The following is a 57,126-nucleotide window of genomic DNA, read 5'->3' as shown; positions in this document are numbered from 1 at the left end:
CGTAGCTCGTAGCTCGTAGCTCGTAGCTCGTAGCTCGTAGCTCGTAGCTCGTAGCTCGTAGCTCGTAGCTCGTAGCTCGTAGCTCGTAGCTCGTAGCTCGTAGCTCGTAGCTCGTAGCTCGTAGCTCGTAGCTCGTAGCTCGTAGCTCGTAGCTCGTAGCTCGTAGCTCGTAGCTCGTAGCTCGTAGCTCGTAGCTCGTAGCTCGTAGCTCGTAGCTCGTAGCTCGTAGCTCGTAGCTCGTAGTCAATAGTGTAAGGAGACCGCCCGTGGCGGAGCTTAGGACCGAAGAAGAGCAGCTGGACGCGATCAAACAGTGGTGGAAGTCCAACGGAAGCGCCCTGCTGGTGGGCATCGTCATCGCCGCGGCCGGCGTGTTCGGCTGGCAGGCGTGGCAGCGTTACCAGGAAGGCCAATCCGCCGAGGCCTCCAATGCCTACCAGCAGCTGATCGCGATCGCCAGCAGCGACACCCTCGACGACAACGCCCGCACCCAGGCGTTCGACCTGGCCGACGGCCTGCAGAGCGACCACGGCGATACGCTCTATGCCGATCTGGCCGGCCTACTGGAAGCCAAGATCGCGATCAATGCCGAAGACAACGAACGCGCCCGCCAGGCGCTGAACGATGTCGTCGCCAACAGTGACCGCCCCTACATGCAGAGCCTGGCGCGCATCGACCTCGCACGCCTGCAGATTGCCGGCGACGATGCAAAAACCGCCCTGACGACCCTCGAGGAGAGCGTGCCGAGCGCACTGGAAGCGCAGCGCCAGAATGTGCTCGGTGATGCCTACGTCGCGCTCGAACGCCCCGAGGATGCGCGTAACGCCTACCAGCAGGCGCAGAGTCTGGCGCAGGATGCCGACCAGACCCTTTACGGCCTGCAGCTCAAGCTAGACGATCTCGGTGCGGAGGACGCCACCTGATGAAATTGACTCACCTACTTCTGCCGCTGGGGTTGACCGCGACACTGCTGGCCGGCTGCGCCGGCAGCGTCGAGCCGCAGTATCCGCCCAAGGAACTCCAGGACTTCACGCCCAAGGTCAGCCTCGACGAGCGCTGGGACCAGGGAATCGGCGAAGGCCTGGGTCGCGCCCGCTATCCGCTCACCCCCATCGTCGATAGCGGCACCATTTATGCCGTCGACGAAACCGGTGACCTGCGCGCCATCGACACCGACAGCGGCGAAACCCGCTGGGAAGTCGAGCTGGGCACGCCCATCTCCAGCGGCATCGGCGCCGACAGCAGCCGTCTCTATATCGGCACCCGCAACGGCGAAGTGCTGGCCATCGATCGTGAAGACGGCAGCATCGACTGGAAATCGCGTGTCTCCAGCGAAGTGCTGGCCGCCCCCCAGGTCAACAGCGAGCTGGTCGTCGTACAGAGCGTCGATGGCGCCGTCACCGCGCTCGACCGCCTGAATGGCAACGAGCAGTGGGTCTACTCCAGTTCCCAGCCGGCATTGACCCTGCGCGGCACTGGCGCGCCTCGTGTCATCGAACCGGTCTCCTTCGCCGGATTCGCCAACGGCCGCCTGGTGACGCTGGACAACCGCAGCGGTCAGCCACTGTGGGACATGCGCGTCGCCGTCCCGCAGGGCCGCACAGAAGTCGACCAGCTCGTCGATCTCGACGGCCAGCCGGTGCTGACCCAGGATGGGCGCCTGTTCGTGACCAGCTACAACGGCCGTCTGCTGGCACTGGAAGCCACTTCCGGCAAGGTACTGTGGGAGCATGAAGAGTCCAGCTACCTGACCCCGCTGGTGGTCGGCAACTATCTGTTCACGGTCAACGAAGCGAGCCATGTCATCGCGATCGAGGCCGACACCGGCCGCGTGATGTGGGACTCCGACACCCTCGAAGGCCGTTCGCTGACCGCGCCCTCGTTCGTCGACGGCAACATCGTGGTGGGCGACTACGATGGCTATATCCATCTCATCGACGCCTCGACCGGCGAAATGAACGGACGGGTAGAGATCGGCGGCGATGGACTGACGCTGCCGCTGTTGACCGGCAATCAGCGCATCTACGCGCTGAGCAACGACGGCACCCTCGTCGCCTACGACCTCGAGACGCTTTCCGACAGGAATTGATCGCCATCGGGTGACGGCTCATCGGCCCCGCCTCGGCGGGGCCGATGGCGTTATGGAAGACGATATCGAGAGGTTCGGACTTCGCGCTTCTCGCATGCTAGAATGCCGGGCTATTAGCATCGATCGTACCGGGTCACCCGACCCCTCCCTCCGATCGTCCACCTTGTCACCGCCCTTTTGCGAATCGCCATGAATCCCGTTATCGCCCTGGTTGGCCGACCCAACGTCGGCAAGTCGACGCTTTTCAACCGCCTGACACGCACCCGCGATGCACTGGTGGCCGATTTCCCCGGTCTGACCCGCGACCGCAAGTACGGCAGCGGCCAGCTCGGCGACAAGACCTACACCGTCATCGATACCGGCGGCATCAGCGGTGACGAACAAGGCATCGACGCGGCCATGGCGGAGCAGTCCCTGACCGCTATCGACGAGGCCGATATCGTGCTGTTCATGGTCGACGGGCGTGCTGGCTTGATGCCGGCCGATCAGGCGATCGCCAATCACCTGCGTGTGAATCAGAAGAAGACCTGGCTGGTAGTCAACAAGACCGACGGGCTCGAAGAGCAGACTGCAATGGCCGACTTCTGGGCCTTGGGTCTGGGCGACCCACACCCGATCGCCGCAGCGCATGGGCGTAACGTCACCACGCTGATCGACGAAGTGCTGGCGCCCTTCCCCGAGCGCGACCCGGACGCCGGGCCCGCCGGCAATCATCCCGGCATTCATATCGGCGTCATCGGTCGTCCCAATGTCGGCAAGTCGACGCTGGTCAACCGCATGCTGGGAGAAGACCGCGTGGTCGTCTTCGACGAAGCCGGCACCACCCGCGACGCCATCGAGATCCCCTTCGAACGCCGCGGCAAGCCCTACGTGCTGGTCGATACCGCCGGCGTACGGCGTCGCAAGAACGTCAGCCTGATCGCCGAGAAGTTCTCGATCATCAAGACGCTGGAAGCGATCAAGGAGTGCCATGTCGCGATCATGGTGCTGGATGCGCGCACCGGCCTGGTGGAGCAGGATCTGCACCTGCTGGACTACGTGCTGAGCAGCGGCCGCGCGCTGGTTCTGGCGGTCAACAAATGGGATGGTCTGGAAAGCGAAGCGCGGGACAAGATGCGCTCCGACATCAAGCGTCGCCTGGGATTCGCCGACTATGCCGAGCTGCATTTCATCTCGGCCCTGCATGGCACCGGTGTCGGCGATCTCTACAAGTCGGTCGACAAGGCCTTCGACAGCGCCAACAGCCACTGGTCGACCAACCGCCTGACCTCGATCCTGCAGGATGCGGTCAGCGAGCATCAGCCGCCGATGATCCATGGTCGTCGCCCCAAGCTGCGCATGGCGCACCAGGGCGGCAGCAACCCGCCGATCATCGTCGTTCACGGCAACCAGACATCATCCCTGCCGGAAGCCTACAGGCGCTATCTCACCAATACCTTCCGCAAGGTATTGAAGGTGCGCGGCACGCCGATTCGCTTCGAATTCCGCTCCGGCAACAACCCCTACGACAATCAGGCCGGCGCCAGCGATCGCGAAAAGGCGCGTGGACGGCAGCTGAGCCGGACCCGCGAGGCGCGCAAGAGCCGCCGCGGGCGCTGACGAACGTACCCGGCGGGAGCATCGTATTCCGTCGCACGGCGGCCAGCCGCGCAGGGTGTCAAGGCGTGGCTATCCGGGTCTGATTGCGTCCGGCCTGCTTGGCTTCGTACATCGCCTTGTCGGCAGCCTCGAGCAGCGCCTCGGCGTTCGGCCACTCCCGGGTGCTGGCAACGCCAGCGCTGAACGTCGCGTGAAAGACCTCGTCCGCCGCCACGCATTCGAGCTGGGAAAAGCTGATTCGAATGCGTTCGATAGTCTCGCGCGCGTTCTCCAATTGACAGGATGGCAGCACGGCAACGAACTCCTCGCCGCCGTAGCGTCCGACATGGTCTACCCGGCGCAGACGCTGGCGCAGCAGATTGGCCAGCAGGCGAATGACATAGTCGCCGGTGCCATGACCATAGGTATCATTGATCGACTTGAAGCGATCGATATCGATCATCACGACGCAGGCGCCCGCCTGCGTCCTCTGGCTGCGCGCCACCTCGAGTTCGATCAACTCCTTGATCGCCGGATGCTTGATTAGGCCGGTGAGCCCGTCGCGAGCCAGCGCCATGCTGAGCTGGCGGGATCGCTGTGCTCGCGCTGTGACCGCGGAAACCAGCGCCATGTCCCCAATGGGCTTGACCAGGAAATCGTCTCCCGCCTGGGCCAGTGCCTGGGCCTGGCGATGGACGTTCGACTCGGCCGAAAGGTAGATGAGCGGGATCTTCAGCCAGTCGTCATCGAAGCGAATGATACGAGCCAGTTCCGGCCCGGAGCAGCCCGGCATGTTGATATCGATCAGCACCAGATCCGGCACGATGTCCCGCAGCCCGATCAAGACATCGCGGGGATCGCTGATCACCCGGGACTCGATGCCGGTCTGTTTCAGCGTCAGCCGGAAATGCTCGGCCAGTTCGATGTCATCGTCCACGATCAGGACCCGATAGGGATCCTGCTGGGGCAGGTTGATCAAATACCGCAAGCGGTGCTCCAGCGAGGGCACGTCCACCGGATGCATGAAGAACCCCTGCGCGCCATTGCGAACGGCGTCCAGGCGTGTCTCGAAGTCGCCGGCGGCGCTCAGCACGATCAACGCCGCCTCGGGAATCGCTCCAACGGCCGGCTTCCAGACGTCGTATTCCACCTTGGCGGTGTCGACGATAGCGATATCCGGCCGCCAATCGGCGCCGATCTCCCGAGCGTCGAGATCGCGACACTCGTAACCGAACCCGCTCAACGAGCGAATCAGCTCACCGGTATCGCCATCGGCCAGCACGGCAACCCGTATCGCTCGCTCGCCGCTGGCCAGCGGATGGCTGTCGTCGGGCTCGGTCATACCCGCTATCTGCATGCGCTCCAGGTTTCGGTAGCTGTTCGACAAACGGTCGTGGAGCGCCGTCAACATCTGGAGCGTCGGCTGGCTACTGCCCTCGATCAACGTCTGCAGCCATACCTCCATCTCGCGAGCGTCCTGGCTCAAAGCCGCATAGCCGAAGGTACCGGCGGAACCCGCCATACGATGCAGCCCCTGGCGCAGCGTTTCGAGAGAGTCGGCCTTGACCGCAGTCTGGTGTTCGCTCAGCTCCCGGGTCTGCGCCATCATCGTCTGCAGATCGTCCCGTAGCCGGCGGCCGTATTGCTCGCGCAGTGCCGCCAGCCGTGCCTGGACGTCGACATCAGTCATGCGAATGCTCCCAGATCTTGCGCAACTGTTCCGCCAGCGTCATTGGATCGAAGGGCTTGATCAAGACATCCAGCGCACCGATGGAAAGATAGTGCTCGATCTCGCTGGGCTGGACCTTGGCAGTCATGAACACTACCGGGATCGACTGCGTGGAGGGCTGTTCGCGGAGTTTTGCCAGGGTCGTGGGTCCGTCGATCCCCGGCATCATGACATCGAGCAGAACCAGATCCGGCTGCCACTCGTGGGCACGGGCGATTGCCGCCTGGCCATCGTCGCAGCTCGTGATCTCGAGTCCGCCGACGACCTCTAGCGCCAGCTTGGTCACTTCCTGAATCGAGATATCGTCCTCGACGTGCAAGATACGTTGAAGGGGTTTCATTTTCAGTGCTCGTTCTCCTGATCTTCGTCCGGCGGTGCACCGGCGCCATGAAGCTGGCGCTCGAAAGCTTCCCTCAATGCCTCGGCCGAAAGCCCCGGCTTGGCAATCGCCGTCTTCACGCGCCCCAGCAAGGTCGGCGCCAACGCTTCTTCGGACAGAATGACGACGGCCGGCTGCTGGACCAATTGACTCAACAGCGGAATCACCTCCCAGCCCGGGCCCCGCGAGGCCGTCAGATCCAGCGAAATCAATCCGTACTCATTGCTGTCGAGCAGATAGCGGGCTTCCTGCAGTGAACGGGCCACGTCCAGGGTCATGCTCGACGCGACCTGCCCGGCGACACGATGAGACAGTTCGGGGTCGCTTTCGATATGCAGGATGCGTTCGCGTGGCGGTCGCAGACTCAGCGAACTGCGAAGCACGCTCGACAGGCGCTGCTCATCGAAAGGCTTGACCAGCCAGTTCACCGCTTCCAGCCGACCGCCAATCTCCAGTTGCCCCTCCTCCGCGGTCGCCGATACCACCAGCACGGGAATGTCCCGGGTCTGCGGCTGCTCCCGCAACTGGCGCAGCAGCGTCAAGCCGTTACCGTCGGGCAGCATCAGGTCGAGGGTGATGGCGTCGAAGCTACGGCGCTCGAGCCATTTCATCGCATCGTTCATGGTATGCGCAACCTCGGCCCGATATCCCCAGTGCCGCACCAGCGTGGCCAGCAGCGCCGCCGTGTCCGGGTCGTCTTCCACGATCAGCAGCCTTGAACCGGAGAAACTGGCTTCGGCCGCTTCGTCGACCTCGTGGGTCGATACCTGATCCATGGCCTCTTGGGGCAGGTCGAAGCACGGCAGCTCGACGAAGAAGCAGGCGCCATGCCCCGGCTCCGAGAAGAAATTGATCGATCCGCGCATGCGCTCGACGAGCTCGCGGGTGATCGCGAGCCCAAGCCCGGTACCGCCCTGCTTTCGCGTGCTCGAGGCATCCGCCTGGGAAAATTTCTGGAAAATGCGCTCGTGGAACTCTTCGGGTATTCCCGGCCCGCTGTCGATCACGCTGATGCGAACGCGATCGGCGATTGACTCGACACGCACCTCGACCTGCGTCTCCGGCGGAGAGAATTTGGCAGCGTTGGAGAGCAGGTTGCTCATCACCTGCTGGAGACGCATGGCGTCGACATTGACCCCGGCGTCATCCAGCCGCTCGGTGATCACGAGCCTCGTGCGGAACTGGGCGGCATACGCCTGATTGGAATCGATGGCCTGATCGATCAGCGGCATCAGCGGCTGCTCCTGCATCTGGAACGCCATCTTGCCCGCCACCAGTTTCTCTATGTCGAGCAGGTCGTTGATCAGCAGAATCAGACGTTGCGCATTGTTGTGGGCCGTGACGAGCATACCCCGCATGGCTTCCGGCGGCGTTCCGAGGGCTCCGCCCTGGATCAGACCCAGCGCGCCGGAAATCGAGGTCAAGGGCGTGCGCAGCTCGTGGCTGACGGTGGAGATGAACTCGCTCTTGAGACTCTCGTCACGCTTGCGCGCGGTCACGTCATGCAGGAATCCGTGCCATATCGTTCCGCCATCGGACTCGCGCTCGGGGATGGACTGGCCGGAGAGCCAGATGAAATCACCATTGTCGCGGCGCACGCGATATTCGCAATTCCAGGGCGTCAGATCACGTTCCGACTCTTTGACCGTAAGAATCAAACGCTCGAGGTCGTCTTCGTGAACCAGCGCAAAAACCTGGGAGGCATCCGCCGCCGCTTCTTCCGGCGTCAAGCCGTAGAGCTCCTTGATGGCGTCACTGGCGTAGGGAAACGAGGGGCGACCCTCGGGATCCTGGCGATACTGATAGATCAGGCCGGGGGTCTGCGAGGCAATCTTGGTCAAGCGATGGCTCAATTCCTCGCGCGCCTCGATCTCCTTCCAGCGAGAGAGCGTGGACCCTACCCAGCGGGCCAACAACCTCACGAACTCCTGCTCGGCTTCGTCGAAAGAACTTTCCCGTACGGTATCACTGCTGAAACCGAGCGTGCCGTAACGCTGTCCGTTCACCCATAGTGGCGCGCCGATATAACCCTTGAACGCATGTACGACACGACAAGGATGCTCACCATGACCCGCCTCGTCGGCATCAGCGAATGCCACGACGTCATCGGCCTGGAGCGTAAACTCGCAGAACGTCTCCCGCACATCGAATGTCTGGCCTGATTTGAGGATACCGCCCGGGGAGTGTGCCGACTCGACGTGATAAATCCCGTTCTCGATATGGCTGACGATACCGAAGGGCATGCCGAGAAAGCGACAGCCTGCGTCGAGCGCGTGGTCGATGAGTTCGAGAAAGGACGTGTTCTGCAACGCGGCGATATCATTGAGCGTTTGCAGCGCCTCCTTCTGATTTTTCAGGCGCCGATGGCTCTCCATCATTGCATGACGGGTGACTCGTCGCGTTCCCCATAACAGGAATAGCAGACAGCTCTCGGCGATCAGCCATGCCACCCCCCAGCGTAACCAGGTGTCGACCACCAACGCATCGCGATGGTCGAGTTGCGCGGTAATATCTTTCCAGACCGCCACGGCGGTGACCGGTGTGCCGTCTTGGCTGCCGCTCGCCTGTAACGGTATCAGCGAAAGCAGATAGCCGGTGCCGTCCTCGTCGTGAACGACCCGATGAGCGGGCTCGCCTGGCTTCATGACGGGGAGATGCCCGGCGGTCAGCCATCGCTTGATCAGAGGCTGCCGGGCATCGCCGACCCACCACGCGCCTTCACCGCCCGGCGCGCCCGCTGGCAGCGCTGTATCCGACAAGCCCGAACCCGAAACGCCATGGCCCTGATCTTGGCCACGGCGGGCGTCTTCGACTGATACATCCCTATCTTGAATATCGACGTCCTGGGTATCGTGGAACAGTACGGCAACACCGCCACCCAGCTGCTCGCCGAGCTTTTCGACGTCAGTGATGACACCGAACTCGATCTCGAGCAGTCCCGATGCCTGCGGCTGCGTATCGCCACTCGAGGGCACCAGCACCGGCGCGACACCCGCGGTGGCAGCGCGATGGCCATCGCTGGCGACGCCGGCTTGCGCGCGCTGGGTCTGCAGTGCGCTCTGCGCCAGCCACCGACCGGCTTCCGGCGTATCATCGAAATGCTGGGGCGCCTGCATGCGCAGGAATGTGGTCAGTTCGCCTTGATGCTGGCGATAGACATTCAATGCCTCGGCGGAGCCATCCTGCAGCGACTGCCAGTAGGGCGAAAGCCGCGAGCGCAGTTGCTGACGCAGCTGATCCAGCTGCCCGGGCTCGCCGCTGTCGGCAGCGCGAGCCAGCAGCTCCCGTACCACGGGGTCGGCGGAGAGCGTCGAAGCGAGTAGTTGAACGCGTCGCTCCAGCCCGGCCCGGGAGGCGCGGATGGTGATTCCCTGTTCCTGCGACTGAAAGCGCAGATCCCGCTCGAAACCCAACTGGTCGTTGTGCAGCGCCTGTTGCAGCATCCGGCCGAAGAACAGCGTCAACAGCAGGATGCCCAGCAGGATCAGCCACATCGGCAAGCGCGATGCTTTCACCCGTTCCCCCCTCAATACGACAACGCTACCAGGACGGTAGCTCATGCTTTCGAATGAGGGTATCTCATTCTCGGGGGTGAAGGCTCAGCGAATAGCGCGAGAACCTATCCATTGACAGGCGAATTGCCACGCCGCCCGGCCGCTGCGCACGCCACGCAAGGTGGCATAGCGCACTGCTTCGGCGCGGGCCTCCTCGCTCCACGCGCCCTCGCCGGCCAGATGAGCGACCCAGTGCTGGCAGGTCTCGAGATAGGCCTGCTGACTGAACGGATGAAAGGCGAGCCACAGGCCGAAGCGATCCGACAGCGAGATCTTCTCTTCCACGGCATCGCCATGGTGGAGTTCGCCATCGACCAGGTGAGTTTCCTGGTTGTCGGCCATGGATTCCGGCAGCAGATGCCGACGGTTGGAGGTCGCGTACAGCAGCACGTTTTCCGGCGGCCCGGTCAGCGTGCCATCGAGCACGCTCTTCAATGCCTTGTAGGCATCGTCGCTGCCTTCGAAAGAGAGATCGTCGCAATAGACGACAAAGCGCTCTGGCCGGTCGCGCAGGCGCTGCACCAGGATCGGCAACGCCACCAGGTCGTGACGATCGACCTGAATCAAGCGCAGCCCTTCACCGGCCAGCGTGTTGAGCAAGGCACGAACCATCGAGGACTTGCCGCTGCCGCGCGCGCCCCACAGCAAGGCGTGGTTGGCAGGATAGCCCTTGAGGAAGGCGCGGGTGTTGTCGAGCAGGGCACGTTTCTGACGCTCGACGCCGATCAGATCATCGAGCCGAACCCCGTCGCGGGGCGATACCGCCACCAACTGCCCACCGAGCGGGTGAGACTGCCATAGCGCTGCGATATCGCGACTCCAGTCGACCGCTGGCGGCTGCTCCGGCAACCACCCCTCGACACGGTCCAGCAGGCGGCTCAAACGTAGCGCCAGATCACCATCCATCTTCCACTCTCCTCATTGACATTCACGATCGAGACCATACCGGCAACCTCATGAAACAGCGCTGAAGATCGTCATTCGTGACGATTGCGGATTGCCGGAAACAGCGTATCTTGTGCCGGTTGGTTCCGTAGGTCCAGTCGCGGGGGCTTTTGCAGCACCCCGGACTCGACGCAGGATGTTTCCATGCACCGCCGCTTCACCACCCTTTCCCGACCGCCACTAATTCAAGGAGAGAGGCGATGCCGTCTCGTTCCCGCCCGTTCATCGCGCTGATGTTGGTGTCCTTGCTGGGCGGTTGCCTGGCGCTGCCGCAGGTCGGCTTCATGCTGGGGCGGATCGCCCTTTCCTCGATGGGTGTCGAAAACGTCCGTATCGGGAACTACCACTTTTCGCCCGGCCTGGAAGACATCGACGAACTCACGCTCTTGAGCTCCGGACTTGCGCTGGCCGGCCTGCCGGTCAATATCGATCTTCCCCTCGCCATGACATTGCCCGCCAGCGCGCCGCCGATCGAGCTGCAGGGCTTCGATTGGCAGTTGCAGGTGCCGGGCGCCGAACCCGCCAGCGGCGAAGTCGACGAGCCGATCCAGTTGCAGGGCGGTGAACCGGCCACTGTCACGCTTCCCGTGGCACTCGAACCGGCCGGTATCGATGCCCTGGCTTCCCGCGCCGAGCGCGTCTCGTCGCTGCTTTCGCTCGCCCGCCAGCTCAGTCGTCGCGGCGAACTGCCGGCAGGCAGCCAGCTGTCGCTGACACCGACCTTGCCCGCAGCGCTCGACGGCATCGTCACCGCACCGACACTGATCCTCGACATCGGCGAGCAGACCACGTCCGCACCAGATACCGTGCCGGTGGACGGTTGACCGCCCCGACAGGCCGGGTATCTTGTGCCAATCGATGACCCGTCTCGGCCAACCACCCCGACAACATACGATTCAGGCAGATCTTGGAGACCATCATGGAAGATTCGAAGCCTCTCATGTCAGGAAAACCTTCGCGCCGGGTGATCGGCGCCCTCGGCCTTGCCGCGCTGCTCAGCGCCTGCAGCACGTCGCCGCTGGGGCGCAACCAGCTGGCGTTCTACTCCGACGATGAGTTGGCTCAGATGGGCGAGCAGAGTTTCGCGCAGTACGAGCAGGAGCTGCCCACGGTCAGCGGTGCCCAGGCAACCTACGTGCAGTGCGTGGCCAAGGCGATCACCGCCGAAGTGCCCGCCAGCGCCGGCATCTCCGAGTGGGAAGTGAAGGTGTTCAAGGACGATACCGCCAACGCCTTCGCCTTGCCCGGCGGCTACATCGGCGTCAACACTGGCCTGCTCGATGTCGCCACCAACCAGGATCAACTCGCCGCGGTCATCGGCCATGAAGTCGGCCACGTGCTGGCACACCACGCCAACGAGCGGGTCTCCACCCAGGCCGCGACGCAGAGCGGGCTTTCGATACTGCAGACCGTTGCCGGCCTCGAAGGCGCGGGGGGCGAGCAGGTCATGGGGCTGTTGGGCGCCGGGGCGCAGTATGGCGTCATCCTGCCCTTCTCGCGCAAGCAGGAGTCGGAAGCGGATCTGGTAGGGCTGGACCTGATGGCCGATGCCGGCTTCGACCCCAGCGCCAGCCTCCAGCTGTGGCAGAACATGTCAGCCAACAGTCAGGGCGAACCGCCGGCCTGGATGTCCACCCACCCCAGCAACAGCCAGCGCATGGAAGGTTTGAATGAGCGGCTCAACGAAGCCCAGCCACGCTATGAGCAGGCCAGGGCCGAGGGCAAACGACCCAGCTGCAAGGTTTAACGTTCCACCTGTCGGCATTTGCGGGACAGGTTGCTGGCAGGTAGAACCGATAGGCTTGAATCAGCCACCCAATGACGCCTTCCAGATGGCGCTGGACGACGATCGCCCGTGCCGGGTCTTGCGTCATGGGTGAGGCGAACCGGGCATCTGAGTGATGCCCGGTTCGCCGAACGGGTTGGCCATGGATGGCCAACCCCGGCCCTGCAAGCGGGACAGGATGTTTTAGCGCAGCAGGACGCAAGAGGCGCGTTGGGCAGGCAGAAAATTGCTCCTGCATTTTCTGCATTTCCGCCATCCATGGCGGTCAGATACCCTTTCGCGCCGACCCGAGCGCGGGCGATTGGCGTTCAGAGTTTCGCCGTCTGTGGCGTCACAAAAGGGGAGCGCGAGGGGCTTGCCCCTCGCAATCACGAGCAAGAGGGTCGTTAAGACTCGGACAGTAGTAAGCTGACTCTGCTGGAATTCGTTGCCTTGCCGAAACTCAAGTTACAGCTCGCTCCGCAGTAACTCCCGCAGCGGTACGGTATCCGGGCGCACCTGACGCCACAGCCAGAAGGATTCCGCGGCCTGCTCGATCAGCATGCCGAGCCCGTCGACCGACCGCGCGCCCTGCTCGGCCGCCCAGCGCAGAAACACGGTCGGTTCGGCGGCATACATCATGTCGTAGGCCAGCCCCTCGGCAGTGAAAAGCGCCGCTGGCAGTGGCGGCAGATCGCCGGCCAGGCTGGCGCTGGTGGCGTTGATCACCAGATCGAACGGCCCCGCCACGTCATCGAAACCGCATCCGGACACCTCGCCCTTGTCGGCAAACAGCGCCGCCAGCGCCTCGGCCTTGGCCACGGTGCGGTTGGCGACCGTCAGCGATGCGACACCGGCTTCTAGCAGCGGCTCGATCACGCCACGCGACGCGCCCCCGGCGCCGAGCAGCAGCACGCGGGCGCCCGCCAGCGGCGCGGCATGAGCCTCAAGATCCCGAACCAGCCCCACACCGTCGGTGGTATCGCCGTAAAGCTTGCCATCGCGACCCAACATCAACGTATTCACCGCCCCGGCCAGTCTGGCCCGTGGCGAGAGCACTTCCGCCAGCGCGAAGGCCTCCTGCTTGAACGGCACCGTCACGTTGGCGCCCCGGCCACCGGCTGCGACGAAGGCACGCCAGGCCCCCGCGAAATCCGCGACCGGCGCTTCGATCGCAGTGTAGGCGATGGCTTCGCCGGTCTGCTCGGCGAACGCGGCATGGATTCGCGGCGATTTGGAATGCCCGATGGGATGGCCGAAAACGGCGTAGCGGTCGGTCATGTCGGCAGGTGTTCCTCCGGTGTATTCAGCCAGTCACGGGGCTGGAGATAGGCGAGCAGCCGCGCCTCTTCGGAACCGGGCTGCGGCGCCCACTGGTACTGCCAGCGGGCCAGTGGCGGCATCGACATCAGAATCGACTCGGTGCGCCCGCCGCTCTGCAGGCCGAACAGAGTACCGCGGTCCCACACCAGATTGAACTCGACGTAGCGACCGCGTCGATAAGACTGGAATTCCCGCTCGCGCTCGCCGAACGGCGTATCGCGCCGGCGCTGGGCGATCGGCGCGAAGGCGTCGATGAAACTGTCGCCGACCGAGCGCTGGAAGGCGAAGCACTCCTCGAACGGCCATTCGTTGAGATCATCGAAGAACAGCCCGCCGACCCCACGGGTCTCGTCACGATGCTTGAGGAAGAAATAGTCGTCGCACCAGGCCTTGAAGCGGGGGTAGACCGCTTCGCCGAAAGGATCGCAGGCCGCCTTAGCGACACGATGCCAATGCTGGACATCCTCGAGATAGGGATAATAGGGCGTCAGATCGTAGCCGCCGCCGAACCACCATACCGGCTCCTCGCCCGGCTTGTCGGCGATGAAGAAACGCACGTTGCCGTGGACGGTCGGCACGTGCGGATTGCGTGGGTGCAGCACCCAGGAGACGCCGACCGCATGGAAGCTCCGACCCGCCAGTTCGGGGCGCGCCGCGGTTGCCGAAGGCGGCAGTTTCTCGCCGTAGACGTGGGAAAAATTGACGCCCCCTTTCTCGAACAGCGCGCCCTCTTCGATCACCCGCGACCGTCCGCCACCGCCTTCGGGGCGATCCCAGGTCTCCTCGCGGAAGCGTTCCCCGCCATCGAGCTCGGCCAGCGATTCGCAGAGCCTGTCCTGCAGGGTGAGCAGATAGTCCTTGACGCGTTCGAGATGCGGATGTGCCACGGTCGTCGTTCCTTCAGGTCGGGAGAGTGAGCGTCCAGAGTCGTGAAAATCCGGAGCGTGAAGCGAGAAAATGTCGCTGGGTAAAGGTGGTCTCTCAGGCGCGCAGCACCTCGTTGGTCATCAGGTCGCGAATGGTGCTCGGCCGATCGCGCCCGCCAAGCGGGCCTTCCACCACCGCGTCCAGCGCCTCGCCGAACGTCTCGCGCACCTGTGACGCACTCATTGCCGGCGGTTCGCCGGCCCGGTTGGCCGACGTCGACACCAGCGGGCCGCCCCAGGCCGCGCACAGCGCCTGGACCAGCGGATGATCGCTGACGCGAACCGCCAGCGTGGAATGGCTTCCTCGCAGCAGCGGCGCGGCCCGGCCATTGTCGGGAATCAACCAGGTATTGGGGCCGGGCCAGCTAGCGGCGAGACGCGCCATCGCATCGTCGTCGACGCCTTCGAGCCACGCCGCGAGCTGACGGATGTCCCCGGCGATCAGGATCAGCCCCTTCTCGCTGGCACGCCCCTTGAGGGCGATCAACGCGTTCAGCGACCGTTCGTCATCCGGGTCGCACCCCAGCCCCCAGACACCCTCGGTGGGATAGGCGATGATGCCGCCGCGCCGGAGCGCCGCAACGGCTGCTGCAAAGTCCTGCATGATCTCGATCCTTCTTTCCGCGAGCCGACCTGTCGCTGGATATGGGCTAAATTCTACCATGCCCGAACGACGCCCGGCCGTGCCTCAACGTCGCACCCCGCCCCGCACCCCGCCCCGCATCCGGCGTGGCGAGTGCGGCTAACGCCGGCCCGGTCGAGCCGTCCGGAATACATGCCAACAAGACGAAGCCAACAAGACGACGAGGAACCGACCATGCCCCGTTCACCGCTCTCTTTAACGCTGCTCTCGCTGACGCTGGCCGGCGGCCTCACTGCCTGTGCCCAGCAACCCGCGCAACCGCCAGCCCCGAAGGTCTCCCTCTCCGACGAACTGGTGATGGCAACGGTGTGGATGCAATCTTCCGGCGAATACGCCGCGCTCAGCCATCAGGCCTTCAACCTGGCCCGCATGAATCTGGACCGCGCCCTTTCCACCACCGAAACGAGCGGGCAGCGCCCACCGGCGATCGTCGTCGATGTCGATGAAACCGTGCTCGACAACTCGCCCTACGAGGCGTGGCTGATCGCCAATGACGAGAACTACGCCAGCGAAAGCTGGCACCAGTGGGTGGAGAAGGCCAGCGCGATACCGATGCCGGGCGCCAAGCCGTTCCTGGATTACGCGGCATCGCGCGGGGTCGAGATCTTCTACGTCACCAACCGCCGCGACAGCGAAGCCGAGGCAACGCTGCGCAACCTGCAGCAGGTCGACTTCCCCGACGCAGACGACGAGCACCTGCTGCCACGCAGCGACGCCAGCGACAAGACACCACGGCGTCAGCGCGTCTCGCAGTCGCACTGGGTCGTGCTGCTGATGGGCGACAACCTGGGCGACTTTTCCGCCGGCTTCGACCGCGATACCGCCGCCGCCCGCCGGGCCGCCGTCAACGCCCAGGCCAATGCCTTCGGCAGCCGCTACATCATGCTGCCCAATCCGGCCTACGGTGCCTGGGAAGAAGCGATCTACGGCGGCGACTGGAGCCTGAGCGACGAGGAGAAATCGCGGGCTCGCCGCAATCATCTGGAAGTGTGGGGAGGGCCGGCCGGCGAGTAGGCGCCTCCGCCGCGCCGCGTGACGGCCCCGATCCCGGTAGAGATGACGCAGGGCGTCACCCCCCTCTTCTGACCCAACCGCCGGAGGTCTGGGCCGCCCAGCCGTCGAGTTCGAGTTCGAGCAGCCCCAGCTGTATGTCGGCCACCGACTGCCCGGTCAGTTCGACCAGCAGATCCACCGGCGTCGGCGCGTCGCTGAGCGCCGCCAGCAAGGGCGAGTCGGGAGCGGCAGACGCGACGCCGGGTAACGACGGATTCGCCGCGATCCGTGGCGATGACGGCGAGAATTGGCTCGACTCGGCATGCGCTGTCGGGAGAACGCCAGACACTGGCACCTGCCAGGCGGCAAGGTCGTCGAGGATGTCGTCGACGTGGCGAACCAGCGCCGCCTCGCCCTGGCGGATCAAGCGCAGGCAGCCCGTCGATTGCGGGTTGTGGATCGATCCCGGTATCGCGAAGACCTCCCGATCCTGCTCCAGCGCCAGGCGCGCGCTGACCAGAGAACCGCTCTTCTCGGCCGCCTCCACTACCAGCACGCCCTGAGATAGCCCCGTGATCAGACGGTTACGCCGCGGGAAGAAGCGGGGATGGGCTCGGGTCGTGGGCGGATGCTCGGACAGCAGCAAGCCCTGCCCCGCCAGCAGCTCCCGGTACAGCGAGGCATGGCGCGGCGGATAGATCACATCCACGCCACAGCCGAGCACGCCGATGGTGGCGCCGCCGGCCTGCAACGCCGCTCGCTGGGCGGCGCCGTCGATGCCCAGAGCCATGCCGCTGGCGATGCAGAATCCTTTCGCAACGAGATCCCGGGCGAAACGCGTGGCGTTGTCCTGGCCTTCCCGCGTGGGTCGTCGGGTACCGACGACCGCCATGGCGGGGCGATTCAGCACCTCGAGATCACCCTTGGCCCACAGCACCGTCGGCGGGTCCGGCAGTTGAGTCAGCAGGTCGGGCCATGCCGGATGTCCGGGATGGAGAAGATGATGGCGGGCATCGGCCCGCTCCCACTCGAGCGCGGCATCGACCGCGGGCGTAAGCGGGCTGCGCGCGGGATGGTCCAGCCACAGACGCAGCGGTTGGGCCAGATTCGCGGGTAGCGCCGCCAGCCATCCCTGGGGCCAGTGCAGGTCGTCGCCCTCCCGCCAGCGGCGCAGCAGCGGTGCCAGTCTGGCCGGCCCTAGCCCCGGCAGGGCATCCAGTGCCAGCCAATCGCGCAGCTCCGGGCTCATGACCGCCCCTCATCCACGGCGTGACCGACCGTTCGCCAGACGGCTTCCATCCACGACGCCCCGATCCAAGACGCCACGGTCGGCGCGGTGCCGATCACGGCGCGCCTCCGCTGGCTACGACTTCTCGGAGATCGCTCGGCACCACGAGTCGATCGCCCACCGCCAGCGCCTGCGAGGCGCGCATCACCAGGGCGTAACTGAGATGCTCGAAGACCCGGAACACCATTACAGCGCCGGCCTCGGTATCCGGCAATGTCACCCACTCGTCGCGCACATCGTCGCGCACGCGCTCGCCCTGACGCATCACCTGCAGCACATGGCCCGTCTCGAGCCCGTCGGCACGGCCGCGATCGATCGCCACGACATCATGGCGGCCGATGAAGCGCACACCGTCCGGCACGGAAAGAATGGTTGCCACGACCGGTGTTTCAGGCGCCCTCGGCTGGAACTGCGTCGCGATGCCGCCTTCGTCCAGCGCCAGCAGATAGTCGCCATTGCGAATCTCCTGTACCGCATCCAGCACCTTCAGCTCGCCGACACCATCGACGTTCCGCCGCACCCGCGCATGGCCGAGGCGATGCAGCTCCAGCCCCAGCGACCTCGTCTCCGAGCCCTGCCCTTCCGACTCGGACGACATGGGCGCACGGTAATCGCTGCCCGGCCGATAGATGCCCAACGTGGTGCCCGTCGCCGGCAACCGGCCATGGGCATAGAGCGTATCGCCAGCGCCGCTCAACAATCGCTGGGCCTGGCCAGCGACCACCGTTGGCGCATCGGCCAGCACGCCGGGGTCGACGATCTGATAGGACTCGAGGAAGACCCGGATGCGATCCAGCGGCAGGCTGGGCACCGCCTCCCGGGCCGGGGGGCGGCGTACGCTGGGAGAGAGCCGAACCGTCTCGCCACGCCCGCGCTCCAGGGCAAGATGCGGCGCGCCATCGGTCGCCACCAGCCGGATCACGTCTCCCGGATAAAGCTGCCGTGGCGAGGCCACCTGCGGGTTGCGCTGCCATAGCGCCTGCCACTGCCACGGCGAATCGAGAAAGCGCGCCGCGATGCTCCACAGCGTGTCACCCTCGCGAACCGTGTAGCTGGCCGGCGCATCCGCTTTCAGCGACAGCGGCTCCTGAGCCGACAGCGCCCACACCGGGGTCGGCGATGCGACCAGCAGCCCCAGGCCACCAACCAGCAGCAGCCGTCCCGCCATGGCGCGGCAACGGGCGCGGCTCGCTCGCCAACCATCCAAACTGATCATTGCTGTTGTCATCCCCAAGGGTGGGCCACCGACGTCATCTCCTATAGATCGGCGCCGGCAGGACGGACTTGAGGGCGCGCCCCGTTGCGGGGTCCGCCCCACCGCCTCGGAACAGCGGTTTCCCCGTCGGCGCTGGCGCTCTACAATAGGGCAGATCACGTCACTCATGCCGATAGGCACGCAAACGAATATGGCCATCAGAACCATTCTCCAATATCCCGATCCGCGCCTTCGTACCAAGGCAGCGCCGGTCGCCCAGGTCGACGACGAGATCCGCACGCTGGTCGACGACATGCTGGAAACCATGTACGACGCCTCCGGTATCGGCCTGGCCGCCACGCAGATCGACATCCACCAGCGCGTGATCGTCATGGACGTCAGCGACGATCGCAACAGCCCGCTGGTGCTGATCAACCCGACCTACGAACCGCTGGACGACGAACGCGAGCCGCTGCAGGAAGGCTGCCTGTCGATCCCCGACTACTACGCCGAGGTGCCGCGGGCACTGCGCGTCCATCTCGAGGCGACCGATCGCGACGGCAACGCCTACGAGCTGGATGCCGACGGCCTGCTAGCTCACTGCATCCAGCACGAGTGCGATCATCTCGAGGGCGTACTGTTCGTCGACTATCTGTCGCCGTTGAAGCGCGACCGGATTCTCAAGAAGATGCAGAAGCGCCAGAAACAGGACGCCTGATCGCCCGTCGCGTCATCTTCAGGCTTTCGAAGGCCGGCCGTCCTCGCGACGCCGGCCTTTCGTCATTGCTCTTCAGGGTTTACCCACTGCAGGCATCACTCATCCTCAGGCATTCACTCGTCAGGAACGTATCGAATGAGTCACCGTGTTGAAGGGCAGCCGCTGCGTATCGTCTTTGCCGGCACGCCGGATTTCGCGGCCGAGAGTCTCAAGGCCGTGCTCGCCTCCCGCCATCAGGTCGTCGGAGTCTACACGCAGCCGGACCGCCCCGCCGGCCGTGGCCGCAAGCTCACGCCCAGCCCGGTCAAGCGCCTGGCACTCGAGCACGAACTGCCGGTGGAACAGCCGCTCAGCCTCAAGGACGAAGAGGCCCAGCGGCGGCTGGCCGAATTCGAGGCCGATGTCATGATCGTCGTTGCCTACGGCCTGTTGCTGCCGCAGGCGGTGCTCGACATTCCCCGGCTGGGCTGTCTCAACGTGCACGCCTCGCTGTTGCCGCGCTGGCGCGGCGCAGCGCCGATCCAGCGCGCCATCGAGGCGGGCGATAGCGAGAGCGGCATCACCCTGATGCAGATGGATGCCGGTCTCGATACTGGCGACATGCTGCTGATCAAGCGCACCGCCATCGACGACACCACCACCGGCGGCGACCTGCATGACCGCCTCGCCGCACTGGGTGGAGAAACCCTGGTCGAGGGCCTCGACGCGCTGGCCGAACAAGGCCTGACCGCCACGCCGCAACCGCAGGACGGCGTGACCTATGCCAGCAAGCTCTCCAAGCCCGAGGCGGAGCTGGACTTCCACCAGCCGGCGGCAGCGCTGTCGCGCCGGATTCGCGCCTTCAACCCCTGGCCGGTGGCCTGGACCCGGCTGGAGGGCGAGCCGCTGCGGCTGTGGTTCGCCGAGGAGGATCAGCGGCGCCCCGCCGACCCGGCCGGCGCGCCCGGCACGCTGCTCGCCCATGATGCCGACGCGCTGCGCATCGCCTGCGGCCCACAGGGCGACGAGGTGCTGCGCGTCACCCGCGCCCAGTTGCCCGGTGGCAAGCCACTGGCCGTGCGCGACCTGCTCAATTCCCGCGCCGAGCGGGTACGTCCCGGCCTGCGTCTGGGCGTCGCAGGAGAGTCCTCATGAGCGGCCAGCACGTGCGCGCCGCCGCCGCCCGCGCGCTGGTGCCGGTGCTCACCGCCCAGGGTTCGCTGGCGGGGCTGGAGGCGGCGCTCGCGGCCGGCGGCGTAGCCGAGCGCGACCGCAGCCTGGCCAAGGCGCTGTGCTTCGGCGTCTGCCGCACGCTGCCACGCCTGCAGGCGCTCGCCCGCGAGCTGCTGCGCCAGCCCTTCAAGCGCCGCGATCAGGACGTCCAGGCGCTGCTGCTGCTGGGGCTGTATCAGCTGCTCTACATGCGCGTGCCGGCCCATGCCGCGGTGGGCGAGACCGCCGGCGCCGCACGCCTGCTTGGCAAGGCGTGGGCGACCCGTGTGCTCAACGGCTGCCTGCGTCGCCTACAGCGCGAGTCCGACACGCTGCAGGCAGGTGTCGATCGCGATCCGGCCGTGGCGCAGTTGCACCCCGCCTGGCTGCTCGAGGCGCTGCGCCAGGCCTGGCCCGCTGCGTGGCAGGCGGTGGCGGCCGCCAACAACCAGCCGGGCCCGATGACGCTGCGCGTCAACCGGCGGCGCACCACGCGCGAGGATTATCTTACGCGTCTCGGCGAGGCCGGTCTCGAGGCGACGCCCTGCGCGCACGCCGCGGACGGCCTGACATTGTCGACACCCTGCGATGTACAGGCCCTGCCGGGCTTTGCGCAAGGCGATGTCAGCGTTCAGGACGAGGCGGCCCAGCTCAGTGCCGAGCTGCTCGCCCCCGCGCTCGCGGCGCACCCCGGCGCGCGGGTGCTCGACGCCTGTTGCGCCCCCGGCGGCAAGACGGCGCATCTGCTCGAGCGCTTCGACATCGACCTGCTCGGCGTGGACAGCGATGCCGAGCGCCTGGCACGCGTCGAGAACACCTTGGCGCGGCTTGATCTCAACGCGTCCCTGCAACAGGCCGATGCGGTTTCACGCGACTGGTGGGACGGCCGCCCCTTCGACGCCATCCTGCTGGATGCACCCTGCTCGGGCACCGGCGTGATTCGCCGCCACCCGGACATCAAGGCGCTGCGTCGTCCCGGCGACATTCGTGAACTCGCCGCGCTGCAGGCGCGCCTGCTCGACAATCTCTGGGCGTTGCTCGCCCCGGGCGGCACGCTGCTCTACGCCACCTGCTCGGTGATGCCAGCGGAGAATCGCGAGCAGATTCAGGCCTTCGTCGCCCGCACGTCCGACGCCGAACTCACCACGCCCGAAGAGACCGGCTGGGGGCAGCCGTCCGGCGGCGGGCGCCAGCTGTTGCCCCGGGAAGGGGGGCATGACGGCTTCTTCTACGCCCGGCTGGTCAAGCGGCGGTAGCGTCGTGGCGTCTGGCCGTCATGCGCTGCCGGCTGCCACCGCGCTCCTGGCCAGGACGCAAGTCTTCCGGGCGTACCGAGCGACCAGCGAAAAAGGGTTGAAATGAGAACCATTCACAGTATGATGGATATCATTCGCATTTCGCCCCGTTTGGAGACATGGAATGAGTCGAGTAGACCGCTTCCCCCGCAAGACGCTGTTCGCTGCCAAGACACTGTTCGCTGCCAAGACACTGCCCGCTGCCATGCTGACCCTGGGCCTGGCGGCAGGCACTGCTCAGGCCAGTGGTGATCTCGACACCTACGCGGCCGAGGTCGAGGCGATGACCGCCACGCTGGACACCCTCGTCACGGAGCATGCCGACCAGGAAGGTGTCGACGACGACATCGCCAGGCTCAAGCAGCAGTGGTCGGACGCCGAGTACCACGAGGCGCTGGAAGAGCATGCCCAGGTGGTCTATCCGCTCATCTGGCAGGCGTACGGTGGCCTGGAAAGAGCCCTCGAGCAGGACGCCTCCCACCGTGAAGTCGTCGCCGCCGCCGACCAGGTGCGCAGCGCGCTCTGGCAGGGACTGGGCGGGCTGCGCGTGGCGTACGCCGAACCGGCCGAATCCGGTGCTGCCGTTCAGGGCGATGCCGCCACCGTCACCGCCATCCAGGCCGCTCTCGACAAAGCGCTGGGTGAGTACTACGAAGGCGAGCTCGAAGAAGCCAACGAGCTGATCCATGCGGCCTACATGGAGCATTTCGAAGGTCTCGAAGGCAAGCTGATCGCGTTGGATCCCGAGCTCGTCGAAGGTCTTGAAGAAGATTTCAATGCCACGCTGCCCAAGCGTATGGAACAGGGCAACGACGGCCAGGTCAGCAAGCTGGTCGGCACCATGAAGGCGCGTCTCGACAAGGCACGCGACCTGCTCGCCGGCCAGGAAAAACAAGAGGTCTTCTGACATGGATCGCCGCACCCTGCTCAAGTCGGCTCTCGCCCTGGGCTTGCTCGGCCCGACGCGGCTGCTGGCCGGCGACGCCGCGACAGGCGACGCTGCCACGGCCCGCTCCGTCGAGGAACTGCCCGCGCTTCAGGGCAAGCTGACGGTCTATCTGGGACGCGGCGAGGGCGGCCTGTACGACACCCTCGTGACAGCCATTCGCAAGCGCAATCCAAAGCTCGACCTGCAGGTCCGGCGCGGGCCTTCCGCCTCACTGGCCAATACGCTGGTGGCCGAACATCAGGCCGGCGTGCAGCGCGCCGACCTGTTCTGGTCGATCGACTCCAGCTCGCTGGGCCTGGTGGCGGACCAGGGCATGACGCATCCCCTCCCGGAAACCATCCGCGCGCGGATACGCGACCCCTTCCAGTACCGTCACTGGGCCGCGGTGTCGGGGCGCATTCGTAGCGTGCCCTACAATCCCCGGCGCGTCTCGGCCGATCAGTTGCCCGACGACATCATGGCCTTCGCCGACAGCGATCTGAAGATCGGCTGGGCACCGGCCTACGGCGCCTTTCAGTCGTTCGTGACCGCCATGCGCCTGCTCGAGGGCGAGCAACGCACGCGCCAGTGGCTGCTCGGCGTCAAGCCGCATGCCACTAGCTACGCCGGCGAGTTCGGAGTGGTCATGGCGGTCGAGCGCGGCGAGGTCGACGTGGGCTTCGCCAATCATTACTACACCCTGCGCCTCAAGCAGGGCATGCCGGATGCCTCGGTGCAGCTCGCCTTCACCGACGATGATGCCGGCTGTCTGGTCAATGCCTCCGGCGTGGCCCTGCTCAGCGACAACCCGGCCGCCGTCGGCTTCGTGCGCTATCTGCTGACGCGCGAGGTGCAGGAGTACCTGGCCACGCAAGCCTTCGAGCTACCCATGGTCCGGGGCGTCGCGATGCCCGCAGGCCTGCCGCCGATGAACCGGATCGACCCGCCCGAGGTGGAACTCACGCGGCTGGCGGACCTCAGGCCCACCTTGGCGCTGATGCGCGAAACCGGGGTGCTGTGATTTTTCGCCGTATCAGCTGGTGGCTCAGCGGGCTCATCGCCGCCGTGGTGCTGTCGCCGATCGCGGTGCTGTGCGCTCTGGGGCTCGGTGCCGACCTGGACTTCGGGGGCAGCCTGCCGAGGATCCTGGGCAACACCCTGGCGCTTGCCGCCCTGACCATGGTCGGCGCCGTGCTGCTCGGCGTGCCCCTGGCGCTCGTGACCCGTTACGCGAGCCTGCCGGGGCAGCGCTTCTGGGTCGCCTTGCTCTGTGCCCCGCTGGCCGTCCCCAGCTACCTGGGAGCGTTCGCCTTCTTTGCCGCCTTCGGGCCGGGGGGCGAGATGACCGCACTCACCGGCATCGCCACGCCATCCGTCCAGGGCCTGGCCGGCGCGACGCTGGTGATGACGCTCTATACCTTCCCGTTCGTGCTGCTCAGCACCCGGGCCGCACTGGCCGGACTGGATGCCAGCGTGGTCGACGCGGCGCGCACCCTGGGCATGTCGCTGCCGATGGCCTTGCTGCGGGTGGTCCTGCCACGCGCACGCAACGGGATTGCCGCGGGAGCGCTGCTGGTGGCGCTGTACACGCTCTCCGACTTCGGCACGCCGGCCATCATGCGCCTGGATACCTTTACCCGCGTCATCTACGTCGAATACAACGCCTTCGGCCTCGGCCAGGCCGCTCTCTTGTCGCTGCAGTTGCTGGGGCTGGTGGCGCTGGTGCTGCTTCTGGAAGCCCGGACCCGCACGCCGCGCGAACGCCCCGGCCGACCACTCAGCCTGCACCTGAGTCCGGCCGTGAAGGTCCTGAGCCTGCTGGCCGCCGTGGCGATCGGTCTGGCGGCACTGGCGCTGCCGGTGGCGGTGTTCACGCTCTGGCTGCTACGCGACGGCTTTACCGGCTTCGACCCCAGCTACCTGCTCAACTCGGTCTACGCCTCGCTGCTGGCGGCCGCCGGCACGGTGCTGCTCGCCCTGCCGGTGGCCCTTGCCGCGTCCGCGGGCCGCTCGGGAAGGCTGTTCGAGCGTATCGCCTATCTGGGCTTCGGCCTTCCCGGCATCGTGCTGGGCACCGCGCTGGTCTACATCGGCCTGCAGCTGGAATTTCTCTATCAGACGCTGGCCTTGCTGGTGATCGCCTACATGATACGTTTTCTGCCGCTGGCGGTGGGCGCGGTGCGCGCGCCGCTGGCCCGCAACGGCCGCGACCTGAGCGGGGCGGCACGCAGCCTTGGCGCCTCGCCGCTGGAAGCCTTTCGGCGCGTCAGCCTGCCGTTGAGCCTGCCGGGCATCGTCGCCGGCGCTGCCCTGGTGTTTCTCGAGGCCATGCGCGAGCTGCCGGCCACCCTGCTGTTGCGCCCCACCGGCTTCGAGACGGTGGGCACCTACCTGTGGCGCGTCTATGACGCCGGTTACTTCGGCCGGGGCGCCGTCCCGGGCTTGCTGCTGATGCTGGTCTCAGGTCTCGCCGTCATGCTGATGATCGCCGGCGAGGAGCGTCTGGCGCATCGCTCGACCCGCTAAAGTCGAGCGCCTCAAGGCAGTGCCGCAATGGACTTATTTCACGATTCAGGATGCTACGATGCTAACGATCCGAGACCTGTGGGTGCGCTATGGCGATGACGTCGCGGTCACCGGCCTCGACCTGACGCTTGGCGAAAGCGAGATCATCACCCTGGTGGGACCTACCGGCTGCGGCAAGTCGACCACCCTGCGCACCCTGGCTGGGCTGGAGACGCTCGACGAGGGCGAACTGATCCTCGCCGGCATGCGTATCGACAAGCACACCTACGTACCCCCGGAAAAGCGTGGTATCGGCCTGGTCTTCCAGGACTTCGCGCTGTTTCCGCATCTCAACGTGGAACAGAACATCGGGTTTCGCGTCAAGCAGCGCGACCTCGCCGACCACTGGATCGCCCTGCTGGGGCTTGAGCGTCTGCGCCGCGCGATGCCCGACACCCTGTCGGGCGGTCAGAAGCAGCGTGTCGCCCTGGCCCGTGCGCTGGCGCACTCCCCCTCGCTGGTCCTTCTCGACGAACCGCTGTCGAATCTCGATGCCGCACTCAAGGACAGCCTGCGCCACGAGATCCGCGACGCCCTCAAGACGGCCGGCGTACCGGCGCTGTGGGTGACTCACGACCAGGCCGAAGCGCTGTCGGTCGGCGACCGGATCGGCGTGATGCATGCCGGGCGCCTGGAGCAGCTCGATACACCGGAAACCTGCTTCCGCTCGCCCGCCAGCCGCTTCGTGGCCGAATTTCTCGGCGATGCGGCCTTCCTGCCCGGGCAGCGCACGGCGCAGGGGGCGAACACGGCGCTCGGCCAGGTAACCATAGAGGGCGATACGGCCGGCGCTCACCACCAGGTGGATGTCCTGGTACGCCCCGACGATCTCGGTATCACCGCGTCGACGCCGGGCAACGCCGCCATCGTCTGGGCGCGTTACGAGGGCGAAAGCCGGCTCTACGGCGTCGAACTGGACGACGGCTCCCGACTCAAGGTGCGCGCCAATCATGCCTGCCACTTCCTGCCCGGCGCTCGCGTCACGGTGCAGATCATCGCCAACCATTCCCTGGCGGCCTTCGTGCACTCCTGACGCGGCAAGCCGCAGTGCCATGCTCCATTCCGATCGACGATCTCCAGCGCGGTATTCGCCGGCAGATGACGCGATACGGGATGGCGTGACTTGCGCCCGGCCGAGCAGGCTTCGATACTGAATCCACACCCGTGACGAGGAAGTGCCGGCCGTGCCCGAGAACGATGCCATCGATCCCACGCTCCGCCCACAATCCCAGCCCGCCGCCCTGGCGCTCGACGGTGTTGCCGTCGAACGCGCATTAATCGTCGTCGACGTGCAGCCGGACTTCATGCCCGGCGGCGCGCTGGCTTGTGTCGAGGGCGACGCCATCCTGCCGGGGCTCGAGTGGCTGCTGGCGCAACACGCCTTCGCCCATGTCGTGGCGACGCAGGACTGGCATCCGCCGAGGCACGTCTCGTTCGCCTCCCGGCATCCGCCCCATCAGCCATTCGAGTCGATCGAGCTCTATGGCCACGCCCAGACGCTATGGCCCGACCACTGCATCCAGCGCACCGAGGGCGCGGCGCTGCATCCGGCGATCGACTGGTCCGCCTGCGACGCGATCATTCGCAAGGGCACCGATCCCGGCATCGATTCCTACAGCGCCTTTCGCAACAACATCGGCCCCGACGGCCATCGCCCTGCCACCGGGCTCGCGGGCTGGCTGCGCGATCGCCGCGTCACCGATGTCTACGTCTGCGGGCTGGCGCGGGATGTCTGCGTACTGTGGACTGCCGAAGACGCCGTCGCCGCCGGCTTCAACACCCATTTCCTCTGGCCGCTGACGCGGCCGGTCACGTTCGAGACGGACGACGATACCCGCCAGCGCCTTTCGTCGCTGGGCATCGCCATCGTCGATGCCTGAGCCATCGGCGCGCCTGAATCGTACCTCTTTCCAGGCCCCAGGGAGTCCAGGGGCTATCGAGTCCAGGGGCTTTCAGTCGTCGGCAACGGCCGACGCTTTCAACCAAGGAGCTTTACCATGAGCGACCACGTCTACAAGCAGATCGAACTCACCGGTTCCTCGACCACCAGCATCGAGGATGCCGTCCAGAATGCGCTGACCAAGGCCAGCAAGACCCTGCACGGCATGCGCTGGTTCGAGGTCACCGAAACCCGCGGCCACCTGGAAGACAACAAGCTTTCCCACTGGCAGGTGACGATCAAGGTCGGCGTCACGCTGGATTGAATGACGCCCCCTTGGGCACGGCTCGGGGCCGCTGGCGAGATGTCGCCCGCGGCCCTGTCATTCGGTCGTCCACCTCGTTATGCTACGCGCTGATTTCGGCGCCCGGCGGGGTTCGCCCCGATTTCCCGGCGCCGGGTAAACTGGCAGGCGGTACGCCGTATTTCCGTGATGGTTTGGCATGAAAATTATTATTCTGGGTGCCGGTCAGGTCGGCGGTACGTTGGCCGAACATCTGGCCAATGAAGAGAACGACATCACGGTCGTGGATATCAACGAGGAGCGGCTGCGCGAACTGCAGAACCGTCTCGACATCCGGACGGTGATCGGTACCGCGTCCTACCCCAACATTCTGCGTCAGGCCGGCGGCGAAGATGCCGACATGCTGATCGCGGTGACCAGCTCCGACGAGATCAACATGGTCGCCTGCCAGGTCGCGCATACGCTGTTCCGCACGCCGACCAAGATCGGCCGCGTGCGTTCGACGGCCTACCTGACGCGCAAGAGCCTGTTCTCCAACGACGCCATCCCGGTGGACGTGCTGATCAGCCCGGAGCAGGTGGTCACCGACCATATCCGCCGCCTGATCGAATATCCCGGCGCGCTGCAGGTGCTCGACTTCGCCGGCGGCCTGGCCCAGCTGGTGGCGGTCAAGGCCTACTACGGCGGCCCGCTGGTGGGGCAGGAACTCGGCTTTCTGCGGCGCCACATGCCCGACATCGATACCCGCGTGGCGGCGATCTACCGCCGCGACCGGCCGATCATTCCCACCGGCGACACCGTCATCGAAGCGGACGACGAGGTCTTCTTCATCGCCGCGCGGCGCGATATCCGCACCGTGATGGGCGAGCTGCGCAAGGTCGACCGCGACTTCCGTCGCGTGCTGATCGCCGGGGGCGGCAACATCGGCGAGCGCCTGGCGGAAACGCTGGAACACAAGCATCAGGTCAAGATCATCGAGCACGATCTCGGCCGCTGCGGCACCCTCTCCGAAAAGCTCGACCGCACCGTGGTCCTGCATGGCAGCGCCACCAGCAAGCGGCTGATGCTCGAGGAGAACATCGAGGATTGCGACATCTACTGCGCGCTGACCAACGACGACGAGGTCAACATCATGTCGTCGATGCTGGCCAAGCGCCTCGGCGCCAAGAAGGTGCTGACGCTGATCAACAATGCCGCCTACGTGGATCTGGTCCAGGGTGGCGAGATCGATATCGCCATCTCGCCGCAGCAGACTACCATCGGCAGCCTGCTCACCCACGTGCGCCGGGGCGATATCGTCAATGTGCATTCGCTGCGTCGTGGCGCGGCGGAGGCGATCGAAGCCATCGCCCACGGTGACAAGCGCTCCTCCCGCGTGGTCGGCCGCACCATCGGCGAAGTCGACCTGCCCAGCGGGACCAGTATCGGCGCCATCGTACGGGGCAAGGAGGTCCTGATCGCTCACGACGACGTCATGATCGAGACCGGCGACCACCTGATCCTGTTCGTGATCGACAAGCGCCGCATTCGCGATGTCGAGCGGCTATTCCAAGTCGGCCTGACGTTCTTCTGATGACGATCATGTTACGCCACCCCTGTCCGCCACAGCCGATCGGGAACGCCTCGCCGTGAATCTGCTCGTGATTCTCCGCATCGTCGGTCTACTGCTGATGCTGTTCAGCCTGACCATGGTGCCGCCGATCGTCATCGCCCGGATCTTTCACGATGGCAACTGGCACGCCTTTGGCGCCGGCATGGCGATTTCGGTCGTCACCGGGGCGCTGCTCTACTGGCCCAACCGGAAGGCCAAGCGCGAGCTGCGCACCCGCGACGGTTTCCTCATCACGGTGCTGTTCTGGAGCGTTCTCGGACTGTTCGGGACGATTCCTTTCATGGTCTCCGAAGCGCCGTCGATGTCGTTCACCGATGCGGTATTCGAGTCGTTTTCCGGGCTCACCACGACCGGGGCGACCGTGCTCAGCGGCATCGACCATCTGCCGGCGTCGATTCGCTTCTACCGCCAGCAGCTCCAATGGCTGGGCGGGATGGGGATCGTCGTGCTCGCGGTGGCGATCCTGCCGACGCTGGGCATCGGCGGCATGCAGCTCTACCGGACCGAGATCCCGGGCCCGTTGAAGGATTCCAAGCTGACGCCGCGAATCACCGAGACGGCCAAGGCGCTGTGGTACATCTACGTGATCCTGACCGTGGTCTGCGCGCTGGCCTATTGGGCCGCGGGAATGAACTGGTTCGATGCCATCGGCCACAGCTTCGCCACTGTGGCCGTCGGCGGATTCTCCACCTACGATGCCAGCATCGGCCACTTCGACAGCACCACCATCGAGATGATCTGCGTGTTCTTCATGATCGTCTCCTCGGTCAGCTTCGGCCTGCACTTCGCGGTATGGCGCGAGCGGCGCCTGCTGCAGTACATCCGCGATCCGGAATTCCGCTTCTTCGTGACCTTCCTGGGCTTGCTGATCGCCATCACCATCATCACGCTGTTCGCCACCGGCACCTATCACGACGCCACCGGCATCCGCCACGGGCTGTTCGAGGCGGTCTCGGTGGCGACCACGTCGGGCTTCAGCGTCGCCGACTTCACGCTGTGGCCCGGCGTGCTGCCGATCATGCTGTTCATGGCGGCCTTCGTCGGCGCCTGTTCGGGGTCCGCGGGCGGCGGCATGAAGGTGATCCGTATCCTGCTGATCCTGAAACAGGGCATCCGCGAGATTCACCGCCTGATCCACCCCAACGCCGTGTTCGCCGTCAAGGTCGGCAAGATGCGCATTTCCGAGGGGGTCGCCGAAGCCGTGTGGGGATTCTTCTCTGTCTACATGATGCTGTTCGTGGTGATGCTGCTGGCCCTGCTCGCCACCGGGCTCGATCAGGTGACGGCGTGGTCGGCGATCGGCTCGGCACTCAACAACCTGGGCCCGGGGCTCGGTGATGTCTCGACCGATTACGGCGACGTTCCCAGTGCCGCCAAATGGATCCTGGTGCTGGCGATGATGCTGGGGCGCCTCGAGATCTTCACCATTCTGGTACTGTTCACGCCGGCCTTCTGGCGTCGCTGAGCGGCCGGCGCTCACTCCCCTCTTCTCGAATCCATTTCCCCGCTTCTCGAATCCATCGTTTCCCCGAAATCCATCGTTTTTTCACCACCAATCCGCTGCCGCGCTGGTCGATATCACCAGGGATCGCGCGCCGGGCAGGGTTTCCGGCGAGTGTCGCGCCGGCAGCGATGATAGAATGCCGCCCTTCGTGGCTACGCTGCCATCCCATCTCGGTATCCTCAAGCAAGAGTCATAAGAGAGAGTCATGTCCGCCAGTTCCGACACCCGAACCGCTTCCTCGCGCCTGCCTCGCATCGGGCTCATTCCCCAGATCCTGATCGGCATCGTGGCGGGCCTGATCCTGGCCTCGCTGGCGCCGTCGACCGCCGCATCGTTCGCCATTCTGGGCGATCTCTTCATCGGCGCGCTCAAGGCGGTCGCGCCGATTCTGGTGTTCGTACTGGTAATGGCGGCCATCGCCAGCCATCAGCGCGGCCAGCCGACCCAGGTGCGCGGGGTGTTGATGCTCTATCTGATCGGCACGCTGGTTGCCGCACTGGTCGCCGTGACGGCGAGTTTTCTCTTTCCGACCTCGCTGATCATCGACGCCCCCAGAGCCGATGGCACGCCGCCGACCGGCATTGCCGAGATCCTGCGCAACCTGGCCATGAGCGCGGTGGACAATCCGATCCATGCGCTGATCGAGGCCAATTTCATCGGCATCCTGACCTGGGCCGTGGGACTCGGGCTGCTGCTGCGCAATGCCAGCGATACCACGCGCCGGGCATTGGCCGACGTTTCGGATGCGGTCTCCGGGCTAGTGCGCTGGGTGATTCGCCTTGCGCCGCTGGGCATCTTCGGGCTGGTCGCCAACACCTTCGCCTCGACCGGCATGAGCGCCCTGGCGGATTACGCCCAGCTGCTGGCGGTGCTGCTCGGCTGCATGGTCTTCGTGGCGCTGGTGACCAATCCCCTGATCGTGTTCCTCTACACGCGCCGCAACCCGTACCCGCTGGTCTTTGCCTGCCTGCGCGGCAGTGCCATCACTGCCTTCTTCACCCGCAGCAGCGCGGCTAACATTCCGGTCAACATGGCGCTGTGCGAACGGCTCGACCTGCATCCGGACACCTACTCCGTCTCGATCCCGCTGGGCGCCACGATCAACATGTCCGGCGCGGCGATCACCATCACCGTGATGACGCTGGCCGCTGCCAACACCCTGGGCATCGGCGTGGACTTCGCCACGGCGTTCCTGCTGTGCATCGTCTCGGCACTGGCGGCATGCGGCGTTTCCGGCGTGGCCGGCGGCTCCCTGCTGCTGATCCCGATGGCCGCCAGCCTGTTCGGCATCTCGGCGGACGTCGCCATGCAGGTCGTCGCCATCGGCTTCGTCATCAGCGTAATCCAGGACTCCACCGAGACCGCGCTCAACTCCTCCACCGACGTGCTGTTTACCGCCGCGGCCTGCCGTTCGCCCCGCGCCCGGGCACGTCTGGCCGGGAACGATTGACCGGCAACCGGGATCAGCGCCGCCATCACCGAGCCGTTTTCCGTGTCCACGATGGGTCTTCCGTGTCAACGGCTTGGAGTTTTCCGTGTCAACGGCTTGGAATTGGCGGCGTGACGTGCAATATGGGGCGACTATCCTTCAGTCCTTTCAGTCTTGGAACGCCCCTAGATGTCTGACACCGCCGCCGGACCTCGCGAGACCGCCGAACTCGCCGATCACCACCTGACGCTTCTGGGCACCGCCCACGTTTCCCAGGCCAGCGCCGACGAGGTTCGCGAACTGATTCGCTCCGGCGAATTCGACGCCGTCGCGATCGAACTCTGCACCTCCCGCTACCAGAGCCTGGTCCAGCCCAACGCCATGGCCAAGCTCGATCTGTTCCAGGTGCTCAAGCAGGGCAAGGCGGGCATGGTCGCCGCCAGCCTCGCGCTGGGCGCCTTCCAGCAGCGCGTGGCCGAACAGTCCGGGATCGAACCCGGCGCGGAAATGCGCACGGCGGTCAAGGAGACCCAGCGAGCGGGGCTGCCGCTCTACCTGATCGACCGCGAGATCGGCGTCACCCTCAAGCGCATCTACCAGAACGTGCCCTGGTACAAGCGCTTCAGCCTGATCTCCGGACTGCTGGGCAGCGTGCTGTCGCGGCAGAAGGTCTCCAGCGAGGAGATCGAGAAACTCAAGCAGGGCGACGTGCTCGAATCCACCTTCGCCGAGTTCGCCGAACAGTCCCAGACGCTCTACGAACCCTTGATTACCGAGCGCGACCGCTACATGGCGCTCAAGCTGATCGAGGAACTGCCCGACGGCGAATCGAAGCGCGTGCTGGTGGTGATCGGCGCCGGCCACCTCAAGGGCATGAAGGATCACCTCGAGACCCTGAATCGCCAGCCGCCAGCGCTGGATGCCGTGATCCAGGAACGTGCCAACCTGGAGTCGACCGCGCCCCGTTCGCGCTGGTGGAAAGCGATTCCCTGGGTGATCGTCGCGCTGGTGCTGACCGGCTTCGCCATCGGCTTCAGCCGCGACACCTCCCTCGGCTGGTCACTGGTGGGCGAATGGGTGCTGATCAACGGCAGCTTCTCCGCCCTGGGCGCGCTGATCGCGCTGGGCCACCCGCTGACGATCGCCGCGGCCTTCGTCGGCGCGCCGCTGACCTCGCTCAACCCGACGATCGGCGTCGGCTTCGTGACCGCCGGGGTCGAGCTCTACCTGCGCCGCCCCACCGTCGGAGACTTCTCGCGGCTACGCAGCGACGTCAGCCACTGGCGCGGCTGGTGGCGCAACCGGGTCGCCCGCACGCTGCTGGTCTTCCTGCTCTCGAGCCTCGGCTCCGCCATCGCGACCTGGGTCGCCGGGCTGCGCATCGCCGGGCAGCTGTTCGGCTAGATCGAGTCGATCTCCCGCCGACAGCGGACACTTGAAACCCGCTCCGGCATCTCCATATAGCGCTCGAGACCGGCAACCACGCCGGTTTCGGGCCTTATCGGTTTTTTGGCGGATTCGCTTTCACGAATTTTTGCATCGACCGCTTGAAAACGGATTCGACGGCCCTATTTAACATAATGTCGAGCGGGCAACTCAGGACGGCATCGTCGATGCGCCACTCCCCTCGACGGCAGATGCCGCCAAGCGGGTCTGCGTAGACCACGGAAATATCGCCATACATCGCCGAGCGGGATACCGCGCAAGGCGCACGCATCGATGACGTATTTCCGGACTTCGCTGTCAATCAGGAGGTTAGTACCATGAACACACTGTCACTCTCTCCGCTGTTCCGTCGCTCCGTGGGCTTCGACCGTCTCAATGATCTGTTCGAGTCCGCGATGCAGAACGACGTGCCCAGCTACCCGCCGTACAACGTCGAGAAACATGGCGAGAACGACTACCGTATCGCCGTGGCCACGGCGGGCTTCGCCGAGCAGGAGCTCGACGTCAACGTCGAGAAGCGCGTGCTGACGATCACCGCCGGCAAGGGCGAGCGCCAGGAGGACGACAAGGTGCAGTATCTGCATCAGGGCATCGCCCAGCGCGCCTTCAAGCTGTCGTTCCGGCTCGACGAGAATATCGAGGTCCAGGGCGCCCGGCTCGAGAACGGCCTGCTGATCGTCGATCTGCTCCGCGTCGTGCCCGAAGAGCAGCGCCCGCGCCAGATTCCGATCAACGGCAGCCAGCGCCGCCTGACCGAAACGTCATCGACCGCAGAGACGGTCACTGTCTGAACCGCATGACCGTCCAAGGCCGGCCGCCGCGCCAATGGCGGCCGACCAGACAGCAACGCCCCCGACGGATCTCTCCGTCGGGGGCGTCGTCTTTCCGGCATTGGAAAAAGCGTCAGTGCGGCGCCGGCGCGCTTCTTGAATCGTCCAGCACGCCCTGCGCTCTCGCCATCGCGTAGGCCGCCTTTGGCCCGTGCCACAGAGTCGGTATCAGCACCAGCGCGACCGGCACGGCAGGAATCACTACGAACTGCTGCAGCACGCTGACCTGCCCTTCCCCCATACCCAGCAGGATCGCCGCCATCAGCGCGAAGACAATGCCCCAGAACGCCCGCAGCGCGGAGCCCGGATCATCGTTACCGGCACACACCACGGAGACGGCGTAGCTCATCGAATCCCCGGTCGTGGCGACGAAGATCGTCGTCAGCACCAGGATCGCCAGCGCCATCCACGTGCCGCCCGGCAGCGCCTGGGCCACCGTCAGGGTCGCCACGTCGAACTGGAAGTTTTGCAGCGGCTGGCTGAGATCGATCGCGCCCTGGAGCTCGTAGAAGATGCCCGAGCCGCCCAGCAGGGTGAACCAGACCGTGGTGACGATCGGCGCCAGCACGGCGGTGGCGATGATCATCTCGCGGATCGTGCGGCCTCGGGAAATCCGCGTGACGAAGATCGCCATGGGCGGCGCGAAGCCGACGAACCAGGCGAAGAAGAACACCGTCCACCACTTCATCCAGTCCGGCGATGCCGTCACCGTGGTCATCGCCGACATCTCGAAGAAACTGCCGAGATAGGTGCCGAAGCCCTGGAACCAGCTGTCGACCAGGAACTGCGTCGGGCCGAACAGCAGGATGGCCGTACCGATCACCATGGCCAGAATCACGTTCATGCGGCTCAGGAACTGAATACCGCGATCGATCCCGGTCACCGCCGAGGTCACGTAGATCGCCCCCAGCCCGGCCAGGATGGCCAGTTGAACCTCGTAGCCACCCGGAAAACCGAACAGATCGTGCAGGCCAAAGCTGACCTGGGTCGCCAGAAAGCCCAGCGGCCCCACCGTGCCGGCGGTAACGGCGATGGCGCAGATCGCATCGACCACGCCACCCAGGAAGCCGCGCGCCAGCCGGTCACCCAGCATCGGCGCCAGCAGGGTTCTCGGCTGCAGCGGCATGCCACGCTGGTAGTGCTGATGCGACAGGATCGCCACCGGCAACGTGCCGAGAATCGCCCAGCCGGTGAAGCCCCAGTGGAAGAACGCCTGCGCCAGCGCATCGGGCACGGCATCGGCGGTGCCGGGCTGGGAATCGAACGCCGGCGGCGTGACCACGAAATGATAGATCGGCTCGCCCGCGGCAAAGAACACGCCGCCGCCCGCCAGCAGCGTGCACAGGATGATCGACACCCACCGGAAGGTGCTCATGTCGGGCCGGTCCTGGGAACCGATCCGCGCCCGCCCGGCCGGAGAGACCGCCACACCGATGGCGATGAAAAACATCAATAGCATCAGAAGCTGAATGAGACTGCCGAAGGTTCTGGCGGACCAGCTAAAGGCGACGTCGATCACCTGGGCGACGGCATCGGGGGCGATCGCCGATGCCGACAGAAAGATCAGAATGAAACCGATGGTCAGAACAAGTACGACGGGATCGCCAAAACGGCCACCCTGCGTCGATGGCACGTTGGTGTCGGAGGTCATATCAAAGGGAGGATTCTTTAGGCATGAAGCGCGCCACACTACAGATACGCGAGTGCGGCGGCAAATCGAATCGATCGATAGTCGGCGGCGAAGACGCTTTCACGCCAACGAGAAACGCCCCCGGCAAGCGGATTGCCGGGGGCGTCGCATCGATCGAACGAGGTCGCGGTCAGTCCCGAACGGCACTCACCGTATCACCCAGCAGCCCTTGCTCCCGCGCCATCGCGTAGGCGGATTTCGGCCCGTGCCACAGGGTCGGCAGCAGCACCAGGGAGACGGGAATCGCCGAGATGACGATGAACTGCTGGAGCACGCTGATCTGGCCGGCGCCCATCTTCAACAGGATCGCCGCCATCAACGCCATCGCCACGCCCCAGAAGGCGCGCAATGCCGGCTTGGGCTCATCGTGCCCCGCGCACACCACGGAAATGGCATAGCTCATCGAATCGCCCGTGGTCGCCACGAAGATCGTGGTCAGCAGCAGGATCGCCAGCGCCATGAACACCCCACCCGGCAGCGCCTGGGCCACCGTCAGCGTAGCAACGTCGAAACGGAAGTTCTGCAGCGGCTCGCTGAGATCAATGAGGCCCTGAAGCTGATAGAAGATGCCCGAACCACCGAGCAGCGTGAACCACACCGTGGTCGCCAGCGGCGCGAGGATCGCCACCGCGACGATCATCTCGCGAATGGTGCGGCCCTTGGAGATCCGTGCCACGAAGATCGCCATCAGCGGCGCATAGCCGATGAACCAGGCAAAGAAGAACACCGTCCACCATTTCATCCACCAGCCCGGCGCGGTCTGGGCGGTCATCGAGGCCATCTCGAAGAACGAACCCAGATAGGAGCCGAATCCCTGGAACCAGGCATCGACGAGGAACAGGGTCGGCCCGAAGAGCAGGATGACCGCAGCGATAGCCATCGCCAGCATCACGTTGAAGCGGCTGAGGATCTGGATGCCGCGATCGATGCCCGTGACGGCCGAGGTCACGTAGACGGCGCCCAGCACGGCCATGATGATCAGCTGGGTGCCGTAGCCGTCCGCCATCCCGAAGAGCTCGTGAAAGCCGAAGCTGACCTGAGTGGCGAGAAAGCCGATCGGCCCGACCGTTCCCGCCACCAGCGCGATGACGCAGACCGCATCGACAACGCTGCCCAGCACGCCGCGAACACGACGCTCGCCAAGCACCGGCGCCAGCAGCGTGCGCGGCTGCAACGGCAGGCCGCGATGATAGTGCTGGTGCGCCAGCACGATGGCCGGCAGCGTGCCGAGTACGGCCCAGGCCAGGAAACCCCAGTGCATGAACGACTGTGCCAGGGCATGTGGCACGGCAGCTGCGGAGTTGGGTTCGCTATCGAAGGCAGGCGGCGTGACCACGAAGTGGTAGACCGGCTCGCCCGCCGCGAAGAACACGCCGCCGCCGGCCAGCAGCGTACATAGAATGATCGAGATCCACTTGAACGTGCTCATCTCGGGGCGATCGGTACCGCCGACCCGCGCACGACCGGCCGGCGAGAGCGCCACGCCGATGGCGATGAAGAACGTCAACAGCAACAGCCACTGGAAAAAACTGCCGAAGGTTCCCGCTGTCCAGGTGAAACCCGCGCCAATGGCATCGGTCACGGCACCCGGCGAAATGGCTGAAAGCAGCACGAAGGCGACGATGAAACCAATGGTCAGCACCAGAACCACGGGATCGCCAAACCGGCCACGCGGCGTCGGCATGTTGTTATCGGAGGTCATATTCAGATCGGTTCGTTAGGCATGAAGGGCGAAACCCTACCGACCTTGGTCGAGGACCGCAAATTCGTTATTGCTAAAATCGCCCCGCCCGCCCCCGCGCTTCCACCGCCGGGAAGAGCCATGGTGCTACCTTCGCCACCCCCCGAGACGGCACCGCTTCTACACCCAAATGACAATGGTAGCGTTCTTCGAAAGGGCTCTAATCTCTAGAGGAACTTCGCCGCCGAGGGGGTACGGTCCATGAAAAGCACGCCGTTCATCACCGAAAGTCTGCTGCAGCGCTGTCGTAGAGAACAGGCCAACCAGTTCCAGCGTGCGCGCCAGAGCTACGATCCGGCCTCGCTACATGATCGCAAGGAACTGTCGCTACTGGTCGAGGAAGCCATCCGCGAAGGGGAAAACTACACCTCGATTGCTCGAGGCCATCAGAACATCGGCTTGACCGAAACCGATCTCCAGAATCTCATCGGCCCCGAGAGCGCGATTCGCGAACGCATCGACCGCTTTCAACAGATTTGAATATCCTTCCTCAGCTACCGCAGTGACGTCGATACCGCTCGGCATCGGCGTCCAGCGTCACACGCTCGTTGACCTTGCTATAGTAGAAAGGCACGAACCGCTGCCCTTGGTCGGCGATCCGGTACTGGCCGCACATGCCATACCCCTTCTGAACCTCTTTCATCGCCTGTAACTCGATTTCGCTGTCGACGCCAAGTTGCTTTGAAATCAAGGATTTGATCTCGTCATCGACGCGACTGTCCGAGATGGCCTGTCCGCCGAAGATAATGGCAAAAGCCGCCAGAATCGCGATGACGGGGATGTAGAGGTTGTGCATGAACGGTAGCTATCTGGCTGCTGGAAGAGACGCGATGATAGCGGATCGCGTTGCTTTTCGCACAAGCGTGCCCAGCCATGGCTGCTGATGACGAACCCATTTGCCCCATCATATGTTATGTAATAACATTACTGAATCGATCAACAGGAGAATCTCATGAAAGCAGGCATCCATCCTGACTATCGTCAGGTCATCTTCCACGACACCAGCGTCAACCACTACTTCAAGATTGGCTCGACCATGAGCTCGACGGAAACCATCGAATGGGAAGATGGCAACACCTACCCTCTCGTCCAGCTCGATATCTCCTCGGCCTCGCACCCGTTCTATACCGGCAAGCAGCGCGAAGTCGGCACCGAAGGTCGCGCCGCGCAGTTCAAGCGCCGGTTCGGCAGCATCGCAACGCGCCGCCAGAGCTGAGCCGAGCACTCACCCAACGGCAACGAGCCAGCCGAGTGATCGGCTGGCTCGCTTCATTTGTATGCCACATTTCACGCACACGAAAACACCAAGGCCCGCGTTAGCGGGCCTTGGTGCTGGAAGCTCTATCGCCCTAGGGCGAAGGATCTACCGGAAGTCTTAGAGCGGCTTGATGTTAGCAGCCTGAAGACCTTTCTTGCCCTGAGTGACGTCGAAAGAAACTTCCTGACCGTCCTGCAGAGATTTGAAGCCGTCAGCCTGGATCTCGGAGAAGTGTGCGAACAGGTCGTCGCCACCGTCTGCCGGAGAAATGAAGCCAAAGCCTTTAGTGTCGTTGAACCACTTAACTGTGCCAGTTGCCATGTTCCGAATTCCTTATGCGCTTAGCGCGTAATTACGATTGCCGGGTGCTACCCGAGATAGTGGGTAAAACAAGGGGATATAACCAGGCTACCGAATGATTCGAGTGCAACTGACAATATGCGACTTGCTAACCAACTGGCGGCCAGTCTGCGCCCTCGCCAGGTGTTAGTCAACAGCTATGTTCATCGAAAACCAAAAATATGTGGTCGCGGCCTCTCGCCAGGCCCGGAGCCGGGGCGCGACGCTGGACGACAAGCGCCCTACGAGCGCCGTTCACCCGCCACGGCCAGGCATCGGGAAGGCCGCAGGAGGCGATCTCAGCCAGTTGGCCGCTTCATCGCCAGCAGGCCGATGCTGAAGACGACCATCAACGCACCACTGACACGGTTGAACCACTGCATCGCCTTGCCATTGCGCAGATAGCGGCCGATCTTGCTGCCCAGCACGGCATAGATCGCGATCGCCACCACCTCCATGACCAGAAACAGCGCACCCGTAATGGTGAAGCTCAAGGCGTAGTGTTCGGGCACCACGAACTGCGGCAGGAACGCCGTGAAAATCAGGATCGCCTTGGGATTGCCGGCCGCCACCAGAAACTCCTGGCGGATCAGCGAACGCATCGACTGGGGCTGCCCGCCCTCGATGATCGCCGACTGCGGCTTGCTCATCAGCAGCTTGAGCCCGAGCCATGCCAGGTACAGCGCCCCCGCCCACTTCACGACGATGAAAAACCACATGGAAGTCGTCAGCAACGTGCCCAGCCCGACGCCCGCTATGGCGATCATGGGAGTGAACGCCGCGATCCGGCCGGACGAGGCGATGATGGCCTTCAGCGGCCCGACACGAGCCGCATTCGTCGTCGCCAGCAGATTGTTGGGGCCGAATGCCATGTTCAGCGCGAAGCAGGCTGGCAGGAACACCAGCAGGAAATCCCACTCCATGTCGTTTCCTTGTTAGGCGGTTATCGGAGATAGATAGTCATTCGTTCGGCGGCACACATAGTAGTAGCGTGGCCGGACCGTCGCCCGAGGCAGGACTAGAAAAATCCACTAACCGTCTAAAAAACCAAGACTTTGCCATAAACCGAACTTGTTATTATACCAATCGATATACTACCAGTGTATTCACGACATAAGCTTGTATCAAAGATAGCCGATGCAATTTTGGGAGCTGAAGCCAATAGCCTTCGCATAGAAATGGCGGGCTCGTGTTCCCAGCAACCCCTATTGAAAAGATCCTAGATTAGCGATCAGTTTCTGAACACATGAGCGTGTTCTTCCAGCGGCTCGGACTAATCCCTCATGAGATTGGCAATGTAATCTTTTGAGAAGTCGGCCCTATGGTAATTGAGTCCAAATGATACGGTGCTTAGCGCTCAGCACGAGCGAGTGCCGATAGTTTGAATCAGTAGCTTAGCGCGCATAACCTAATTGGCGGCTTTGTCGTCGACGGAGGTATGGCGATAGCAATGGATCACGGAAAATATACCACACATATCATATACTGCCCTTAACCATTGAAACGCCGATCTTAGCCAGCGCTATTGACGTCCACATCATCACTTGAAATTTGTGTTTTTTCAAATTTCTTATTAGATATTTCACCTTTTATTTCATCGATTCTATTTTCCAGCGCTTCTTCACCTATATCCTTAATCAAGTGAGATTTTAACATTTCCAGCTTTAATCTCACGCGCTCACGATAAACGACCTCATCATCCACCACAGAGTCCTTGTTCGCGGAAAAAGAAACTTCTTTGGCCAAAATCAAAAGCTTAGTTAAATCGAGCCTTTTTTCATTAATTACGACGACGGTGTCAAACAAATATTTTGCAAACCCCGCCATTGCGCCGGCAATAGCTAAAACACCCAAGACAAACGGCGAGCGCTGCATTATCATTGAAACGGTTTGCGCGAGCCCTTCAGGCGAATCGCTAATATATTCAAGAGCATTACTGACCAAAAAGTATGAACAAGCAAATACCGAAACGAGAGCAAGCAGAATAAACGCTGAGTAAAGCCTCGCCTGCCCACGACCTTCTTTCACATAATCCTTATAGTCATCCGAAAGAATATTTCGATCAGACTCTAGAGCGCGTAGCTCACGACGTTTATCAGAAATATCTTTATTCAGACCTTCGCTTTCCTGGACGAGCCTTTGCTTATTGTTCTTACTTTCAGTATTCTCTTTTCTCAAGACTTCAGATGCAGCTTCGATTTCCGCCAAGCTTACTTCAAGCTGCTTCACACTTTCGCTTAACTTTTCTTCCTTATTTTTCAGGTCTAGTAAGTTTTTTTCTATTTCTGTGCTTTCTTCCACCAACTCCGCTTTACCAGCTTCTATAGCCGAGTATTCGGACTTCGCTTTCTGCACTTTGGAAGTCTCAGAGTCAACGACCTCATCAATCTCGCCCAACTTGCTTTTCACGTAATTAAAATTCGACTCTATTTCTTTTATTCTAGATAGGGAAAAACCTCGCATTTGAAACTCAAGCACGGGAATTCTAACTTTAGCACCAGCGCGCTTACCAAGAGTTTTAATCAACACTCTTTTAACTAGAGTATTTGGAGAAATTCTAACCCTGGAAAACACAGACGTTGGTGGCGCCATAAAACCCGAAAGCCGCGAAAATGTCACATCACTCACTGACATATCATCGGAAGCAAAGGTCTTCGACTTACCTTCAACATCTACGATCGTTATACTTAACGGCGATATGTCATTTATATTTTTCGGAACAATAAGCGAAAGGGTGCTTAGATACACCACATCATCACTATCAAGCCCTCCACCCTGGCCACTTATCCAGTATGCTCTTTTTACACTACCACCTGATCGCTTACCTCTTAAATTGCCGGAACGCGAAAATTGCTTTTTTACATCCCTTTCTTCAGCCGGGATTTTTTCAAGGTCACCTTTAATGCTCTCAATCGTCCCCATATTCCCCGACCCAGCTCAATTATGCGAAAAAGTTTTACAAGCCAACCTGATAGAATTTATTACGTAATAATCAATACTCAGTCTTCGCCCAACTTGTCGCATCCTCCGATGAAAAACTGCGTTCGTTTCGGACGTTGCAACCGCCGCGAATAAACAACAACAGCCCTCGACTTAGTGCCCAGCAGCTTAGAGAACTGCTAAGTATTTAAGCCGACCCACTCCAGAATCAACACATATTCATCAGGGGCAGATATTCATAATATAAACTCATTCATTAAGCATATTTACAATACAACCAACTCGGCAAGCTTGGCTGCGACCTCTGCCATTGGCTCTTCTCCTGTGCTCAGCCCACTGCGCGAGCCAAGCAAGGGGCTGACCTCGCGGAGAGCTTCATACGTTGTATCGTGCACTATTGGAATCAGCCGCTCACGCGCGAGAAGTGACGATAATTCCTTGTCAGCGATGCCCTCTGATGGAAGGCGGCGTAATAGAGCCGGGGTAACCAGCACTATCCCTACTCGGGAGTTCGCTAGCCCTTTATCGATTGCGCGCAGCAAGGGCACGCCGAGACCAACATCCTTTTCACTAAACCAGACCGAGACTCCACGTGCCTCTAATAGATCGTATAGCTCTTTGGCTGCCCCTTGCCGGTCGTCCCATGCGTGGCAAAGGAAGACGTCCCGAAGCTCCGGCCGCTTGGCCAAGCTCTCTACGTTGTCGCGGACCGGCGTAAGCGCTCGCACTTCTTCAGGTGTGTACCATACCGATGAACCGGGTCCCGACCATCGTGGCTTTGTGCTGCGCCCAGATCTGCCTCCACCTTGGCCGCCGCCGTTTCCCCGAGATGAAATGTAAGACGAGGGAGTGGAAGTGTACGAGCTGTACCCACGAGACCCACCGTAGTATCCGGAGCGTCCACCGCATGCAGGGCAGTTGGCTGCGGCGCTTGCTGAGCGATGCCCTCTTGATGGAGCCGTGCATCTGGCCATATCGCTTTCCTCTTTTTGTTAAGTAGGTCTAACCAGTATCAGATCGAACGCTCTTTCCGCCTTGCCTGCATGCCTCCCCTATTTGGAACCGGCAAACTTCCTCAGGACCCACTAGGAATACTCTTTGTATCAATCTGCCACATTCCGTTTCATTTCTCTATTCATCGCTCCCCACCTTTCATCGCGCACGCTGCAAAACGCAACATTTCGCATGATTTTTCAGGGCCTCAAATCGCCCCACAGCCCCAGCAACTGCGCGGCTTGCCGCCGTCTGCAACGCTGCATCAAAACCGACCCATTTAGCGCGCAGGCGGGGTGTCGACAGCGCGCCGGCGGTGAAGGGCGAGTCGGGGGCCTCCAGCGCCCTGGAGTGGCCACAACCGCCTAACCTGTGACGTTCTTGGAACATTCGTAAGCGCTCCACCAACCCCATCTGTTCGGGCCTGGTTCAGACCGGTAACGTGTCTTTCCAGTGCCAGGGCAGCAGGGAGGTGAGATCCTCTTCTTCGCCCAGTGTCGGCAGGGTCTCGAACACGAACTGCAGGTAGTCGTAGGGTGAGAGGCCGTTGGCCTTGGCGGTTTCGATCAAGCTGTAGATCGCCGCGCTGGCGTGCGCACCGCTCGGTGTTTGGCTGAACAGCCAGTTTTTCCGACCGATGACAAAAGGGCGAATAGCATTTTCCGCTGCATTGTTGTCCAGCGGGATCACCCCATCATCGAGAAAGCGCGTCAGGCGTTGCCACTGACCGTCCAGGTAGTGCAGCGCCTTGCCTAGCGTGCTCTTCGGCAGCACTTGTTGGACGGATTTATCGAGCCAGGTCCGCAGTTGGGTGATCAACGGACGGCTCTTCTGTTCGCGCAGCGCCAGGCGCGCCTCGGGATCGAGTCCCTTGGCCTGGGTCTCCACGGCGTAGAGCTTGCGGATCTGGTTGAGCGCCCAGTCGGCCTTGCCGGTCTTGCCCTTGGGCTGCACCTTCTGGGCCTCGACGAACTTGCGGCGCGCATGGGCCCAGCAGCCGGCGTGAGTGATGCCGTTGCGACGTACCACCTCGGCATAGCCCTCGTAGCCGTCGGTGACCAGGCGACCGGCATAGTCACCCAGCAGGCGTACGGGCACCCGGCCAGCGCGGCTGGCGTCGTAATCGAACAGCACCACCTGCTGGCCCGGTGGGCCGCCGCGTTGCAGCCACATGTAGGAGGTGGCGCTCGCCTTGCGATCAGGCTCGGTATTGACCTGCAGCGTGGTCTCGTCCATATGGATCAGCGGGGCCTGCAACAGGTGCTGTCGCAGGGCGTCGACCAGCGGCAATAGCCGCTCACCGACCTGCACCATCCAGCGGGCCAGGGTGTTGCGCGGAATCTCGGCGCCGTGGCGGGCAAAGATCTGGCTCTGCCGATAGAGCGGCAAGGCGTCCTGGTGCTTGGCGGTGGCCACATAGGCGAGCAGCGTGGCGCTGGCATTGCTCTTGGGCAACAGCTTGGCCGGCGCCGGGGCGATCAGCACGCCTTCTTCGCAGGCGGGGCAGGCGTACTTGAGGCGCACATGGCGGATCACCTCGATCCGCGCCGGCACCACATGCAGCTCTTCGCTGACTTCTTTACCGATCTCCTTGAGCTCGGTGCCGTCGTGGCCACAGTGACGCGCCTCGTCAGGCAGTTCATGGACGACCTCGACGCGCGGCAACTCAGGCGGCAAGGCGACACGCCCACCTCGGGGGCGGCGCTTGGCCGGCTGACGCGGCTCGGCAGCCGCCTCGTCGGGGGTCGCGTCAACCTCTTCCTCGGCGCTCTCCTCATCCACCGCCACTTCGGCCTCGTTGATAAGCAGATCGCCCTGCTCGACGCGGTACTTTTCGGTGGAGGGGCCGAACTGACGCTCGATGGCCAGCCGGAACTGCTCGAACAGCGCCGCCTTGGTGGCCTCCCACTCGGCCTCTTTCTTCTCCATCAACTGATGAAGATGCGCAATCTCCTCCTGCTGAGCACGCACTTGGCGCTGCAGCTGGGAGATGGTAGCGGAGGGGATAGAGGCCGGCGAAGTCATGCCGGTATTTTACCAAGCAGCGCCGCGAAAGGCAGCAAAAAACATCACCCAACTGACTGAAAATCCAAGGCCTTATGAGGTTGCATGGCGCCGAGGTCATAGCCATCCAGGAGCCAATTCAGCGCCTGCCCCGACAGGGAAACCGTGTCGCCTTCCAGACGGTCGGGCCACTTGAAGCGCTCCCGTTCCAGGCGCTTGTACCAGACCACGAAGCCGTTACGCTCCCAGAACAGGATCTTCACCTTATCGCGCTGGCGGTTGCCGAACACGAACACCGCCTCCTCGAAGGGGTTGAGTTCCATGGCCTCCTGCACCAGCAGGGCCAGCCCATCGATCTGCTTGCGCATATCGACCGGCTCACGGCAGAGATAGACCCGCAGCCCCGTATCCGGTCGAATCATCGTGTTATCTCCACGGCGACGAAGCGCAGCGGCCGACGACGCGGTGGCACTGGCACCCCCTGCACCACCAAGCGTTTCTCCCAGGCCAGGAGGGCCGATAGCGCCAGGGCCTGGTCCTGGGCATAATCGCTCAGCGCCAGTTGCCGAGACGAGGCATGGAAGAGATGGCCCAGCCAAAAGGCCTGCGTCGGGGTCAGTTCGTTCATGGCGTCCTCCAGGGGTTAGAGGACACCAGTGTGATCGATGCCGATCAGCTCAAGAAGATGGGGTTGGTGGAGCGCTTACGAACATTCCGGCTTCCTCGGGTCGACTCGGGAACCTTTCTTCCCCTATCGGCTTACGGATGGCCATGCTTGAGCGCTTCCCGCCCTACGGCGGCTTGATCGATAGCGTCGAGCGTAGCGGGAATGGGATAGGCGTTTGCCTGTGCGCAGATGGGGAACCTATGGCCGTCGGGGGCTATCGAGTCGATGCCGCCCCCTCTAGAGCCAAGCGCTAGGCCAGGGCGGTCTTGCTGACCAGCACCACACCGAAGACGATCAGCATCACCAGGACCACTCGGCGGAACGTGGCGGCGTCCATTCGCTGGCGCACGATGCCGCCGATCCTGGTGCCGGCATAGACAGGTATCAGCCCCAGCAGCGAGATCCAGATCGACTCGACCGTCATGAGGCCAAGCTTCGCCAGGCCCACCGCCATGATGACGCTCGACAGGCTGAAGGAGATGTTGATCGCCTGGATGAAACGCTTGGGATCGAGCCGGAGCGCGAGCAGGAACGGCAGCACCGGCATCACTTGGGATCCGGTCATGCCGTTGACCAGCCCCGTGAGAAAGCCCGAAACCGGCGCGAGTTTCCGGCCCAGGGCATCCGGCATTGGCCGCCCGGGGCGAAACAGCGTGAAAGCCCCGTAGCCGATCAGGACCACGCCCAGTACCGCCCCGGCAATCAGGCTGTCGATAAGGTCCAGCACGGCGAGGCCCAGCAGCAAGCCGGGAATCGTGGCGAGGAACATGGGCCAGAAGCGCCGGATCGTCTCGCCGAAGTGTCCCGCCTGCCTCATGACGATGGCATTGCTGACCAGCGAGGGAATGATGACCAGCGGCATGGCGGATTTCAGGCCCAGGCCAAGCGCGAGGATGGGCAGCGCGGATGTCGAGAACCCGAGGCCCGTAGCCCCTTTGACGAAGGCCGCCACGAAATAGGCACAGGCGATGATGACAATCGTCTCGACATTCACACGGCCACCAGACTCGAGAAGGGATCGTGTGAGAGTGTGCGACGGCATTGACGGTCTGGCAATTTCCCCGGCCGCCCGATAACGCGGGCCGCTGGGCAAAGCAGGAGGAGAGTCAGGTATCGAGCAGTTGGCGATATGCAGGTATAGCGACCGAATTCGAACAGGCGATATGCCAGACGCTATGCCACGGGCATCCGGATAGATCAGGAACAACGAGGAACGGCGGGGAAGAGAGTGTCTCGAATACCGCTGCATATCAGCAGCTCGCGAGAAAAGTCGTCAACGCGGGAGCGAGGGACTGGCGCCCGAGGCAGGACTCGAACCTGCAACCCACGGCTTCGAAGGCCGTTGCTCTATCCAGTTGAGCCACTCGGGCGCACGGCGCAGACGATAACATTACACAGACCTTCGATGCGAGTGCATCGAAGGTCTGTCATGGCGTATCAGTGCGCCATCATCTCCTCGGCAACCTCTTCGCCGCTCAGATCGGAGGGGTAGTAGGTCGGCCAGTTGACGACTTCTTCAAGCAGCGCGTCGCGGTCATCACCCATGTAGATATGGTAGTGATCCGCATCGGTGGGCGAAATGGCGTGGTCGCTGAATTGAAAGTACTGCGGGGCGTCTTCATCTCCGCCCTTGCGCTCGAAGATATAGCGGACGCCACGGTTGCCGGCGTCGTAGGTGAGTATCTCGTAGCCGTCGTAAGCGTATTCGCCGGCGTGCGCTTCGTTACCTTCGTGGAACGTGACCTGGTTGCCGTCGATCACGATGCGGTTCACGCCGGTTCGATAGCCCTCTTCGTAGTAGGTCTTGTATTCCTCTGCGGTCTTGTCGCCGTGTTCGGCCTTGTGGGCGAATACGGCGTCGAGGGTGCCGTCCTGCAGATAGGGGTAGACGGATTGCCAGTCCCCCTCCCAATCGGAAAGCTGACGATCCTCGACCTAGGCTTTGTCTGAAAACTGCCTGCGCTCGGCCATACGGCGTTAAAAATCGGCTCAAAGTACTCATTTACACCGCGTAAACTCCGTCTTTTCGCCGATTTTTGCCTTGTCTGACCTTCGCTCGACGACTTTTCAGACAAAACCTAATCGTCGTCGAAGTAACCGGCCTGGATATCCTCGTCATGATCATGACCATGGACATGTTCGTGATCGTGATCGTCATGCTCATGATCGTGTTCGTGACCAGCCGCCATGGCGGCCGAATAGCTCCCCATCGTCAACAAACCGACGAACACCACACCCGCGCTACGCGCTGACAATAATTTCATGAATTTGGCTCTCTCTTTTTTCGTGTCCAAGAACTGATCGGCGACAAACACAATACGTTATATCATAACATTTTATTAACCGACCGATCGCTCGTGTGATCTCGAGGCAAGAGAATGCGATGGAACGCCCCGTCGATGGCGAGGCGTATCAGGAGATGGGAACGGTATCCGGCTTCAGGAGAAAGCGGCACCGAAGGCGCGACGTTCGAGCAGGCGCTGCATGGCGGCGTTGGGCTTCTCGATCTTGTGATAGAAGCGGCTCGCGGCGTAGCTCTCGTTGAAAGCGTCGAAGTAGTCGTCGAGCACGTTGGCGGCGGAAACGTCGCCGGTATTGCGCAGCAGCTCGGCCGCGACCTCGGCGGTGCAGAGATGCGAGGCGGAGGCCGGCTTGCGCAGCCGGTAGCGTGTCAGTCGATCCGTGTGGAGCGGCAGCACCGGCAGGTTTTCCAGGTACGGGCTCTTGCGAAAGATCCGCCGCGCCTGACGCCAGGTGCCATCGATCAGAATGAAGACGGGAATGAAGCCATCCTGCTTGGCGACGACCACGGCACGCTCGTCGACCACGCGATGCTGGTAGTCCGGCTGGTCGTCGGGGAAGACCACGTACGGCACGTAGCGCCGGTCCGCCAGCAGCTCGAGCAGCCGTGCCTCCGGCGCGGTGCGATACCAGGTGAAGGTCTGAGTCTGCGGCAGCACGTCGGCGATCAGGCGCCCGGTGTTGGTGGGCTTGTTGTGCTCGTAGGGGTGGGTCAGCAGCCACACATGGGCAGCGCTGGTCGCGGTCACGCGGAACGGGCAGAGGCAGTTGAGCACCGGCAGGCGGCAGCCGTCGCAGCGTTCGACGAAGCTGCCCCGCGCCTTGAATTCGCGGCGCGGCGGGTTCTCGTCTCCGCCAGCCATATCGCGCCGGGCATCATTCGGGAATTCGGTCTCGCTCGGCGACCAGGATCTGGTCGTCAGTTCGGCATCATCACGCATGGATCGGCTATCTCCGGCCTACGAAAAAGCGGGGCGCGCGCATTCTAGCACTCCGCCCCGCTTTCCTAGCCCCGGAATTGAGACAATATCTGTATCAATCTCAGCGGCTTCAGCGGCTGATGCTTTCGCTCGTTTCCGATGTGGCGCCGCGGGCGGGAATGCCGCGCTGTTTCCAGTAACCCGCCAGCAGGGAGCCGGAGACGTTGTGCCAGACCGAGAACAGCGCACCCGGCAGCGCGGCACCGGCGGTGAAGAACTGGTTAGCGAGCGTGACCGCCAGGCCGGAATTCTGCAGGCCGACCTCGAACGCGATGGTGCGTGCGGTGCGAATATCGAAGCCCAGCGCTCGGCTCAGCCAGTAGCCGGCGGCGAGGCCGATGCCGTTGTGGGCGATGACAGCGATCGCCACGATCGGCCCCAGCGTTGCCAGGTTGCCGGCGTTGAGCGCGACCACGATGGCGATGATCAGCACGATGGCGGCCATGGCGAGCGTCGCCAGTGCCGGTTCGATCTTGTGGATGCGCGCGCCCAGCAGGTGATGGACGATGACACCCAGCGCGATCGGCGCGATGACCAGTTGCGCGATGCTCATCAGCATGCCGAGAACCGGCACGTCGATGCTCTGGCCGACCAGCAGCCAGGTGATGAACGGCGTGGCGACGACCGAGATCACGGTGGAAACCATGGTCATCGATACCGACAGCGCGACGTGGCCGCCGGCAAGCCAGGTCATGACGTTGGAAGAGGTGCCGCCCGCCGTGGCGCCGACCAGGATCATCCCGGTGGTCAGTTCCGGGCTGAGGCCGAGCACGCGGGAGACCAGCAGCGCCGCCAGCGGCATGATCAGAAACTGCAGCACCACGCCGACGGCAACCGGCTTGGGCGCCTTGACCACACGCGCGAAGTCCTCGCGGGTCAGCGTCAGCCCCATGGCGAACATGATGACGACGAGCAGCGTTTGGATGTCGCTCTTGAAGTCGACGAAGAGCTGGGGCTGGAAGGCGGCGATGACGGCCAGCAAGACGGCCCAGACCGGGAATAGCCGGTTGATACGTTCAAACATGATATGTGTCCTAGCGGTTCAAGGCCCAGGGTTGGTTCTGCGCGAACGCTTTGCTTACGCACGGAACCTGGCGAGCCCGGCCACTCGAGTGGCTCTGGAATGTTACGAGTTGGTACCCGGCAAACCGGGGACGCTATTCTGCCGCACTGCGGCGGGCGGCAAAATAGGTCAAAGGCCGAATAATCGCCGTCTATGACCGTCTGATCAGACTCAAGCCGGGAAGGCTGTTCGGTCGTTCAGTCCGCGAAGCCGCCCCGCGCTTGCCATTCGGCGACCAGCCTGGGTACGCCACGGCTAGCCGGCTCGGCGACGGGGCTGACGCCCGGCGGCGCCAGATCACGGGCGTGGGGATCGACCAGCCAGCACGGCGCATCGAACGGCGCCTGCTCCAGCAGCAGCGCGGCGGGCATCACTGCCAGCGAAGTGCCGACGACCAGCAGCGCATCGGCCCCGGCGACGATATCGCACGCCTCGGCATAGCGCGGCACGGCTTCGCCGAACCAGACCACGTCCGGGCGCAGCTGACTGCCCTTGTCGCACAGATCGCCCAGCGCGATCCGGCCCCGGGTCGCGGGGTCGCTCAACGGGTAGCGCAGGTTGGCATCGACCGAGGAGCGCGCCAGCAGGATCTCGCCATGCAGATGCAGCACGTGGCGGGAGCCGGCGCGTTCGTGCAGGTCATCGATGTTCTGGGTGACCACGCTGACCCGGAACCCGGCATCCTCGAGTTCGGCCAGCGCCAGATGCGCGGCGTTCGGTCGTGCCCGGCGGGTCTGCTCGCGGCGCTCGTCGTAGAAGCGCAGCACGGTTTCAGGGTCGCGCGCCCAGGCTTCCGGGGTGGCGACATCCTCGAGGCGGTGGTTTTCCCACAGGCCATCGCCATCGCGAAAGGTCTTGAGGCCGCTTTCGGCGCTGATGCCGGCGCCGGTCAGCACGACCAGATGCGGGGAACGGGTATCACTCATGGCGACAGGCTTCCTGATGTTCGCTGCTTCACTGTTTCCGAGGCTAGCATGCGTCGGACATCCGGGCACTCGGTCAGCCCCTTGAGATCACCTTCGCCAGCCCCGACAATAGCGCCCTGTTCGTTTACCCAGGCCAGTGCCATGACCGTGCCGCTTACCCCAACCGAGCGCCTTGGGCCGCTGCCGGTGATCTACCGCGATGCGCGCCTGATCGCCGTCGCCAAGCCGCCCGGCATGCTGGTGCATCGCACGGCGCTGGCCCGCGGGGAAACCCGGTTCGTGATGCAGACGCTACGCGACCAGATCGGCCAGCATGTCTTTCCAGTGCATCGTCTGGATCGCCCCACCGGCGGCGTGCTGCTGTTCGCGCTGGACAGCGAAGCCGCCGCCGCGCTGACGCGGGCGTTCACCGGGCACCGGGTGAGCAAGCGCTATCTGGCCGTGGTTCGCGGCTGGGGCCCGGAGACGATCAGCGTCGATGCGCCCCTGCGCGAGGAAGATGGCATCCGGCCCAAAGCGGAGATGCCCGCGCACCCGGCGCTGACCCACTTCCGGCGGCTGGCGACGGCGGAGATTCCGGTGGCGATCGATCGCTATCCGCAGTCGCGCTATTCGCTGATGGAAGCACGGCCGGAGACGGGCCGGCGCCATCAGATCCGGCGCCATCTGGCACGCTGCGGCCACCCGATCATCGGTGATGCCAAGCACGGCAAGGGTATCCACAATCGCTACTTTCGCGATCATCTGGACTGCCCGCACCTGTTGCTGTCGGCGGTGGCGCTGGAGTTTCGCCACCCGTTCGAGGGCCACCAGCTAAGACTGGAAGCCGCGCCCGACGACCACTTTTCCGCCTTGCTGGCCCGGTTCGGCTGGCAGGCGCATCTGACGCGGAATGACGCCCACTGGATGACGCCCGCTACGGGCGCGGCCAGGGCCGAACCGATCGACGCCCTTTTATGATCGAGATCCCATGAGCAACGATAACCGCAACACCGACGACTACGATTTCCGCTTTGGCGGCATCCGGCGTCTCTACGGCACCCGCGCAGCCAACGCGTTCCGCCGCGCGCACGTCGTGGTGATCGGCGTGGGCGGCGTCGGCAGCTGGAGCGCCGAGGCGCTGGCGCGCTCCGGTATCGGCAAGCTGACCCTGATCGACTTGGACGATGTCTGCGTTTCCAACGTCAACCGTCAGCTTCACGCGCTGGACGGCCAGATCGGCAGACCCAAGGTCGAGGTGTTGGCGGAGCGCTGCCGCGCCATCTGGCCGGGTATCGAGATTCACGCCGATGCGGCCTTCATCACGCCGACCAATCTGGCCGAGCGGATTCCGGCCGATGCCGATCACGTGATCGATGCCATCGACCATGTCGGCGCCAAGGCGGCGCTGATCCACTACTGCAACCGGCGTAAGCTGCCAATCACGGTAACCGGCGGCGCCGGCGGCCAGAGCGACCCGACCCGCGTGCGCGTGGCCGATCTCAGCCGCACCGAGCACGATCCGCTGCTGGCCAAGGTGCGCTCGAAGCTGCGCCGGGATCACGGCTTCTCGCGCAATCCCAAACGCCGCTTCGGCGTCGAGTGCGTCTACTCCGACGAGCAACTGGTCTACCCCGGCGACGATGGCGAGGTCTGCCTGCAGAAGCCGGCACCGGGCCAGGCCACGCGGCTCGACTGCGCTGCCGGTTTCGGTGCGGTGAGCGTGGTCACCGGCACCTTCGGTTTCGTCGCGGCCGGCCGTGTGCTGACCCGGCTCGCCGATAAAGCCAGACGCGCGGCAGACGACGCACCGACATCGGCCGCCACCTCGGCAACGACGTCAAAGGCATCGAACACAGCGACGACGACCTCAACGACGTCAACGCCAACGCCAACGCCGACAACATCAACGACAGCGGCCGCTACCCGGGAGACTTCCTCATGAGTGAACAGCACAAGCCCGTGCCGGGCATCTATCGCCACTACAAGGGTCAGCTCTACGAGGTGCTGGACGTGGCCCAGCACAGCGAAACCGAGGAGTGGCTGGTGGTCTATCGGGCGCTCTACGGCGACTACGGCCTGTGGGTGCGCCCGCTCGCCATGTTCTGCGAGCAGGTCAGCGTCAGCGATGAGCCGGTGGCCCGGTTTGCCCTGGAAAAGGCGTTCCGCTGAACGCTGCCGGCGGATGGCGGTTCGCGCGGAAAAGATCTGCAGTCAATGTCGGCTAAAAGATTAACGGCTGATCGATTCTCCGGATTCCCGTACAATTCGCTGCTTTCCAAACGACGGTCCGATAACCCCCTATAAAGGACCGGCGAACCATTTCCCACGGGAGGAAGCATGAGCGTACGCGTCGGCGTGATCATGGGCTCGAAGTCGGACTGGTCGACTCTCTGCCATACGGTCGAGACCCTGGAAAAGCTGGGTATCGAGCATGAAACCCGAGTGGTCTCCGCCCACCGCACGCCGGATCTGCTGTTCGAGTACGCCGAAACCGCCGCCGACCGGGGCCTGGAAGTGATCATCGCCGGTGCCGGCGGCGCGGCCCATCTGCCGGGCATGTGCGCCGCCAAGACGCGGCTGCCGGTGCTCGGCGTGCCGGTGAAGTCGAGCACCCTTTCCGGGGTCGACTCGCTGCTTTCCATCGTGCAGATGCCGGCCGGCATTCCTACCGCGACGCTGGCGATCGGCCGTGCCGGCGCGATCAACGCCGCCCTGCTCGCCGCCGCCATGCTGGCCAACCACGACGAGCGCATCCGCGAGGCGCTGGAAGCCTTCCGCGCCGAGCAGACGCAGCAGGTGCTCGACAATCCCGATCCTCGACCCGAAGACCAGGAGTGACTATGCGTATCGGAATCGTCGGTGGCGGCCAGCTGGGGCGCATGCTTGCCCAGGCGGGCGCGCCGCTTGATCTGCGGTTTACCTTTCTCGATCCGGGTAGCGAGCCGTGCGCGGCGGTTCACGGCGAGCACCTGCAGGCCGACTGGGAGGATGCCCAGGCGCTGAACACGCTGACCGCGACCTGCGACGCGATCACCTTCGAATTCGAGAACGTCCCGGCCGAAGCCGTCGAGCGTCTGGCCGAGCAACGCCCCGCCTTTCCGCCGGCTCGAGCGCTGGCCACGGCGCGGGACCGCTGGCTCGAGAAGTCGCTGTTCCGCTCGCTGGATATCGCCGTGCCGCCGATCGCCCGGATCGACAGCCAGGCCGATATCGACACCGCGGTGGACGAGATCGGCCTGCCGGTGGTGATCAAGACCCGCACCATGGGCTATGACGGCAAGGGCCAGAAGGTGCTGCGCGCGCCGGAAGATGTCGCCGGGACGTTCGACGAGCTGGGCGGCGTGCCCCTGATCCTCGAAGGCTTCATCGATTTCGACCACGAGATCTCGGTGATCGCCGTGCGCGGCCGTGACGGCGAGATCCGCCACTGGCCGGTGGTGCGCAACGCGCATCGCCAGGGCATCCTGCACTGCTCGGTGCCGCAGGTATCGCATCCGCTGCAGGCACAGGCGGAAGACTACGCCAGCCGGGTGATGAACGAGCTCGACTATGTCGGCGTGATGGCGTTCGAGTTCTTCGTCACCGCGGCGGGGCTGCTCGCCAACGAGATCGCCCCGCGGGTTCACAATTCCGGCCACTGGAGCATCGAAGGCGCGGTGACCAGCCAGTTCGAAAATCACGTGCGCGCGATCGCCGGGCTGCCGCTGGGCGAGACCGCACGCCTGGCGCCGTGTGCGATGCTCAACGTGATCGGCGCCTTCCCGGATCGCGACGCCGTGCTCGCCCTGCCCGGCACCCGCTGGCACGACTACGGCAAGGCGCCCCGCCCCGGCCGCAAGATCGGCCACGTCACCGTGCTGGCCGCCAGCGACGCCCAGCTCGAAGCGCGCATCGCCGCCGTCGAGGCGCTGCTGATCAACGATCTCGGCTGAGCCGAAAACACCTGCGCCCGCCCCCGGTTGCCGAGGGCGGGCGCAACGTCATGAAGCACGAAGACGGCGGAGGAGCGTTCAGTCTTCCTCGTTCTCGTCCATCTTCTTCTGCAGGTAGTTCTGCAGGCCGACCTTGTCGATCAAACCGAGCTCGGTCTCGATGGTGTCGATGTGCTCTTCCTCGTCGGCGAGGATTTCCTTGGCCAGGTCGCGGCTGACGTAGTCGTGCACGGATTCGAAATAACGAATCGCCTCGATCAGGTCGTTGCGCCCTTCGTGCTCGATCTTCAGATCGCTTTCGAGCATTTCCTGGGTGTTCTCACCGATGTGCAGCTTGCCCAGGTCCTGCAGGTTGGGAATGCCTTCCAGGAACAGGATGCGTTGAATGTACTTGTCGGCGTGGTGCATCTCGTCGATGGACTCGTCGTACTCCCACTTGGCTAGGCCGTGAAGCCCCCAGTCCTTGTACATGCGCGCATGCAGGAAGTATTGGTTGATGGCGACCAGCTCATTGCCGAGCAGCTTGTTGAGATGCTCGATGACCTTCGGATCGGCTTTCATGGTTATCTCCCATGTTTTGCATAGACGCAAAAAACCCTACCACGTCTCAGCAGCGTAGTAGACAGCAACGCGGGTAAAATTTCGCTTTGAGGAGAAAGGAGCCGCGGCAACGCGCGGTAATCGGCACAGAGCGTGCAGGGAGAGCGTAGAACGCCGAGCGTCACACGGCGTAGGCGAGATCGTAGCGTTGCCATTCCTGGGCGAGCGCGTCCTTGACGATCGTCTTGCCGACACAGGCACACTTGCCGCATTGGCTCGAACAGCCGGTCATTTCCTGCACTTCCTTCCAGGACCGCGCGCCCTGGCTGACGGCTTCGCGCAGCTGACGATCGGTGACATTCTTACACAGGCAAACGAACATGGTCCCCTCCGCGTGTGGATAGGACAAATGTAAATGATTCGCATGCAGTGGCGCAAGCCTTCCTGGAAAATATTTTCATTCACGTCAAAATGTCGCAAGCACACGCCACCGTCACTCGCAGCGCACCGCAGGGTTCATGACAGGACAAAGGCGAACGTTTACGACAGCGTTCGCCCCTGCGGGTTCCCTTACTACCAGGTCACTACTGCATATCGAGCACTACTCGCCCCTCGATCTGGCCCTTGTGCATGCGTTGGAAGATCTCGTTGACGTTCTCCAGCTTGTCGGCGGTGACAGTGGCCCTGACCTGCCCCTCGCCGGCGAAATCGAGGGCTTCCTGCAGATCCTGCCGGGTACCGACGATCGAGCCGCGCACGGTGGTGCCGTTGAGTACCATGTCGAAGATCGACAGCGAGAATTCGCCCGGCGGCAGACCGTTCAGGGCGATGGTACCGCCACGGCGCACCATGCCCAACGCCTGGGAGAAGGCCTTCTCCGACACCGCCGTGACCAGCGCACCGTGTGCCCCGCCGATTTCCTTCTTGATCAACGCGGCGGGATCCCGCTCACGCGCGTTGATGGTCAACTCGGCCCCCAGTCGCTCGGCGAGACGCAGCTTGTCGTCGGCGACATCGACCGCCGCCACGTGCATGCCCATCGCCCGCGCGTATTGTACCGCCACGTGCCCCAGACCGCCGATACCTGAGATCGCCACCCACTGCCCGGACTTGACCTCGCTCATCTTCAGTCCCTTGTAGACGGTCACGCCGGCGCACAGGATCGGTGCGATCTCGATGAAATCGGCGTTGGCGGGCAGATGGCCGACATAGTTGGCGTCGGCCAGCACGTAATCGGCGTAACCGCCATCGACGCTATAGCCGGTATTCTGTTGCGTTTCGCACAACGTCTCCCAGCCGCTCAGACAATGTTCGCAGTGACCGCAGGCGCTGTACAGCCAGGGCACGCCGATGCGATCGCCCTCCTTGAGATGCTTGACTCCGGCACCGACGGCCTCGACGTAACCGACGCCCTCGTGACCGGGGATGAACGGTGGGTTGGGCTTGACCGGCCAATCCCCCTCGGCGGCGTGCAGATCGGTGTGGCATACCCCCGATGCCTGAACGCGCATGCGCACCTGCCCCGGCCCGACCTCGGGGATCGGCACCTCGCGGATCTCCAGCGGTTGCTTGAACTCGGTCACCACTGCAGCCTTCATTGTGCTCATCGTGAATTTCCTCGTGCCATGATTTTTTGTAACTATTCAGGTCACGCTGCCTGAT

The 57,126-nt window shown here is 63.7% G+C and carries 55 protein-coding genes and 1 tRNA gene; 27 read left to right on the top strand and 29 right to left on the bottom strand.

The window, feature by feature from the left end; translation table 11 throughout:
* Positions 1-266: 266 nt before the first annotated feature.
* From CCD76_RS13565 to der, 3 genes are all read left to right on the top strand, one after another.
* Positions 267-923, top strand: a complete 657-nt coding sequence (locus tag CCD76_RS13565; RefSeq protein WP_071229919.1) for a YfgM family protein — start codon at positions 267-269, stop codon at positions 921-923.
* Positions 923-2,089 carry an outer membrane protein assembly factor BamB gene (gene bamB / locus CCD76_RS13560; RefSeq protein ID WP_087719990.1) on the top strand — a complete coding sequence of 389 codons (1,167 nt, stop codon included), beginning with the start codon at positions 923-925 and terminating at the stop codon, positions 2,087-2,089. The genes CCD76_RS13565 and bamB overlap by 1 nt, the downstream gene beginning before the upstream one ends.
* A 189-nt stretch (positions 2,090-2,278) precedes the next feature.
* Positions 2,279-3,688 (top strand): ribosome biogenesis GTPase Der, encoded by a 1,410-nt coding sequence (der, locus tag CCD76_RS13555; protein WP_087719989.1) that lies wholly within the window; start codon positions 2,279-2,281, stop codon positions 3,686-3,688.
* 58 nt (positions 3,689-3,746) lie between these two features.
* Here der and CCD76_RS13550 read toward each other — a convergent pair whose 3' ends face one another.
* The 4 genes from CCD76_RS13550 to CCD76_RS13535 all read right to left on the bottom strand — a co-directional run bounded on the left by CCD76_RS13550 (position 3,747) and on the right by CCD76_RS13535 (position 10,235).
* Positions 3,747-5,357 carry a diguanylate cyclase gene (locus tag CCD76_RS13550; RefSeq protein WP_087719988.1) on the bottom strand — a complete coding sequence of 537 codons (1,611 nt, stop codon included), beginning with the start codon at positions 5,355-5,357 and terminating at the stop codon, positions 3,747-3,749.
* On the bottom strand, positions 5,350-5,736 hold the full coding sequence (locus tag CCD76_RS13545; RefSeq protein WP_087719987.1) for a response regulator: 387 nt from the start codon (positions 5,734-5,736) through the stop codon (positions 5,350-5,352). The genes CCD76_RS13550 and CCD76_RS13545 overlap by 8 nt, the downstream gene beginning before the upstream one ends.
* A gap of 2 nt (positions 5,737-5,738) precedes the next feature.
* Positions 5,739-9,290, bottom strand: coding sequence for an ATP-binding protein (locus tag CCD76_RS13540; RefSeq protein WP_179208928.1), 3,552 nt, complete (start codon positions 9,288-9,290; stop codon positions 5,739-5,741).
* An 84-nt stretch (positions 9,291-9,374) separates the two neighbouring features.
* The gene (locus CCD76_RS13535; RefSeq protein WP_087719985.1) at positions 9,375-10,235 is read right to left on the bottom strand and encodes an ATP-binding protein; all 861 of its coding nucleotides are present in this window, start codon (positions 10,233-10,235) and stop codon (positions 9,375-9,377) included.
* Positions 10,236-10,474: 239 nt separating this feature from the next.
* On the opposite strand from CCD76_RS13535, the gene CCD76_RS13530 reads away from it, so the two are divergent.
* Complete coding sequence (locus CCD76_RS13530) at positions 10,475-11,098, top strand: hypothetical protein (protein WP_071229926.1); 624 nt, start codon at positions 10,475-10,477, stop codon at positions 11,096-11,098.
* 116 nt (positions 11,099-11,214) lie between these two features.
* Entirely contained in the window at positions 11,215-12,021 is an 807-nt protein-coding gene (locus CCD76_RS13525) for a M48 family metallopeptidase (RefSeq protein ID WP_087720004.1), read from the top strand.
* A 486-nt stretch (positions 12,022-12,507) separates the two neighbouring features.
* Here the strand turns inward: CCD76_RS13525 and aroE are convergent, their stop codons facing one another.
* From aroE to CCD76_RS13510, 3 genes are all read right to left on the bottom strand, one after another.
* A complete protein-coding gene (gene aroE, locus CCD76_RS13520) occupies positions 12,508-13,320 on the bottom strand; it encodes a shikimate dehydrogenase (RefSeq protein ID WP_087719984.1) in 813 nt (270 codons plus the stop codon).
* Positions 13,317-14,249, bottom strand: coding sequence for an oxygen-dependent coproporphyrinogen oxidase (hemF, locus tag CCD76_RS13515; RefSeq protein WP_087719983.1), 933 nt, complete (start codon positions 14,247-14,249; stop codon positions 13,317-13,319). Before hemF ends, aroE begins: the two co-directional genes overlap by 4 nt.
* Before the next feature lie 94 nt (positions 14,250-14,343).
* Positions 14,344-14,892 carry an L-threonylcarbamoyladenylate synthase gene (locus tag CCD76_RS13510; RefSeq protein WP_087719982.1) on the bottom strand — a complete coding sequence of 183 codons (549 nt, stop codon included), beginning with the start codon at positions 14,890-14,892 and terminating at the stop codon, positions 14,344-14,346.
* A gap of 213 nt (positions 14,893-15,105) precedes the next feature.
* Here CCD76_RS13510 and CCD76_RS13505 point away from each other — a divergent pair, with 213 nt between their 5' ends.
* Entirely contained in the window at positions 15,106-15,945 is an 840-nt protein-coding gene (locus CCD76_RS13505; RefSeq protein WP_179208927.1) for a 5'-nucleotidase, lipoprotein e(P4) family, read from the top strand.
* A gap of 55 nt (positions 15,946-16,000) precedes the next feature.
* On the opposite strand, the gene dprA is transcribed toward CCD76_RS13505, so the two are convergent.
* On the bottom strand, positions 16,001-17,173 hold the full coding sequence (gene dprA / locus CCD76_RS13500) for a DNA-processing protein DprA (protein WP_087719980.1): 1,173 nt from the start codon (positions 17,171-17,173) through the stop codon (positions 16,001-16,003).
* Between the two features lie 94 nt (positions 17,174-17,267).
* On the bottom strand, positions 17,268-18,428 hold the full coding sequence (locus CCD76_RS13495; RefSeq protein WP_179208926.1) for a LysM peptidoglycan-binding domain-containing protein: 1,161 nt from the start codon (positions 18,426-18,428) through the stop codon (positions 17,268-17,270).
* A gap of 190 nt (positions 18,429-18,618) precedes the next feature.
* Here CCD76_RS13495 and def point away from each other — a divergent pair, with 190 nt between their 5' ends.
* The 14 genes from def (at position 18,619) to CCD76_RS13420 (ending at position 34,069) form a co-directional block, all read left to right on the top strand.
* A complete protein-coding gene (gene def, locus CCD76_RS13490) occupies positions 18,619-19,125 on the top strand; it encodes a peptide deformylase (protein ID WP_087719978.1) in 507 nt (168 codons plus the stop codon).
* Positions 19,126-19,260: 135 nt separating this feature from the next.
* The gene (gene fmt / locus CCD76_RS13485) at positions 19,261-20,259 is read left to right on the top strand and encodes a methionyl-tRNA formyltransferase (RefSeq protein ID WP_087719977.1); all 999 of its coding nucleotides are present in this window, start codon (positions 19,261-19,263) and stop codon (positions 20,257-20,259) included.
* Positions 20,256-21,572, top strand: coding sequence for a 16S rRNA (cytosine(967)-C(5))-methyltransferase RsmB (gene rsmB / locus CCD76_RS13480; RefSeq protein WP_087719976.1), 1,317 nt, complete (start codon positions 20,256-20,258; stop codon positions 21,570-21,572). Before fmt ends, rsmB begins: the two co-directional genes overlap by 4 nt.
* 163 nt (positions 21,573-21,735) lie before the next feature.
* Positions 21,736-22,518, top strand: coding sequence for a hypothetical protein (locus CCD76_RS13475; RefSeq protein ID WP_087719975.1), 783 nt, complete (start codon positions 21,736-21,738; stop codon positions 22,516-22,518).
* A 1-nt stretch (position 22,519) separates the two neighbouring features.
* Complete coding sequence (locus CCD76_RS13470; RefSeq protein ID WP_087719974.1) at positions 22,520-23,560, top strand: extracellular solute-binding protein; 1,041 nt, start codon at positions 22,520-22,522, stop codon at positions 23,558-23,560.
* Entirely contained in the window at positions 23,557-25,065 is a 1,509-nt protein-coding gene (locus CCD76_RS13465) for an ABC transporter permease (RefSeq protein ID WP_218777036.1), read from the top strand. The genes CCD76_RS13470 and CCD76_RS13465 overlap by 4 nt, the downstream gene beginning before the upstream one ends.
* Before the next feature lie 58 nt (positions 25,066-25,123).
* The gene (locus tag CCD76_RS13460) at positions 25,124-26,137 is read left to right on the top strand and encodes an ABC transporter ATP-binding protein (protein ID WP_087719973.1); all 1,014 of its coding nucleotides are present in this window, start codon (positions 25,124-25,126) and stop codon (positions 26,135-26,137) included.
* Between the two features lie 151 nt (positions 26,138-26,288).
* Positions 26,289-26,984: a bifunctional nicotinamidase/pyrazinamidase gene (gene pncA, locus CCD76_RS13455; protein WP_256961309.1), complete on the top strand. Its 696-nt coding sequence runs from the start codon at positions 26,289-26,291 to the stop codon at positions 26,982-26,984.
* A gap of 117 nt (positions 26,985-27,101) precedes the next feature.
* Positions 27,102-27,308: a dodecin gene (locus CCD76_RS13450; protein WP_071229935.1), complete on the top strand. Its 207-nt coding sequence runs from the start codon at positions 27,102-27,104 to the stop codon at positions 27,306-27,308.
* 178 nt (positions 27,309-27,486) lie between these two features.
* A complete protein-coding gene (trkA, locus tag CCD76_RS13445) occupies positions 27,487-28,860 on the top strand; it encodes a Trk system potassium transporter TrkA (RefSeq protein ID WP_071229936.1) in 1,374 nt (457 codons plus the stop codon).
* A gap of 55 nt (positions 28,861-28,915) precedes the next feature.
* Positions 28,916-30,364 carry a TrkH family potassium uptake protein gene (locus tag CCD76_RS13440; protein ID WP_087719972.1) on the top strand — a complete coding sequence of 483 codons (1,449 nt, stop codon included), beginning with the start codon at positions 28,916-28,918 and terminating at the stop codon, positions 30,362-30,364.
* A gap of 244 nt (positions 30,365-30,608) precedes the next feature.
* Positions 30,609-31,853: a serine/threonine transporter SstT gene (gene sstT, locus CCD76_RS13435; protein ID WP_087719971.1), complete on the top strand. Its 1,245-nt coding sequence runs from the start codon at positions 30,609-30,611 to the stop codon at positions 31,851-31,853.
* A gap of 168 nt (positions 31,854-32,021) precedes the next feature.
* The gene (locus CCD76_RS13430) at positions 32,022-33,236 is read left to right on the top strand and encodes a TraB/GumN family protein (protein ID WP_087719970.1); all 1,215 of its coding nucleotides are present in this window, start codon (positions 32,022-32,024) and stop codon (positions 33,234-33,236) included.
* 359 nt (positions 33,237-33,595) lie between these two features.
* Positions 33,596-34,069, top strand: a complete 474-nt coding sequence (locus CCD76_RS13420; protein WP_087719968.1) for an Hsp20 family protein — start codon at positions 33,596-33,598, stop codon at positions 34,067-34,069.
* A 112-nt stretch (positions 34,070-34,181) separates the two neighbouring features.
* Here the strand turns inward: CCD76_RS13420 and CCD76_RS13415 are convergent, their stop codons facing one another.
* Positions 34,182-35,759, bottom strand: a complete 1,578-nt coding sequence (locus CCD76_RS13415; RefSeq protein WP_087719967.1) for a BCCT family transporter — start codon at positions 35,757-35,759, stop codon at positions 34,182-34,184.
* Between the two features lie 169 nt (positions 35,760-35,928).
* Positions 35,929-37,500: a BCCT family transporter gene (locus tag CCD76_RS13410; RefSeq protein ID WP_087719966.1), complete on the bottom strand. Its 1,572-nt coding sequence runs from the start codon at positions 37,498-37,500 to the stop codon at positions 35,929-35,931.
* A gap of 240 nt (positions 37,501-37,740) precedes the next feature.
* Here CCD76_RS13410 and CCD76_RS13405 point away from each other — a divergent pair, with 240 nt between their 5' ends.
* On the top strand, positions 37,741-38,019 hold the full coding sequence (locus tag CCD76_RS13405) for a hypothetical protein (RefSeq protein WP_087719965.1): 279 nt from the start codon (positions 37,741-37,743) through the stop codon (positions 38,017-38,019).
* 10 nt (positions 38,020-38,029) lie between these two features.
* Here the strand turns inward: CCD76_RS13405 and CCD76_RS13400 are convergent, their stop codons facing one another.
* Entirely contained in the window at positions 38,030-38,335 is a 306-nt protein-coding gene (locus CCD76_RS13400) for a hypothetical protein (protein WP_087719964.1), read from the bottom strand.
* 156 nt (positions 38,336-38,491) lie between these two features.
* Between CCD76_RS13400 and CCD76_RS13395 the strand changes: the two genes are divergently transcribed.
* Positions 38,492-38,755 (top strand): type B 50S ribosomal protein L31, encoded by a 264-nt coding sequence (locus CCD76_RS13395; protein ID WP_087719963.1) that lies wholly within the window; start codon positions 38,492-38,494, stop codon positions 38,753-38,755.
* Positions 38,756-38,914: 159 nt separating this feature from the next.
* Here CCD76_RS13395 and CCD76_RS13390 read toward each other — a convergent pair whose 3' ends face one another.
* The 14 genes from CCD76_RS13390 to CCD76_RS13330 form a co-directional block, all read right to left on the bottom strand.
* Positions 38,915-39,118, bottom strand: a complete 204-nt coding sequence (locus CCD76_RS13390) for a cold-shock protein (RefSeq protein ID WP_071229947.1) — start codon at positions 39,116-39,118, stop codon at positions 38,915-38,917.
* A gap of 317 nt (positions 39,119-39,435) precedes the next feature.
* On the bottom strand, positions 39,436-40,059 hold the full coding sequence (locus CCD76_RS13385) for a LysE family translocator (RefSeq protein WP_087719962.1): 624 nt from the start codon (positions 40,057-40,059) through the stop codon (positions 39,436-39,438).
* Between the two features lie 589 nt (positions 40,060-40,648).
* Positions 40,649-42,058, bottom strand: a complete 1,410-nt coding sequence (locus tag CCD76_RS13380) for a hypothetical protein (RefSeq protein WP_143543292.1) — start codon at positions 42,056-42,058, stop codon at positions 40,649-40,651.
* Between the two features lie 284 nt (positions 42,059-42,342).
* Positions 42,343-43,050 (bottom strand): toll/interleukin-1 receptor domain-containing protein, encoded by a 708-nt coding sequence (locus tag CCD76_RS20660; RefSeq protein WP_087719960.1) that lies wholly within the window; start codon positions 43,048-43,050, stop codon positions 42,343-42,345.
* Between the two features lie 448 nt (positions 43,051-43,498).
* Positions 43,499-45,094: an IS66 family transposase gene (gene tnpC, locus CCD76_RS13370; protein WP_087719959.1), complete on the bottom strand. Its 1,596-nt coding sequence runs from the start codon at positions 45,092-45,094 to the stop codon at positions 43,499-43,501.
* Positions 45,095-45,138: 44 nt separating this feature from the next.
* Positions 45,139-45,495 (bottom strand): IS66 family insertion sequence element accessory protein TnpB, encoded by a 357-nt coding sequence (gene tnpB / locus CCD76_RS13365; RefSeq protein ID WP_087719958.1) that lies wholly within the window; start codon positions 45,493-45,495, stop codon positions 45,139-45,141.
* Entirely contained in the window at positions 45,492-45,701 is a 210-nt protein-coding gene (locus CCD76_RS13360) for a hypothetical protein (RefSeq protein ID WP_087719957.1), read from the bottom strand. Before CCD76_RS13360 ends, tnpB begins: the two co-directional genes overlap by 4 nt.
* A gap of 289 nt (positions 45,702-45,990) precedes the next feature.
* On the bottom strand, positions 45,991-46,734 hold the full coding sequence (locus CCD76_RS13355; RefSeq protein WP_087719956.1) for a sulfite exporter TauE/SafE family protein: 744 nt from the start codon (positions 46,732-46,734) through the stop codon (positions 45,991-45,993).
* A 299-nt stretch (positions 46,735-47,033) separates the two neighbouring features.
* Positions 47,034-47,110 (bottom strand) — tRNA-Arg (locus tag CCD76_RS13350).
* 67 nt (positions 47,111-47,177) lie between these two features.
* Entirely contained in the window at positions 47,178-47,618 is a 441-nt protein-coding gene (locus CCD76_RS13345) for a ZinT family metal-binding protein (RefSeq protein ID WP_373419425.1), read from the bottom strand.
* Positions 47,619-47,818: 200 nt separating this feature from the next.
* A complete protein-coding gene (locus CCD76_RS19795) occupies positions 47,819-48,004 on the bottom strand; it encodes a hypothetical protein (protein ID WP_143543291.1) in 186 nt (61 codons plus the stop codon).
* Between the two features lie 174 nt (positions 48,005-48,178).
* The gene (locus tag CCD76_RS13340) at positions 48,179-48,904 is read right to left on the bottom strand and encodes a tRNA-uridine aminocarboxypropyltransferase (RefSeq protein WP_256961311.1); all 726 of its coding nucleotides are present in this window, start codon (positions 48,902-48,904) and stop codon (positions 48,179-48,181) included.
* 187 nt (positions 48,905-49,091) lie between these two features.
* Positions 49,092-50,045 (bottom strand): bile acid:sodium symporter family protein, encoded by a 954-nt coding sequence (locus tag CCD76_RS13335; protein WP_087719954.1) that lies wholly within the window; start codon positions 50,043-50,045, stop codon positions 49,092-49,094.
* 236 nt (positions 50,046-50,281) lie between these two features.
* Positions 50,282-51,010 (bottom strand): SIR2 family NAD-dependent protein deacylase, encoded by a 729-nt coding sequence (locus tag CCD76_RS13330; RefSeq protein ID WP_087719953.1) that lies wholly within the window; start codon positions 51,008-51,010, stop codon positions 50,282-50,284.
* Between the two features lie 141 nt (positions 51,011-51,151).
* Here CCD76_RS13330 and CCD76_RS13325 point away from each other — a divergent pair, with 141 nt between their 5' ends.
* From CCD76_RS13325 to CCD76_RS13305, 5 genes are all read left to right on the top strand, one after another.
* Positions 51,152-51,970: a pseudouridine synthase gene (locus tag CCD76_RS13325; protein ID WP_087719952.1), complete on the top strand. Its 819-nt coding sequence runs from the start codon at positions 51,152-51,154 to the stop codon at positions 51,968-51,970.
* A gap of 10 nt (positions 51,971-51,980) precedes the next feature.
* Positions 51,981-52,934 carry a tRNA cyclic N6-threonylcarbamoyladenosine(37) synthase TcdA gene (gene tcdA / locus CCD76_RS13320; RefSeq protein ID WP_087719951.1) on the top strand — a complete coding sequence of 318 codons (954 nt, stop codon included), beginning with the start codon at positions 51,981-51,983 and terminating at the stop codon, positions 52,932-52,934.
* Complete coding sequence (locus CCD76_RS13315) at positions 52,931-53,161, top strand: DUF1653 domain-containing protein (protein WP_071229954.1); 231 nt, start codon at positions 52,931-52,933, stop codon at positions 53,159-53,161. The genes tcdA and CCD76_RS13315 overlap by 4 nt, the downstream gene beginning before the upstream one ends.
* A 168-nt stretch (positions 53,162-53,329) precedes the next feature.
* Positions 53,330-53,830, top strand: a complete 501-nt coding sequence (gene purE / locus CCD76_RS13310) for a 5-(carboxyamino)imidazole ribonucleotide mutase (RefSeq protein WP_087719950.1) — start codon at positions 53,330-53,332, stop codon at positions 53,828-53,830.
* A gap of 2 nt (positions 53,831-53,832) precedes the next feature.
* Positions 53,833-54,924 (top strand): 5-(carboxyamino)imidazole ribonucleotide synthase, encoded by a 1,092-nt coding sequence (locus tag CCD76_RS13305; RefSeq protein ID WP_087719949.1) that lies wholly within the window; start codon positions 53,833-53,835, stop codon positions 54,922-54,924.
* A gap of 78 nt (positions 54,925-55,002) precedes the next feature.
* On the opposite strand, the gene bfr is transcribed toward CCD76_RS13305, so the two are convergent.
* The 3 genes from bfr to adhP form a co-directional block, all read right to left on the bottom strand.
* Positions 55,003-55,485 (bottom strand): bacterioferritin, encoded by a 483-nt coding sequence (bfr, locus tag CCD76_RS13300; RefSeq protein WP_087719948.1) that lies wholly within the window; start codon positions 55,483-55,485, stop codon positions 55,003-55,005.
* A 160-nt stretch (positions 55,486-55,645) separates the two neighbouring features.
* On the bottom strand, positions 55,646-55,846 hold the full coding sequence (locus CCD76_RS13295; protein ID WP_087719947.1) for a (2Fe-2S)-binding protein: 201 nt from the start codon (positions 55,844-55,846) through the stop codon (positions 55,646-55,648).
* A gap of 202 nt (positions 55,847-56,048) precedes the next feature.
* Positions 56,049-57,062: an alcohol dehydrogenase AdhP gene (adhP, locus tag CCD76_RS13290; RefSeq protein ID WP_087719946.1), complete on the bottom strand. Its 1,014-nt coding sequence runs from the start codon at positions 57,060-57,062 to the stop codon at positions 56,049-56,051.
* Positions 57,063-57,126: the final 64 nt, after the last annotated feature.

Source organism: Salinicola salarius (assembly GCF_002179555.1).
Lineage (GTDB): Bacteria > Pseudomonadota > Gammaproteobacteria > Pseudomonadales > Halomonadaceae > Salinicola > Salinicola salarius_A.
Note: the sequence above shows the minus strand (reverse complement) of the source record. Positions and strands in the feature narration are given on the sequence as shown.

Bases quoted from the DNA above. Each gene is read 5' to 3' on its own strand.
- tcdA (WP_087719951.1), top strand. From the start codon at position 51,981: ATGAGCAACGATAACCGCAACACCGACGACTACGATTTCCGCTTTGGC.
- trkA (WP_071229936.1), top strand. From the start codon at position 27,487: ATGAAAATTATTATTCTGGGTGCCGGTCAGGTCGGCGGTACGTTGGCC.
- CCD76_RS13545 (WP_087719987.1), bottom strand. From the start codon at position 5,736: ATGAAACCCCTTCAACGTATCTTGCACGTCGAGGACGATATCTCGATT.
- dprA (WP_087719980.1), bottom strand. From the start codon at position 17,173: ATGAGCCCGGAGCTGCGCGATTGGCTGGCACTGGATGCCCTGCCGGGG.
- adhP (WP_087719946.1), bottom strand. From the start codon at position 57,062: ATGAAGGCTGCAGTGGTGACCGAGTTCAAGCAACCGCTGGAGATCCGC.
- CCD76_RS13315 (WP_071229954.1), top strand. From the start codon at position 52,931: ATGAGTGAACAGCACAAGCCCGTGCCGGGCATCTATCGCCACTACAAG.
- bamB (WP_087719990.1), top strand. From the start codon at position 923: ATGAAATTGACTCACCTACTTCTGCCGCTGGGGTTGACCGCGACACTG.
- CCD76_RS13390 (WP_071229947.1), bottom strand. From the start codon at position 39,118: ATGGCAACTGGCACAGTTAAGTGGTTCAACGACACTAAAGGCTTTGGC.
- CCD76_RS13330 (WP_087719953.1), bottom strand. From the start codon at position 51,010: ATGAGTGATACCCGTTCCCCGCATCTGGTCGTGCTGACCGGCGCCGGC.
- tnpB (WP_087719958.1), bottom strand. From the start codon at position 45,495: ATGATTCGACCGGATACGGGGCTGCGGGTCTATCTCTGCCGTGAGCCG.
- sstT (WP_087719971.1), top strand. From the start codon at position 30,609: ATGTCCGCCAGTTCCGACACCCGAACCGCTTCCTCGCGCCTGCCTCGC.
- CCD76_RS13305 (WP_087719949.1), top strand. From the start codon at position 53,833: ATGCGTATCGGAATCGTCGGTGGCGGCCAGCTGGGGCGCATGCTTGCC.
- CCD76_RS13405 (WP_087719965.1), top strand. From the start codon at position 37,741: ATGAAAAGCACGCCGTTCATCACCGAAAGTCTGCTGCAGCGCTGTCGT.
- CCD76_RS13470 (WP_087719974.1), top strand. From the start codon at position 22,520: ATGGATCGCCGCACCCTGCTCAAGTCGGCTCTCGCCCTGGGCTTGCTC.
- CCD76_RS20660 (WP_087719960.1), bottom strand. From the start codon at position 43,050: ATGGCCAGATGCACGGCTCCATCAAGAGGGCATCGCTCAGCAAGCGCC.
- CCD76_RS13535 (WP_087719985.1), bottom strand. From the start codon at position 10,235: ATGGATGGTGATCTGGCGCTACGTTTGAGCCGCCTGCTGGACCGTGTC.
- CCD76_RS13530 (WP_071229926.1), top strand. From the start codon at position 10,475: ATGCCGTCTCGTTCCCGCCCGTTCATCGCGCTGATGTTGGTGTCCTTG.
- CCD76_RS13410 (WP_087719966.1), bottom strand. From the start codon at position 37,500: ATGACCTCCGATAACAACATGCCGACGCCGCGTGGCCGGTTTGGCGAT.
- CCD76_RS13510 (WP_087719982.1), bottom strand. From the start codon at position 14,892: ATGCAGGACTTTGCAGCAGCCGTTGCGGCGCTCCGGCGCGGCGGCATC.
- CCD76_RS13295 (WP_087719947.1), bottom strand. From the start codon at position 55,846: ATGTTCGTTTGCCTGTGTAAGAATGTCACCGATCGTCAGCTGCGCGAA.
- def (WP_087719978.1), top strand. From the start codon at position 18,619: ATGGCCATCAGAACCATTCTCCAATATCCCGATCCGCGCCTTCGTACC.
- CCD76_RS19795 (WP_143543291.1), bottom strand. From the start codon at position 48,004: ATGAAATTATTGTCAGCGCGTAGCGCGGGTGTGGTGTTCGTCGGTTTG.
- CCD76_RS13505 (WP_179208927.1), top strand. From the start codon at position 15,106: ATGCCCCGTTCACCGCTCTCTTTAACGCTGCTCTCGCTGACGCTGGCC.
- CCD76_RS13450 (WP_071229935.1), top strand. From the start codon at position 27,102: ATGAGCGACCACGTCTACAAGCAGATCGAACTCACCGGTTCCTCGACC.
- der (WP_087719989.1), top strand. From the start codon at position 2,279: ATGAATCCCGTTATCGCCCTGGTTGGCCGACCCAACGTCGGCAAGTCG.
- fmt (WP_087719977.1), top strand. From the start codon at position 19,261: ATGAGTCACCGTGTTGAAGGGCAGCCGCTGCGTATCGTCTTTGCCGGC.
- CCD76_RS13335 (WP_087719954.1), bottom strand. From the start codon at position 50,045: ATGTTTGAACGTATCAACCGGCTATTCCCGGTCTGGGCCGTCTTGCTG.
- CCD76_RS13415 (WP_087719967.1), bottom strand. From the start codon at position 35,759: ATGACCTCCGACACCAACGTGCCATCGACGCAGGGTGGCCGTTTTGGC.
- CCD76_RS13325 (WP_087719952.1), top strand. From the start codon at position 51,152: ATGACCGTGCCGCTTACCCCAACCGAGCGCCTTGGGCCGCTGCCGGTG.
- tnpC (WP_087719959.1), bottom strand. From the start codon at position 45,094: ATGACTTCGCCGGCCTCTATCCCCTCCGCTACCATCTCCCAGCTGCAG.
- CCD76_RS13380 (WP_143543292.1), bottom strand. From the start codon at position 42,058: ATGGGGACGATTGAGAGCATTAAAGGTGACCTTGAAAAAATCCCGGCT.
- CCD76_RS13420 (WP_087719968.1), top strand. From the start codon at position 33,596: ATGAACACACTGTCACTCTCTCCGCTGTTCCGTCGCTCCGTGGGCTTC.
- purE (WP_087719950.1), top strand. From the start codon at position 53,330: ATGAGCGTACGCGTCGGCGTGATCATGGGCTCGAAGTCGGACTGGTCG.
- CCD76_RS13525 (WP_087720004.1), top strand. From the start codon at position 11,215: ATGTCAGGAAAACCTTCGCGCCGGGTGATCGGCGCCCTCGGCCTTGCC.
- CCD76_RS13340 (WP_256961311.1), bottom strand. From the start codon at position 48,904: ATGGCTGGCGGAGACGAGAACCCGCCGCGCCGCGAATTCAAGGCGCGG.
- CCD76_RS13495 (WP_179208926.1), bottom strand. From the start codon at position 18,428: ATGATCAGTTTGGATGGTTGGCGAGCGAGCCGCGCCCGTTGCCGCGCC.
- CCD76_RS13430 (WP_087719970.1), top strand. From the start codon at position 32,022: ATGTCTGACACCGCCGCCGGACCTCGCGAGACCGCCGAACTCGCCGAT.
- CCD76_RS13475 (WP_087719975.1), top strand. From the start codon at position 21,736: ATGAGTCGAGTAGACCGCTTCCCCCGCAAGACGCTGTTCGCTGCCAAG.
- CCD76_RS13360 (WP_087719957.1), bottom strand. From the start codon at position 45,701: ATGAACGAACTGACCCCGACGCAGGCCTTTTGGCTGGGCCATCTCTTC.
- aroE (WP_087719984.1), bottom strand. From the start codon at position 13,320: ATGACCGACCGCTACGCCGTTTTCGGCCATCCCATCGGGCATTCCAAA.
- CCD76_RS13385 (WP_087719962.1), bottom strand. From the start codon at position 40,059: ATGGAGTGGGATTTCCTGCTGGTGTTCCTGCCAGCCTGCTTCGCGCTG.
- bfr (WP_087719948.1), bottom strand. From the start codon at position 55,485: ATGAAAGCCGATCCGAAGGTCATCGAGCATCTCAACAAGCTGCTCGGC.
- CCD76_RS13400 (WP_087719964.1), bottom strand. From the start codon at position 38,335: ATGCACAACCTCTACATCCCCGTCATCGCGATTCTGGCGGCTTTTGCC.
- CCD76_RS13460 (WP_087719973.1), top strand. From the start codon at position 25,124: ATGCTAACGATCCGAGACCTGTGGGTGCGCTATGGCGATGACGTCGCG.
- CCD76_RS13550 (WP_087719988.1), bottom strand. From the start codon at position 5,357: ATGACTGATGTCGACGTCCAGGCACGGCTGGCGGCACTGCGCGAGCAA.
- CCD76_RS13395 (WP_087719963.1), top strand. From the start codon at position 38,492: ATGAAAGCAGGCATCCATCCTGACTATCGTCAGGTCATCTTCCACGAC.
- rsmB (WP_087719976.1), top strand. From the start codon at position 20,256: ATGAGCGGCCAGCACGTGCGCGCCGCCGCCGCCCGCGCGCTGGTGCCG.